The organism is Thiomonas sp. 13-64-67, assembly GCF_002282795.1.
In the GTDB taxonomy this organism is placed as follows: Bacteria; Pseudomonadota; Gammaproteobacteria; order Burkholderiales; family Burkholderiaceae_C; genus Thiomonas; species Thiomonas arsenitoxydans.
In genome coordinates this window covers 1-56798 of record NZ_NCKP01000008.1, presented here as the reverse complement: position 1 = coordinate 56798, position 56798 = coordinate 1, and the positions used below count along the sequence as shown (strand labels likewise).

48 protein-coding genes and 2 pseudogenes (1 of these 50 running past the window's edge) are annotated in these 56798 nt (G+C 63.1%); 37 read left to right on the top strand and 13 right to left on the bottom strand.

The window, feature by feature from the left end; genetic code table 11:
• A protein-coding gene (locus B7X30_RS03540) for a heavy metal sensor histidine kinase (protein WP_286729072.1) crosses the window boundary here: on the top strand, nucleotides 1-1404 show its 3' portion. 141 nt of this gene lie to the left of the window's left edge; only the last 1404 of its 1545 coding nucleotides appear in the window; the start codon falls outside the window, past its left edge; the stop codon is at nucleotides 1402-1404.
• Nucleotides 1405-1462: 58 nt separating this feature from the next.
• On the opposite strand, the gene B7X30_RS03535 is transcribed toward B7X30_RS03540, so the two are convergent.
• Nucleotides 1463-1966, bottom strand: coding sequence for a hypothetical protein (locus B7X30_RS03535; protein WP_286729071.1), 504 nt, complete (start codon nucleotides 1964-1966; stop codon nucleotides 1463-1465).
• Between the two features lie 219 nt (nucleotides 1967-2185).
• On the opposite strand from B7X30_RS03535, the gene B7X30_RS03530 reads away from it, so the two are divergent.
• The 3 genes from B7X30_RS03530 to B7X30_RS03520 all read left to right on the top strand — a co-directional run bounded on the left by B7X30_RS03530 (nucleotide 2186) and on the right by B7X30_RS03520 (nucleotide 5801).
• Entirely contained in the window at nucleotides 2186-3700 is a 1515-nt protein-coding gene (locus tag B7X30_RS03530) for a thiamine phosphate synthase (protein WP_286729069.1), read from the top strand.
• 255 nt (nucleotides 3701-3955) lie between these two features.
• Entirely contained in the window at nucleotides 3956-5248 is a 1293-nt protein-coding gene (locus tag B7X30_RS03525) for an NAD(P)/FAD-dependent oxidoreductase (RefSeq protein WP_286729067.1), read from the top strand.
• 22 nt (nucleotides 5249-5270) lie between these two features.
• Entirely contained in the window at nucleotides 5271-5801 is a 531-nt protein-coding gene (locus B7X30_RS03520) for a helical membrane plugin domain-containing protein (RefSeq protein ID WP_286729065.1), read from the top strand.
• Between the two features lie 15 nt (nucleotides 5802-5816).
• On the opposite strand, the gene B7X30_RS03515 is transcribed toward B7X30_RS03520, so the two are convergent.
• The gene (locus B7X30_RS03515; RefSeq protein ID WP_286729064.1) at nucleotides 5817-7445 is read right to left on the bottom strand and encodes a 3-(methylthio)propionyl-CoA ligase; all 1629 of its coding nucleotides are present in this window, start codon (nucleotides 7443-7445) and stop codon (nucleotides 5817-5819) included.
• A 117-nt stretch (nucleotides 7446-7562) separates the two neighbouring features.
• Between B7X30_RS03515 and B7X30_RS03510 the strand changes: the two are divergent.
• Nucleotides 7563-8580 (top strand): annotated as a pseudogene (locus B7X30_RS03510) (transporter).
• A gap of 31 nt (nucleotides 8581-8611) precedes the next feature.
• On the opposite strand, the gene B7X30_RS03505 reads toward B7X30_RS03510, so the two are convergent.
• Both B7X30_RS03505 and fabI read right to left on the bottom strand, forming a co-directional pair.
• Nucleotides 8612-8755: a hypothetical protein gene (locus B7X30_RS03505; RefSeq protein WP_286729063.1), complete on the bottom strand. Its 144-nt coding sequence runs from the start codon at nucleotides 8753-8755 to the stop codon at nucleotides 8612-8614.
• Nucleotides 8756-8787: 32 nt separating this feature from the next.
• Nucleotides 8788-9597 (bottom strand): enoyl-ACP reductase FabI, encoded by an 810-nt coding sequence (gene fabI / locus B7X30_RS03500; protein WP_286729062.1) that lies wholly within the window; start codon nucleotides 9595-9597, stop codon nucleotides 8788-8790.
• Between the two features lie 77 nt (nucleotides 9598-9674).
• Here fabI and B7X30_RS03495 point away from each other — a divergent pair, with 77 nt between their 5' ends.
• The 16 genes from B7X30_RS03495 to B7X30_RS03420 all read left to right on the top strand — a co-directional run bounded on the left by B7X30_RS03495 (nucleotide 9675) and on the right by B7X30_RS03420 (nucleotide 31463).
• The gene (locus B7X30_RS03495; protein ID WP_286729061.1) at nucleotides 9675-11549 is read left to right on the top strand and encodes an extracellular solute-binding protein; all 1875 of its coding nucleotides are present in this window, start codon (nucleotides 9675-9677) and stop codon (nucleotides 11547-11549) included.
• A 35-nt stretch (nucleotides 11550-11584) separates the two neighbouring features.
• Nucleotides 11585-12604, top strand: coding sequence for a microcin C ABC transporter permease YejB (locus B7X30_RS03490; RefSeq protein ID WP_465020165.1), 1020 nt, complete (start codon nucleotides 11585-11587; stop codon nucleotides 12602-12604).
• Entirely contained in the window at nucleotides 12601-13668 is a 1068-nt protein-coding gene (locus B7X30_RS03485; protein WP_286729057.1) for an ABC transporter permease, read from the top strand. Before B7X30_RS03490 ends, B7X30_RS03485 begins: the two co-directional genes overlap by 4 nt.
• Complete coding sequence (locus tag B7X30_RS03480; RefSeq protein ID WP_286729055.1) at nucleotides 13665-15278, top strand: ABC transporter ATP-binding protein; 1614 nt, start codon at nucleotides 13665-13667, stop codon at nucleotides 15276-15278. Before B7X30_RS03485 ends, B7X30_RS03480 begins: the two co-directional genes overlap by 4 nt.
• A 352-nt stretch (nucleotides 15279-15630) precedes the next feature.
• Complete coding sequence (gene rimP / locus B7X30_RS03475) at nucleotides 15631-16206, top strand: ribosome maturation factor RimP (protein ID WP_013122960.1); 576 nt, start codon at nucleotides 15631-15633, stop codon at nucleotides 16204-16206.
• Nucleotides 16203-17681: a transcription termination factor NusA gene (gene nusA, locus B7X30_RS03470; RefSeq protein WP_286729053.1), complete on the top strand. Its 1479-nt coding sequence runs from the start codon at nucleotides 16203-16205 to the stop codon at nucleotides 17679-17681. The genes rimP and nusA overlap by 4 nt, the downstream gene beginning before the upstream one ends.
• A 61-nt stretch (nucleotides 17682-17742) precedes the next feature.
• Nucleotides 17743-20664: a translation initiation factor IF-2 gene (gene infB / locus B7X30_RS03465; protein ID WP_286729051.1), complete on the top strand. Its 2922-nt coding sequence runs from the start codon at nucleotides 17743-17745 to the stop codon at nucleotides 20662-20664.
• A gap of 21 nt (nucleotides 20665-20685) precedes the next feature.
• A complete protein-coding gene (gene rbfA, locus B7X30_RS03460) occupies nucleotides 20686-21048 on the top strand; it encodes a 30S ribosome-binding factor RbfA (RefSeq protein ID WP_013105626.1) in 363 nt (120 codons plus the stop codon).
• Nucleotides 21049-21079: 31 nt separating this feature from the next.
• The gene (truB, locus tag B7X30_RS03455; protein WP_286729049.1) at nucleotides 21080-22117 is read left to right on the top strand and encodes a tRNA pseudouridine(55) synthase TruB; all 1038 of its coding nucleotides are present in this window, start codon (nucleotides 21080-21082) and stop codon (nucleotides 22115-22117) included.
• Complete coding sequence (typA, locus tag B7X30_RS03450; protein WP_286729047.1) at nucleotides 22114-23940, top strand: translational GTPase TypA; 1827 nt, start codon at nucleotides 22114-22116, stop codon at nucleotides 23938-23940. Before truB ends, typA begins: the two co-directional genes overlap by 4 nt.
• A gap of 49 nt (nucleotides 23941-23989) precedes the next feature.
• A complete protein-coding gene (locus B7X30_RS03445; RefSeq protein ID WP_286729046.1) occupies nucleotides 23990-24892 on the top strand; it encodes a DMT family transporter in 903 nt (300 codons plus the stop codon).
• Nucleotides 24885-25796, top strand: a complete 912-nt coding sequence (locus tag B7X30_RS03440) for a spherulation-specific family 4 protein (protein ID WP_286729044.1) — start codon at nucleotides 24885-24887, stop codon at nucleotides 25794-25796. Before B7X30_RS03445 ends, B7X30_RS03440 begins: the two co-directional genes overlap by 8 nt.
• Before the next feature lie 59 nt (nucleotides 25797-25855).
• Nucleotides 25856-27442 (top strand): GMC family oxidoreductase, encoded by a 1587-nt coding sequence (locus tag B7X30_RS03435; RefSeq protein ID WP_286729042.1) that lies wholly within the window; start codon nucleotides 25856-25858, stop codon nucleotides 27440-27442.
• Nucleotides 27443-27731: 289 nt separating this feature from the next.
• The gene (locus B7X30_RS03430; RefSeq protein ID WP_286729040.1) at nucleotides 27732-29138 is read left to right on the top strand and encodes a TIGR03013 family XrtA/PEP-CTERM system glycosyltransferase; all 1407 of its coding nucleotides are present in this window, start codon (nucleotides 27732-27734) and stop codon (nucleotides 29136-29138) included.
• A 24-nt stretch (nucleotides 29139-29162) separates the two neighbouring features.
• Nucleotides 29163-30443, top strand: coding sequence for a nucleotide sugar dehydrogenase (locus B7X30_RS03425; protein WP_286729038.1), 1281 nt, complete (start codon nucleotides 29163-29165; stop codon nucleotides 30441-30443).
• Nucleotides 30444-30449: 6 nt separating this feature from the next.
• Nucleotides 30450-31463, top strand: coding sequence for an SDR family oxidoreductase (locus B7X30_RS03420; protein WP_286729036.1), 1014 nt, complete (start codon nucleotides 30450-30452; stop codon nucleotides 31461-31463).
• A gap of 103 nt (nucleotides 31464-31566) precedes the next feature.
• On the opposite strand, the gene B7X30_RS03415 is transcribed toward B7X30_RS03420, so the two are convergent.
• Together B7X30_RS03415 and B7X30_RS03410 are read right to left on the bottom strand one after the other, a co-directional pair.
• Nucleotides 31567-32685, bottom strand: a complete 1119-nt coding sequence (locus tag B7X30_RS03415; RefSeq protein ID WP_013122970.1) for an alkene reductase — start codon at nucleotides 32683-32685, stop codon at nucleotides 31567-31569.
• Nucleotides 32682-32903: a hypothetical protein gene (locus tag B7X30_RS03410; protein ID WP_286729034.1), complete on the bottom strand. Its 222-nt coding sequence runs from the start codon at nucleotides 32901-32903 to the stop codon at nucleotides 32682-32684. The genes B7X30_RS03415 and B7X30_RS03410 overlap by 4 nt, the downstream gene beginning before the upstream one ends.
• A gap of 197 nt (nucleotides 32904-33100) precedes the next feature.
• On the opposite strand from B7X30_RS03410, the gene B7X30_RS03405 reads away from it, so the two are divergent.
• The 5 genes from B7X30_RS03405 to B7X30_RS03385 all read left to right on the top strand — a co-directional run bounded on the left by B7X30_RS03405 (nucleotide 33101) and on the right by B7X30_RS03385 (nucleotide 39187).
• The gene (locus tag B7X30_RS03405) at nucleotides 33101-36082 is read left to right on the top strand and encodes a molybdopterin oxidoreductase family protein (RefSeq protein ID WP_286729033.1); all 2982 of its coding nucleotides are present in this window, start codon (nucleotides 33101-33103) and stop codon (nucleotides 36080-36082) included.
• A complete protein-coding gene (locus B7X30_RS03400) occupies nucleotides 36079-36906 on the top strand; it encodes a 4Fe-4S dicluster domain-containing protein (RefSeq protein WP_286729032.1) in 828 nt (275 codons plus the stop codon). Before B7X30_RS03405 ends, B7X30_RS03400 begins: the two co-directional genes overlap by 4 nt.
• 4 nt (nucleotides 36907-36910) lie before the next feature.
• The gene (locus B7X30_RS03395) at nucleotides 36911-37843 is read left to right on the top strand and encodes a dimethyl sulfoxide reductase anchor subunit family protein (RefSeq protein WP_286729030.1); all 933 of its coding nucleotides are present in this window, start codon (nucleotides 36911-36913) and stop codon (nucleotides 37841-37843) included.
• 67 nt (nucleotides 37844-37910) lie between these two features.
• Nucleotides 37911-38318 carry a lysozyme inhibitor LprI family protein gene (locus tag B7X30_RS03390; protein WP_286729028.1) on the top strand — a complete coding sequence of 136 codons (408 nt, stop codon included), beginning with the start codon at nucleotides 37911-37913 and terminating at the stop codon, nucleotides 38316-38318.
• A 62-nt stretch (nucleotides 38319-38380) separates the two neighbouring features.
• Nucleotides 38381-39187: an enoyl-CoA hydratase gene (locus B7X30_RS03385; protein ID WP_286729026.1), complete on the top strand. Its 807-nt coding sequence runs from the start codon at nucleotides 38381-38383 to the stop codon at nucleotides 39185-39187.
• Here the strand turns inward: B7X30_RS03385 and B7X30_RS03380 are convergent.
• Nucleotides 39176-40036, bottom strand: a complete 861-nt coding sequence (locus B7X30_RS03380; RefSeq protein ID WP_013105642.1) for a PP2C family protein-serine/threonine phosphatase — start codon at nucleotides 40034-40036, stop codon at nucleotides 39176-39178. The two genes, B7X30_RS03385 and B7X30_RS03380, sit on opposite strands and share 12 nt — an antisense overlap.
• A 136-nt stretch (nucleotides 40037-40172) precedes the next feature.
• Here B7X30_RS03380 and yoaA point away from each other — a divergent pair, with 136 nt between their 5' ends.
• Nucleotides 40173-42203 carry a DNA repair helicase YoaA gene (yoaA, locus tag B7X30_RS03375; RefSeq protein WP_286729023.1) on the top strand — a complete coding sequence of 677 codons (2031 nt, stop codon included), beginning with the start codon at nucleotides 40173-40175 and terminating at the stop codon, nucleotides 42201-42203.
• Between the two features lie 7 nt (nucleotides 42204-42210).
• On the opposite strand, the gene B7X30_RS03370 is transcribed toward yoaA, so the two are convergent.
• Nucleotides 42211-43032, bottom strand: coding sequence for an outer membrane protein assembly factor BamD (locus tag B7X30_RS03370; RefSeq protein WP_013105644.1), 822 nt, complete (start codon nucleotides 43030-43032; stop codon nucleotides 42211-42213).
• 58 nt (nucleotides 43033-43090) lie between these two features.
• On the opposite strand from B7X30_RS03370, the gene B7X30_RS03365 reads away from it, so the two are divergent.
• Complete coding sequence (locus tag B7X30_RS03365) at nucleotides 43091-44119, top strand: RluA family pseudouridine synthase (RefSeq protein WP_286729020.1); 1029 nt, start codon at nucleotides 43091-43093, stop codon at nucleotides 44117-44119.
• A gap of 23 nt (nucleotides 44120-44142) precedes the next feature.
• Here B7X30_RS03365 and B7X30_RS03360 read toward each other — a convergent pair whose 3' ends face one another.
• Nucleotides 44143-44967, bottom strand: coding sequence for a glycosyltransferase family 2 protein (locus tag B7X30_RS03360; RefSeq protein WP_286729018.1), 825 nt, complete (start codon nucleotides 44965-44967; stop codon nucleotides 44143-44145).
• 152 nt (nucleotides 44968-45119) lie between these two features.
• On the opposite strand from B7X30_RS03360, the gene pgeF reads away from it, so the two are divergent.
• From pgeF to rimO, 6 genes are all read left to right on the top strand, one after another.
• Entirely contained in the window at nucleotides 45120-45959 is an 840-nt protein-coding gene (pgeF, locus tag B7X30_RS03355) for a peptidoglycan editing factor PgeF (RefSeq protein WP_286729017.1), read from the top strand.
• A 114-nt stretch (nucleotides 45960-46073) separates the two neighbouring features.
• Nucleotides 46074-47807 carry a class I poly(R)-hydroxyalkanoic acid synthase gene (gene phaC / locus B7X30_RS03350; RefSeq protein ID WP_286729016.1) on the top strand — a complete coding sequence of 578 codons (1734 nt, stop codon included), beginning with the start codon at nucleotides 46074-46076 and terminating at the stop codon, nucleotides 47805-47807.
• A 60-nt stretch (nucleotides 47808-47867) separates the two neighbouring features.
• Nucleotides 47868-49046: an acetyl-CoA C-acetyltransferase gene (locus B7X30_RS03345; protein WP_286729014.1), complete on the top strand. Its 1179-nt coding sequence runs from the start codon at nucleotides 47868-47870 to the stop codon at nucleotides 49044-49046.
• Between the two features lie 45 nt (nucleotides 49047-49091).
• Complete coding sequence (gene phbB, locus B7X30_RS03340) at nucleotides 49092-49832, top strand: acetoacetyl-CoA reductase (protein WP_013122985.1); 741 nt, start codon at nucleotides 49092-49094, stop codon at nucleotides 49830-49832.
• 125 nt (nucleotides 49833-49957) lie between these two features.
• Entirely contained in the window at nucleotides 49958-50503 is a 546-nt protein-coding gene (gene phaR, locus B7X30_RS03335) for a polyhydroxyalkanoate synthesis repressor PhaR (RefSeq protein WP_013105651.1), read from the top strand.
• A gap of 60 nt (nucleotides 50504-50563) precedes the next feature.
• Nucleotides 50564-51964, top strand: coding sequence for a 30S ribosomal protein S12 methylthiotransferase RimO (gene rimO / locus B7X30_RS03330; RefSeq protein ID WP_286729011.1), 1401 nt, complete (start codon nucleotides 50564-50566; stop codon nucleotides 51962-51964).
• A gap of 34 nt (nucleotides 51965-51998) precedes the next feature.
• Here rimO and B7X30_RS03325 read toward each other — a convergent pair whose 3' ends face one another.
• On the bottom strand, nucleotides 51999-52496 hold the full coding sequence (locus B7X30_RS03325) for a hypothetical protein (protein WP_013122987.1): 498 nt from the start codon (nucleotides 52494-52496) through the stop codon (nucleotides 51999-52001).
• Nucleotides 52497-52629: 133 nt separating this feature from the next.
• Entirely contained in the window at nucleotides 52630-53436 is an 807-nt protein-coding gene (locus B7X30_RS03320) for a sulfite exporter TauE/SafE family protein (protein ID WP_286729008.1), read from the bottom strand.
• Between the two features lie 242 nt (nucleotides 53437-53678).
• Between B7X30_RS03320 and B7X30_RS03315 the strand changes: the two genes are divergently transcribed.
• Both B7X30_RS03315 and B7X30_RS03310 read left to right on the top strand, forming a co-directional pair.
• Entirely contained in the window at nucleotides 53679-54227 is a 549-nt protein-coding gene (locus B7X30_RS03315) for an acetate uptake transporter (protein ID WP_013105655.1), read from the top strand.
• Nucleotides 54228-54457: 230 nt separating this feature from the next.
• The gene (locus B7X30_RS03310) at nucleotides 54458-54901 is read left to right on the top strand and encodes a DUF2844 domain-containing protein (protein WP_286729007.1); all 444 of its coding nucleotides are present in this window, start codon (nucleotides 54458-54460) and stop codon (nucleotides 54899-54901) included.
• Nucleotides 54902-54943: 42 nt separating this feature from the next.
• Here the strand turns inward: B7X30_RS03310 and B7X30_RS03305 are convergent, their stop codons facing one another.
• Nucleotides 54944-55564, bottom strand: a complete 621-nt coding sequence (locus B7X30_RS03305; RefSeq protein WP_013105657.1) for a DUF4124 domain-containing protein — start codon at nucleotides 55562-55564, stop codon at nucleotides 54944-54946.
• 165 nt (nucleotides 55565-55729) lie between these two features.
• Between B7X30_RS03305 and B7X30_RS03300 the strand changes: the two are divergent.
• Nucleotides 55730-56505 (top strand): annotated as a pseudogene (locus B7X30_RS03300) (exodeoxyribonuclease III).
• Between the two features lie 29 nt (nucleotides 56506-56534).
• Here B7X30_RS03300 and B7X30_RS03295 read toward each other — a convergent pair.
• A complete protein-coding gene (locus B7X30_RS03295; protein ID WP_286729005.1) occupies nucleotides 56535-56747 on the bottom strand; it encodes a hypothetical protein in 213 nt (70 codons plus the stop codon).
• Nucleotides 56748-56798: the final 51 nt, after the last annotated feature.

The following is a 56798-nucleotide window of genomic DNA, read 5'->3' as shown; positions in this document are numbered from 1 at the left end:
CCGCCGCGCTCGCTGGCGGCCTGGATGGCGGGAGCGTTTTCGCTGACATTGGCGCTCATCCTGCTGGCGGCAAGCAGCTGGGTGTACTGGGGCCTGAGCGCGCGCATGATGCAGGAAGACCGCGAGTCGGTACTGCGCAAACTCGATACCGTTGCCGCGCTGCTGCAGACCCACCCCGTGCAGAGTGATGAGGTGGGGCAGGAGGCTTATCTCAAGCTGCCGCCGGATGCGCCGCGCGATCTCTACCTGCGCCTGCTGGACGCTCGTGGGGCCGTGCTGCTGCAAACACCGGGCTTTAGCCGTGCGCTGAATGAGGCCGCTTTTCTCACGCCGGGCGTTGAGGGAGCGCCGCGATTGCACGAAGTGCATCTGCCTCACGATCAGCATTACCTCACCGCCCTGCTGCCGCTGACGGCGCGGGTTGCGGCCGGGGCAGCGCTCACACCCATGCGCCTGGAAGTGGCGCTGAACCGAACGGCGGAGTCGCGCATTTTGGCCGATTACCGGCTTCGCCTCTCGGCGGTGCTGCTCGCGGCCATTCTTGCTGCGGCCGCGGCAGGTTATGGCATCGCCTGGCGCGGTCTGCGCCCCTTGCGGCATATGGCCGATTCCGCGCGCGGTATCGGTGCGCAAGACCTGCACAAACGGCTCGATACCCAACGCCTGCCCGCAGAACTGCAGACGCTCGCCCTGGCCTTCAATGTCACCCTGCAACGGCTGGAGGAATCGTTCGGCCGCATCTCCCAGTTTTCCGCCGACATGGCGCATGAATTGCGCACACCCATCACCAATCTTTGGGGCGGACTGGAGGTGGCGCTGGGCAGACCGCGTGAACCGGGCGAATACCGTGAGGCGCTCGAATCGGCGGTGGAAGAGTGCGAGCGTCTGTCGCAAATGATCCAGACCCTGCTGTTTCTGGCGCAGACCGAGCATCCAGATGCCGCGCTGCGGCTGGAACGGCTGGATGTCGCGCAGGAACTCCGCACCCTGGCCGATTTCTTCGAAGCAACCGCAGCCGAGGCCGAGGTGCACCTTTATGTGCGGGTGACACCGCAATTGGCCTTTCAAGCCGACCGCATGCTGCTCCAGCGGGCCATGGGCAACCTGATCGGCAACGCCTTGGCGCACACCCCGCGCGGCGGCGCGGTGACGCTCTCAGCGCATCCACACAGCGGCGGAATACGTATTGAAGTGGCCGACACCGGCTGCGGCATCGCCGCCGAGCATCTGCCGTATCTGTTCGACCGTTTTTACCGCGCCGACGCCGCACGCAGCCGAAGCCGCGGCGGGTTGGGCCTGGGGCTGGCCCTGGTGCGCAACATCGTGCGCCTGCATGGCGGCGAGGTCAGCGTCGAGAGCATTCCGAATCACGGAACCCGAATGATGCTGGACTGGCCCGCCTGAAAACAGCGCAGGGGCGCTGATCAGAGGGCCGCGATGGCCGCCTTATCTCTCGCGGCTTTCAGTGATTGTCGCGTCCGTGACCGTTGCCTGGCCCATGGTCAGGCTCGTATCCGTGCTGTTCCCGGTCATGCCGATCCGGGCCGCGTCCGTGGTCTGGGCGTTGTCCCGGGGGGCCGCCCTCGGGGCGATAACCGGGGCGGGGCGACTCGGCGCGGAAACGCTTCCATTGCGGATCGCGATCGTGGCGATAAGCGCGGTCTTGGGCCCGCTGCCAGTCGCGATCATGGAATTGGTGCAGGCCGGGCGGAATGCGTGCGGCGGGATGCCACGGGCCTCCGTAGTGCGGGCCGGTGTACCAACGTCCACCGCTGTTGTAGTAATAGACGCCGCCAAGGTAGAACAAAGGCTGCGATACCCCAAGCGCGACATAGCCGCTGAATTCGGGGAGCCAAATCATGGTGGGCGGCGCCGCGACGACTACGGGCGGCGGCGCATACACCGGCTGCGGCGCCACATAGACCGGTTGCGGAGGCGGCGTGCCGATGCTGAACTGAATGCTCACCGGGGGGCCATCAGCGTGCGCAGGCAAAGCCCAGACGCAGGCGCTCAGGAGGAGGGCGGGGAATGCGAGATTTGGTTTCATGGGATACCAACGGAGACGATCAGGGAAAGTTGACAAGTGGGTCTTGCCATCGAACTGAAATAGGGGTGCTCAGCTTACAAGACTTGAGCCGTAGCGCAGCTTGCCTACACTGCGGTAAGCAACCGAGAAAACTCCAATATGACGACGACTGCCTATCTCCTCACCATTGACGCCCATGATCCCACGGGGGGCTCGGGCCAAGCGGCCGATCTTGCCACCTGGGCTGCGCTGGGCTGGCGCGGCACGAGCATCACCACGGCGCTGACCGCGCAGAACTCCTACGGCGTGCAGGGCGTGCAGGCTGCGGAGGTGGCTTTGCTGCGCAATAGCCTGCGGACCTTGCTGGCCGACGGCGAGCCCGCCGCAGTGAAAATCGGCATGATCAGCCATGCCGCGGTGGCCGAGGAGGTGGCGCAGTTTGTCGAAGCGCGGCAGTGCCCGGTGGTGTGGGACCCGCAACTGGCTTCAGCGGACGGCTCTCAGCCCTGGGCCCGAGCGCACGGAGGCGGTCTGGCCATGCGTCTGGCACAACGGGCCGACCTCATCACCGCCAACCGCGCGGAGGCCAGCGCCTTGCTCGATCTGCCTGCCTGGGAGATGGGGCCTCCCCCGGCCGCATGGATCAACGCGATTCGCAGCCGCTGGCTGGAAGCGGGGGCGCCGCATTGCGCCGTGGTGGTGAAAGGAGGCAATGCCTGGGGGGCGCATAGCACCGACTGGTACATCACCAGCAGCACGGTGCTGCCGCTCGTCAGCCGCCGCCTGCCGCGCAGTGCGCATGGCTCAGGCAGCGTTCATGCCAGTGTGTGCGCCGCGCGACTGGCCGAGGGCTGGAGCGTGCTCGACGCCGCTGCCGAGGCGCAGTTGCGAGCGCATGCCGGCATCGATCAGGCCATTGCGGCCGGACCGGGCCGGCCGAACACCCGAACCGACGCGCGGGCTGACAGCGACGATCTGCCCTGGCTGCCGTTGCCGGGGCAGTCTGAAGAGGCGCCGCCCGATTTCGCGCGGCTCTCCGGGCAGATCGGGTTTTATCCCGTCGTGCCCGATGCGGACTGGGTGCTGCGTCTGCTGGAGTGGGGCGTGTGCACCATCCAACTGCGCATCAAGGAGCTAGAGGGCGCGGTCTTGCGCATGCAGATTCGCGAAGCCGTGCAGGCGGCGCGAGAGGTGCCGGGCACGCAGTTATTCATCAACGACCACTGGCGCGAAGCTATCGAGGCGGGCGCCTATGGCGTGCACCTCGGGCAGGACGATGTGCATACCGCCGACCTGCCCGCCATCCACACGGCCGGGCTGCGTCTGGGTCTGAGCACTCATACCCCGGCCGAGATCGCCCGTGCGCATGCGCTTCGGCCCTCCTATATTGCGCTCGGCCCGGTCTTTCCCACCACGCTAAAGGCCATGCCCTATCGCCCGCTGGGCCTGGAGCGCCTGACTCAGTGGCGGCAGTGGTTGTCCCCGCGCTACCCGGTGGTGGCCATCGGCGGCATCAGCCTGGGGCAAATGTCGGCTGTGCGGGCCACCGGGGTATCCGGCGCGGCGGTGGTCAGCGCGGTGACGCAGGCGGTCAACCCGCGCCTGGCCGTGCGCGAGGCCCTGCACATCTGGCCGGCCTGCGCTGACGAAGCCGTGGCGCAGGCGATGGTTTGAAGCGCAAAGTTTTAAGAGTTGACGCCTGAAAAATGAAGTCTTGCTGAAATTCGGCGTTTGGTTACCACCGTTCTGTGAAAGGTCGTCGCGGGCGTAAATGGATGCAATAAACGAGATGTTTGGTTTGAATTGACATACTCGCTGGACTATGGTTTGTGCAGGTCGGTTGTCGCACAGGTGTCTTGGTGTGGTGAATTCGGCCACCGGGGTTGGGCTCTCTTTCCCCGGATCCACAACTCACTTGAGGAGAACGCCATGAGTGCAGCAAAACCACGGGTCTTGATTCTGGGCGGCAATTTCGCGGGCCTGGGCAGTGCGCAGGAAATTCGCAAGTACGCGGGCGACAGTGTGGATATCACGGTCATCGACCGCAAACCCTACCTGTTGTACGTCCCCAATATTCCGGCGGAGGTATTCGAGAACCGCAACCCGCAGCTCACCATGACCATGGACATCCTGGAGCCGCTGCACGACATTGGCGCGCGCTTCATCCAGGGCGAAGTCACCGCGCTCGATGTGGATGCCAAGCGCGTGGACTATGTGCCCAGCGAGCGACCCGGCGCAGCGCCCACATCCACGACCTACGACTATCTGGTGGTGGCTTTGGGCAATCGGCTGGCGTTCGACAAGATCGAGGGCTTCGCGCAGTTCGGCCACACCGTCACCGACAACACCTACGGCGAGGCGCTGCGCCAGTATCTGATGCACGACTACAAGGGCGGGCCGATCGCCATAGGCTCGGCGCGCTTCACCCAGGGCGATGGCGCCAAGGGACTGGAGCCGTATCCCGGCGGCAGCATTCCTGCAGCCGAGGCCGCGTGCGAAGGCCCGCCGGTCGAAACCATGCTGGCCTGCGCCACCTGGCTAGGACAAAACGGCAAGGGCGGGCCGGACAAGATCACCGTGTTCACCCCGGCGGCGTTGATCGCCGAAGACGCTGGCGAGAAAGTGGTCGGTCAGTTGCTCGACATCGCCAGCGGCATGGGTTTTCACTACATGAACAAGACGAAGGACATCAAGCGGCTGACCAAGGAGGGCGTGGAATTCGCCAACGGTCAGTCGGTCGAGGCCGAGTTGAAAATCATTTTCCCCGACTGGACGCCGCACGCCTTCCTCAAAGGCTTGCCGATCAGCGACAGCGAGGGCTTCATCATCACCGATTTGCTGATGCGCAACCCAAAATATCCCACGGTCTTTGCTGCGGGAGATTGCGCCGCCGCCACGCTGCCCAAGCTCGGCGCCATTGGCCACCAGCAGGCTGAAATCGTCGGCAAGCAAATTGCCAAAGACATGAAGCGGCTCACGGCCGAGCAGGCCGATGGCAAGCTCCAGCCAGTGGTGTATTGCATTGGCGACATTGGCAACAACCAGGCCTTCTACATCCGCTCCAACTCATGGTTCGGCGGCGACACCCAGGTGCTCAAGCTCGGTCACATTCCCTATCTGCTGAAGATGCAGTACAAGAATCTGTTCTTCCGCTCCAAAGGCAAGATGCCGCCGTGGGGCCTGGACGCCGCCTGCATCATGGCCGAAAAAGTAGCGGCTTGAGCCAGCGCAACGGGAGACCACCATGGACATGACCGATACCTCGAAGGCGACCGCGGCCGCCCCTCCACTCAACCCGACGCAATGGGCCGCGCTAGGCCGTATGGCCGACCGCTATGCACAGGCCGAAGAACTGGGCAGTTTTGCGGTGAAAAACCTCGGCGGCGAAATGACCGAAGCGGTGCTCACGCTCACTGAACTGGTGCAAGACCCCAAGCTGCTGCCAGCCGTGCGTGAGCTGCTCGCCACCCTCGTCACCCTCTACGAAGTGGGCGCTTTGCGGCAATTGCGCGATAACGCCATCCTCGCGGCAGAGGGGCTGCGCGACACCGACCTCAACGCCACCATGACGCAGATGCTCAAGCTGCCCGACAGAATCAGCGCCGTGATCGATCAGGCCAGTCAAGCCTCCGACGACAAACACCTCGGCGGCTTTGGCGGCCTGATGCACATGCTGCGCGACAAGGAGGTGCAGCACGGCATCCAAACCCTGGCCCGCATGGCGGGGGCGCTGAACAACAACGACCCTGACCGCAAGGGAGCTGCGGGGCATTGAAGCCCGAGTCTTACCTCAGGCTTGCGGGGACGCGGTCAATTCAGCGCGCAGGCGGTTTTTTAGAATCTTGCCGGTGGCGCCCAAGGGAATGGCCGGTACGAAGACCACGTCGTCCGGGATCATCCATTTGGCCACCTTGCCTTCGTAGAACGCCAGCAGCTCGTCGCGCTCCAGCGTGTTGCCTTCGCGCTTGACCACGACCAGCAGCGGCCGTTCGTCCCACTTCGGGTCGGGGCGGGCGATGCAGGCGGCCATGGCCACGGCAGGGTGGGCCATGGCGATGTTTTCCAGTTCGATGGAGCTGATCCATTCGCCGCCGGACTTGATCACGTCCTTGGTGCGGTCGGTGATCTGGATATAGCCGTCGGCGTCGATGGTGACGACGTCGCCGGTCGGAAACCAGCCGTCCTGCAAGGGGCTGGGCGCCTCGCTGCGGTAGTAGTCGCTCGCAATCCACGGCCCGCGCACTAGCAGGTTGCCGGTGGATTTTCCGTCCCACGGCAGGTCGGCGCCGTTGCCGTCTACCACGCGTACATCCACCCCGAAAATCGGCCGCCCCTGCTTGACCTGAATGGAAAATTGCGATGCTTTATCCAGTGCCAGGTGTTTGTTTTTCAGGCTGCACAAGGTGCCCAGCGGGCTCATTTCGGTCATGCCCCAGGCGTGCAGCACGTGAATGCCGAGTTCCTCTTCGAAGGCGCGGATCATGGCCGGGGCGGCGGCCGCGCCGCCGATCACCGTGCGCTGCAAGCTGGGAATTCTGACTTTGTTGTCGCGCATGAAATTGAGCAGTCCGAGCCAGACGGTGGGCACGCCGGCGGCCAGGGTCACGCCCTCGTCGCGCATTAGTTCGAACAGCGATTTGCCGTCGAGCGCCGGGCCGGGGAACACCAGCTTGGCGCCGGTCAGCGCCGCCGCGTAGGGAATGCCCCAGGCGTTGACGTGGAACATGGGCACCACGGGCAACACGCTATCGCGCGCCGACAGGTTCATCACATCGGGCAGGGCTGCGGCGTAGGCGTGCAGCACGGTGGAGCGGTGGCTGTAGAGCACGCCCTTCGGGTTGCCGGTGGTGCCGCTGGTGTAGCACAGCGAGGAGGCAGTGTTTTCGTCGAACACGGGCCAGGCGTAGCGGGTGGGTTGCGCTGCGAGCAATGCGTCGTAGCTCAGCACCCCGGGAATGGCCTCGGCCAGATCGGCGGGCAGGGCGCCAGCTTCGCACAGCGCCACCCAGTGTTTCACCCCAGGGCAATGCGCGGCGATGGCCTTGGCAATGGGGGCGAAGGTGAGATCGAAGCACACCATGCGGTCGTCGGCATGGTTGATGATCCACGCAATCTGCTCGGGGTGCAGCCGGGGGTTGAGGGTGTGCAAAATGCGCTCGCTGCCCGATACGCCGTAATACAGCTCGAAGTGCCGGTAGCCATTCCAGGCGAGGGTGCCCACGCGGTCTTGCGCCGTCAGCCCCAGCGCGTCGAGCGCGTTGGCGCACTGGGCGGCGCGCTGCTGCACTTGGGCATAAGTGGTGCGGTGAACATCGCCCTCTACCCGGCGAGAGACGATTTCGGTGTCGCCGTGATAGCGTGCAGCGAAATCGAGCAACCCGGAAATCATCAGCGGATGGTTTTGCATCAGTCCCAGCATGGCAGTCTCCTGTTGTGTGATGTTTACCAATTGTTGCACTGCCGGGCTGGGAGGTGCATGACAGGGTATTCACTGGAGTTTGCGATCATTGCGTCTGCCACTCTCGCCACCCTGCCCATGACCGTTCCCGTTTCTGTTTTTGCACCTGGCCAATCCGGCTTGATCTGCGGCTATCTGTTCGATGCACAGGGGCGCGGCCAAGCGCTGGATCTGTACCAAGCCGAGCGTTGGTTCGGTGATGCGGCGCCGACGGACGGGGAGCCTTTCGTCTGGCTGCATTTCAACGCGGCCAATGTCACCGCTGAAAAGTGGTTGCTGGCGAACCTGCCGCATGCCGCGCATTGCTTCGAGACCCTGCGAGGGGGTGCGTTCCACCCGGCTGGAAGTGGTGGATCAGGCGCTGGTGGCCGTGGTCAACGACGTGGTGTACGACTTCACACAGCGCGAATCGCTGCAGGTCTCCACCCTTTGGATGAGTGTGGAGCGGCGCCGGGTCATCAGCGTGCGCATGCAGCCGCTGCGGGCCATCGACCGCCTGCGAATCGCGGTCAAGGCGGGCGAGACGTTTTCCTCGCCGCTGTCGCTGGTCGATCATCTATTGCGCGATCAGGCTGATGAACTCATCGCCATTCTGCGCGGCGCCGCGAGCAAGGTTGATGCCATCGAAGATCAGCTGCTCGCCGGCCGCCTGGGCCGGCGCCGGGTGCAACTCGGTGCGCTGCGCCGCAATCTGTTGCGGCTGCAACGCCTACTGGCGCCTGAACCGGCGGCCATGTTCCGCCTGCTCAGCCGTCCGCCCCATAGCCTCGGGCCGCAGGACTGGGAGGAGCTGCGGCATTCCACCGAGGAGTTCTCGGTGGTGCTGCGCGATCTCGTGGCGCAGCAGGAGCGCATCAAACTGTTGCAGGAAGAAATCGCCGCCAGCATTGAAGAACGCACCGGGCGCACTCTGTTCGTGCTCACCGCGGTGACGGTGGTGGCGTTGCCGATGAATGTGATCGCCGGCCTGTTCGGTATGAACGTGGGCGGCATTCCCTTCGCGGAAGACAAGGCCGGGTTCTGGACCATGGTGGCCGTGGTGCTGACGGCCTCCGGCTTGCTGGCGTGGCTGCTGTTTCGTCAGCGAGACGACTGACCTCTTTAGCGCGTCACTTCGACCAGCCGAATTAGGCGTTTGCGCCCGCGAGATAGTCAGGCACGCCGCTTGCCCCGGCGATGGACTGGGATTCAGTCCGTTTGCCGCAAGCGGTGAGAAGGAGTGCCGCAGAGATGGCGCCAAAGCACAGCACGGGAACGATTCGTGTCCGCATGGCCCATCCTCCTTCCACGCCTGGCGTGTGACTTACTCGCCCAGAGCGGCCATGCCGCCGACCACGGCGTGCATGCCGGCATCGACGTGCAGAATCTCCGCGGTGATGCCGGCCGCCAGATCGGACAGCAAAAAGGCCGAGGCGTTGCCGACCTGCTGGGTGTCCACATTGCGGCGCAGCGGGGCGTTGGCCTCGTTGAACTTGAGCATCTTGCCGAAATCGGCAATGCCCGAGGCGGCCAGGGTTTTGATCGGCCCGGCGCTCACGCCGTTCACCCGCATGCCGCGCGGACCCAGCGACTCGGCCATGAAGCGCACCGTGGCTTCGAGTGCGGCCTTGGCCACGCCCATGGTGTTGTAGTTGGGTACCACGCGCTCTGCACCCAGATAGGTCATGGTGATGAGCGAAGGCATCTGGCCCGCTTCCACCGATTTGCTCAGCAGCGGCAACGCGGCCTTGGCCAGCGCGGGGAAGGAATAGGCCGAGATGTCGTGGGCGATGCGGAATCCTTCGCGAGAAAGGCCGTCCATGAAGTCGCCGGCAATTGCCTCGCGCGGTGCGAAGCCGATGGAATGCACCAGCCCGTCGAGTTGCGGCCAATGGGCCGCCAAGCCGCTGAAGGTGGCGTCGATCTGGGCGTCGTCGCCCACGTCGCAGTCGAATACCAGGGTGCTGCCGAACTCGGCGGCGAATTCGGTGATGCGCTGCTTGAAGCGTTCGCCCACATAGGTGAACGCCAACTCGGCGCCCTCACGGTGGCAGGCCTGGGCGATGCCGTAGGCGATGGAACGGTTGGACAGCAGGCCGGTGATGAGAATGCGTTTGCCTTGAAGGAATGCCATGATGGGGCGCTTTCGGTTGTGATGCAGTCTTGCGGGGGTTTGCCACGCAGCCGTGGCAAGTCATGCAGAATTCTCGCATGGCACACGCCCTGTCCCGTCCGCTATCTCCCGCCCGCCGCCGCTTGCTGCAAAGCCTGCCGCTGGGCTTGTTTTCGTTTGGGGCGGCGTGGGCGAGTCAGCGGGAACAACAGCCGGAACAACCGGCCTACGCGCTGTACGACCAGCCGAAGTATCCGCCCGGATTCGCCTATTTCGACTACGTCAATCCGCAAGCGCCGGTCGGCGGCAGCCTGGTGCTCACGCCGTCCACCATGGGCGGCAGTTTCGACAAGCTCAACCCCTTCACCCTCAAAGGCAACGCCGCGCCGGGGCTGAACACCCTGGTGTTCGAGACCCTGATGACCGCCAGTTGGGACGAACCCAACACCGTCTACGGTCTGCTGGCCGACGATATTGCCGTGGCGGCAGACGGGCTTTCAGTGCAGTTTCACCTCAACCCGCTGGCGCGGTTTTCCAACGGCGACTCCGTGACCGCGCACGACGTGGCCTACAGCTACAACACCCTCGTCAGCAGCGCGGCCGCGCCGCAGTTCGCCAGTATCTACGCCGACGTGGCCAACGTGGCCGCGCTGGATGAGCGTCAGGTGCGCTTTACCTTCAAGCGGCGCAATCACGAGCTGCCCATTTTGCTCGCGGGCCTGCCGGTGTTTTCGCCCAAGTGGGCGGGCCAGCGCGCGTTCAACGAAGTAATCGACACGCCCATCGCCAGCGGCCCCTACCGCATCGCCCGCACCTCGCAGCAGCGCGACATCACCTACGTCCGCCGCAGCGACTACTGGGGCTGGCATTTGCCCACCCGTCGCGGGCAGTTCAATTTTTCCGAGGTGAGCTACAAGCTTTATCTCGACGGCACGGCGCGGCTCGAAGCCTTCAAGGCGGGGGAGTACGACCTGCTGCAGGAGTTCATCGCCCGCAACTGGGCGCGGCAGTATCGCGGCCCGAAGTTCGACAGCGGCGCGCTGAAAAAACTGGAGCTGCCCAATCACAATCCAGCCGGGTTCCAAGGCTTCGTGGTCAACCTGCGCCGCCCGCAGTTTCAGGACGTTCGGGTGCGCCAGGCACTGGCGCTGGCGCTCGACTTCCAGTGGCTCAACCGCATGCTGTTCTACGGCGCGTACAAACGCATCGAAGGCTATTTCGCCAATTCGCCGTTCGACGCGCATGGCGCGCCGGGGCCGGATGAACTGGCCTTGCTGGAGCCGCTGCGCGCCAAGTTGCCGCCGCAGGCCTTCGGCGCCTTGCCGAGCATGCCATCGACGGCCCTGCCGAACAGTCTGCGCGGCAATCTGCTCAAGGCGCGCGCACTACTGGAGCAGGCCGGCTGGCACTGGCGCGATGGTGCGCTACGCAATGCCAAGGGGCAGCCGTTGGTGATCGATTACCTCGATAGCCAGGGTTCGATGTCGCGCATCATCTCGGTTTATTCGCAGGCGCTGCAACGGCTGGGCATCACGCTCAACTATCGCCTGGTGGATTTCGCGCTGTACCAGCAGCGCATGGACAATTTCGACTTCGACATGACCACCATCCGCTACGGCGGCAGTACCAGCCCGGGCAACGAGTTGTTCGACCGCTTCGGCTCGCGCGCAGCTTCGGTGCAGGGCTCGGACAATGTCTGGGGCCTGCGCGATCCGGCCGTCGATGCGTTGATCGAGCGCGTCGTGGCGGCCACCTCCATGCAGGCGCTGCAAACGGCCTGCCGCGCGCTTGATCGCGTGCTGGTCTGCGGCTGGTATTCGGTGCCGCAGTGGTACAGCGACACCTTCCGCGTGGCGATTGCCGCACACAAATTTTCCTGGCCGAAGACCTTGCCGCTGTACTACCAGCCAGAAGGCTGGGCAGTGCAATGCTGGTGGGCTGATGCCAAACCCGCTTCCGGAGCGCCGAGGTGAATCTCTGGGCCTATATCTTCAAGCGCGTACTGCTGATGATTCCCACCCTGCTGGGCGTGCTCACCCTCACCTTCATCGTGGTGCAGTTCGTCCCCGGCGGGCCGGTGGAGCAGATGGTGTCGCAACTGCGCGGCAAGGAAGGCGGTACGGCAGGTGAAGCCGCCACGGCGCAAGGCATTTACCGCGGTGCGCAGGGCATCTCGCCCAAGCAACTCGCCGAGCTGCGCCAGCTCTACGGTTTCGACAAACCGCCGCTGCAGCGCTACCTCGACATGCTGTGGCAGTTTGCGCATTTCGACCTCGGCCGCAGCTATTACCACCACGAAGCGGTGTGGACGCTGATCAAAGAGCGGCTGCCGGTCTCCATTTCTCTGGGGTTGTGGAATTTTTTGCTCACCTATCTGATTTCCATTCCACTGGGCATCGCCAAGGCGGTGCGGCATGGCAGCCGCTTCGATGTGTCCACCAGCATTGCGGTGCTGGTGGGCTACGCCATTCCATGCTTCGTGCTGGGCGTGCTGCTGCTGGTGCTGTTTGCGGGTGGCACCTGGCTGCAATGGTTTCCGCTGCGCGGGCTGGTGTCCGACGGCTGGTCGCAATTCAGCCTGTGGCACAAGATCACCGACTACCTGTGGCACATCACCTTGCCGGTGTTGGCCGCTACCGCGGGCAGCTTTGCCATCATCACCATGCTGACCAAGAACGCGTTTCTGGAGGAAATCCGCAAGCAATATGTGCTGACCGCGCGCGCCAAAGGGCTGAGCGAGCGCACCGTGCTGTGGCGGCATGTGCTGCGCAATGCGCTGGTGCCGTTGGTGACGGGCTTCCCCGCGGCTTTCATCGGTGCGTTCTTCGCCAGCTCGCTGCTGATCGAGACCCTGTTCTCGCTGCCGGGGCTGGGACTGCTGTCTTATGAAGCCGTGATGCGGCGCGACTATCCGGTGGTGATGGGCTCGCTCTATCTCTTCACCCTGATCGGACTGTTCACCAAACTGATCGCCGACCTGAGCTATGTCTGGGTCGATCCGCGCATCCAGTTCGGAGCGCTGCGGTGAGCGCTGCCGCGCTGGCGCAGGCGCAGCCCGCGCGCCATCCCTTTTTCACGCAGGGATGGGCGCGGTTCAAGGCGCATCGCCTGGGGCGCTGGAGCCTGTGGCTATTCCTGCTGCTGTTCGGCCTGAGTCTGCTCGCGCCCGTGATCAGCAACGACAAACCGCTGCTGGTGCGCTATGACGGACGGTTTTATCTGCCGCTGCTGCACAGCTATCCCGAAACCACGTTTGGCGGCGACTTCCACACGCCGACCGACTATCTCGACCCCTACATTCGCGCCAAGCTGTCGGCCCCCGGAAATTTCGCGCTCTATCCCCCCATTCCCTACAGCGCCACCACCATCGACTACTTCGCGCAGCGGCCTTTTCCCTCTTCGCCCTCAGCGCGACATTGGCTGGGCACCGACGATCGCGGGCGTGACGTGTTGGCGCGGCTGATCTACGGCTTCCGGCTTTCGGTGCTGTTCGCGCTGGCGCTGACGGTCACGGGCACGCTGCTGGGCCTGCTCATCGGCGCCGTGCAGGGCTATTTCGGCGGGCGCATCGATCTGTCGGTACAGCGGCTGATGGAGGTCTGGGGATCGATGCCTGAGCTGTATCTGCTGATCATTTTTTCGGCGGTGTTCGCTCCCGGCCTGGCCTTGCTGCTGGTGCTGCTGTCGCTGTTCGGTTGGATGGGGCTGGCCGACTATGTGCGCGCCGAGTTTTTGCGCAACCGGCAGATGGACTATGTGCGCGCCGCGCAGGCGCTGGGGCTGTCGCACGCGCGCATCATGTGGCGGCACATCCTGCCCAACAGCCTGACGCCGGTGGTCACCTTTCTGCCGTTTCGCATGAGTGGGGCGCTGCTGGCGCTCACCAGTCTGGACTTTCTCGGTCTGGGCGTTCCGCCGCCCACGCCCAGTCTGGGCGAACTGCTGGCGCAGGGCAAGGCCAACCTGGATGCGTGGTGGATTTCAGCGGCAGCTTTCGGCGCGCTGGTGAGCATTCTTTTGCTGCTGACCTTCATCGGTGAGGCGCTGCGCGACGCCCTGGACCCCCGGCACACTGGCGCGGGCCGGGGATGAGCGACATGCCTTCAACCCCTTTGCTCAAAGTACGCAATCTGCAGGTGCGTTTTGGCGCCCAAACCGTGGTGCATGGCGTCGATCTCGACATCGCCGCGGGCGAAAAAGTCGCGCTCGTCGGCGAATCCGGCTCGGGCAAGACCGTCTCGGCGCTGGCCTTGCTGCGTCTGCTGGACGGGGCGCAACAGACCGGCAGTGTGATGTTCGACGGGCGCGAACTCTCCACACTGAGCGAGCGCCAGATGCGCGGTCTGCGCGGCAAAGACATCGCCATGATCTTTCAGGAGCCGATGACCGCGCTCAACCCGCTACATCCGGTCGGACGGCAGATTGCCGAGGTGCTGGAGCTGCACGAGGCGCTGTCGCGTCGCGCGGCTTGGGCGCGGGCCGTGGAGTTGCTGGGGCAGATGGGCATCGACCAGCCCGCGCGGCGTGCGGCGGACTATCCGCATCAGCTCTCCGGCGGCCAGAGGCAGCGGGTAATGATTGCCATGGCGCTGGCTTGCCGCCCCCGCCTGCTGCTGGCCGACGAGCCCACCACCGCGCTCGACGTAACCGTGCGCCGCCAGATTCTCGATCTGCTCGACGCCTTGCAGGCCGAGTACGGCCTGGCCTTGCTGTTCATCACCCACGACCTTCATCTGGTGCGGCGCTACGCGCACCGCGTGGCCGTGATGCAGCAGGGCAGGGTGGTGGAGGCCGGAACGGTTTCCGCAGTGTTCGCCGCGCCTCAGCACCCCTATACGCAAATGCTGCTGCGCAGCCGCCCGCGCCGCCTCGTGCAGGAGTCCGAAAAAAATGCAGCGCCGCCGCTCACCGTGCTTCAGGCGCGGGCGCTGAGGGTGCGCTTCGCCCAAAACAGCGGTTTCTGGCGCAAACACTGGCACACCGTGCTGCAGGACATTTCGCTGGAATTGCCCGCAGGGCAGACCTTGGGCGTGGTGGGCGAATCGGGCAGCGGCAAATCGACCCTCGCGCTCGCACTGCTCGGTCTGCTGCGCCGACAGGGCGGGGAGGTGAGTCTGCTGGGACGCGATCCGGCCCGGTTGTCCGCTGCTGCGCTGCGCCCCTTGCGCGCGCAGGCGCAAATCGTGTTCCAGGACCCGTTTTCCAGTCTGTCGCCACGGCGCACTGTGGCGCAGATCGTCGAAGAGGGTCTGGAAATTCATCGCCCCGAGTGGAATGCCGTGCAACGTCGCGAGCGCGCCCAGCAGATTCTGGCAGAAGTCGGCTTGCCGCTTTCTCCGGCCGAAATGCAACGCTATCCGCACGCATTTTCAGGTGGGCAACGCCAGCGCATCGCGATCGCGCGGGCCTTGATTCTGGAGCCCAAGGTGCTCATCCTCGACGAGCCGACCAGCGCACTCGACGTCTCTGTGCAGCAGCAGGTACTTGATCTTCTCGCTGCATTGCAGCAAAGGCACGGACTGGCCTATGTGCTCATCAGCCACGATCTGTCGGTCATTGTCGCGCTGTCGCACCGTGTGCTAGTGCTGCACCAGGGAAAGGTGGTCGAACAAGGGCCGACAGACGCCGTGCTGCGTGCGCCACGCCAGCCCTACACCCAGGCCTTGCTCGCAGCATCCGATCTGGGCGAAGAAGTGCGCTGATGGATAGCGCATAGTGTGAGCAGCCGAGCCGCGTTATTGCCAAAAAGTTCCTTCCTCTCTACAATCCACTTTTTTGCTGACCGCAAGAAAATTTCCGAGAATTTCAGACTCAGGCTTTGTCAGACTTTATCTGATGGGGCATAGAGGGCGCAGTTCAGAGCGCAGTTTTCAAAGAAAAAGTAGTCAAAGAGCAGTCGCTTGGCAGTGGCAGAACACCGGGAGAGCGCAGTGTGCGGGCCCGACCACAGCAGTGAGCAAAAACTGGGCGACGTCATCGCCCTTTTTTTTTGCTTGCGCGGCGGGCGATTGACGAGATTTGCGGTCAGGTGATGAACGGAATATTGGCAAACGCATGAGTGCAGCACAGGCAATCGATACGGCAGTCACCAGTCTTGGACTGGAACTCGTGGAGGTGGAACACCTTCCGCGCGGCTTGCTGCGCGTGACCATCGATCATGCCGACGGCGCCCCGGTGACGGTGGAAGACTGCGAGCGGGTGACCCGTCAGTTGCAGTATGTGTTTGAAGTGGAAAACGTGGACTACGGTCGTCTGGAGGTGTCGTCTCCCGGCTTGGACCGTCCTCTGCGCAAGGCAGAAGATTTTGTGCGATTTGCCGGGTTGGAGATCGACGTCGTTCTTCGCGTGCCGTTTCAGGGCCGCAAGAAGTACCGCGGCGTTTTGCTCGAGCGCTCGCAAGACGACGAGCCGGGGCGTTTTTCCGTCGCCTTGTCGCCGCCTGAGGTGGGTGCAAAAGGTAAAGGCAAAGGCAAACCTGGCGCCGCGAACAAAAAGCCGAAAGCTGTCGGAGCGCCTGTCGCTCCCAAGGCAGAAGAGCAGGACGTGTTGTCCGTCATGAATTTCAGTCTGGCCGAGGTGCGCGATGTGCGCCTGGTGCCTGTTGTCGATTTTGGGAGTGGTCGAAAATGAGTCGCGAGATTTTGATGTTGGTGGACGCCCTGGCGCGTGAAAAGAATGTCGATCGCGATGTCGTCTTCGGCGCCGTCGAGGCCGCGCTGGCCTCCGCAACCAAGCGTCTGTACGAAGGCGAGGCGGATGTGCGCGTGCAGATCGACCGCAATACCGGCGAATACGAAAGCTTCCGTCGCTGGCATGTGGTGCCAGACGAAGCCGGGCTGCAGTTGCCCGACAGCGAAACTCTGCTGTTCGAAGCGCGGGAACAGATTCCCGATATCGAAGTGGGCGACTACATCGAGGAACCGATCGAGAGCATCGCCTTCGGCCGAATCGGCGCGCAAGCGGCCAAGCAGGTCATTCTGCAGAAAATCCGTGATGCCGAGCGCGAGCAGATCCTCAATGATTTCCTGGCCCGCAACGACAAGATTTTCAACGGCTCGGTCAAGCGCCTCGACAAGGGCGACCTCATCATCGAATCGGGCAAGGTCGATGCGCGACTGCGCCGAAGCGATCTGATCCCGAAGGAAAACCTGCGGGTGGGTGACCGGGTGCGCGCGGTGATTACCAAGATCGACCGCACCGCCCGCGGCCCGCAGATCGAAATCTCGCGCACCGCGCCGGAATTCATGATCGAGTTGTTCCGACTGGAAGTGCCCGAGATCGAGCAGGGCCTGATGGAAATCAAGTCGTGCGCCCGTGAGCCGGGAGTTCGCGCCAAGATTGCGGTGGTGTCGCACGACCGCCGTGTCGATCCCATCGGCACCTGCGTGGGCATTCGCGGCTCGCGCGTCACCGCGGTGACCAATGAACTCGGCGGCGAACGGGTCGATATCGTGCTCTGGTCGGAAGATCCGGCTCAGTTCGTCATCGGCGCGCTGGCGCCGGCGAATGTTTCGTCCATCGTGGTGGACGAAGAAAAGCACGCCATGGATGTGGCTGTGGACGAGGAAAATCTGGCGCTGGCCATCGGCCGCACCGGGCAGAACGTGCGGCTGGCCTCCGAGTTGACGGGGTGGAAGATCAATATTCTCAGCGCCGAAGAGTCCGACGCCCGCAACACCAAGGAAACGCAGAAAATGCGCAGCCTGTTCGTCGAAAAGCTCGACGTCGATCAGGAAGTGGCTGACATTCTCATTGCCGAGGGGTTCACCAGCCTCGAAGAACTGGCCTACGTGCCGATCAACGAAATGCTGGAGATCGAGGCCTTCGATGAAGACACGGTCAATGAACTGCGCGAACGCGCCCGCAATGCCTTGCTCACGCAGGAAATCGCGCGCGAGCAGAAGCTCGATGAAGTCGATCCGGCGCTCAAGGCGCTCGATGGCCTGAGCGCAGACGAGCTGGCCCTGCTGGCCGAAGCCGGTGTGCTCACCCTTGACGATCTGGGCGATCTGGCGACCGACGAGCTCACCGGCATTCTCCGCACCGACGAGGCCCGGGCCGCCGACCTCATTCTGAAGGCGCGTGCGCACTGGTTCGACGCCTGAACCCCTCCGAACCTGTCGCCCGCACTTCACACGTTTCAAGCCGTACTAGGACACACCATCAATGGCCAGTCATACCGTCTCACAACTCGCTGCAGAACTCGGCAAACCCTTGAACCTCTTGCAGGAACAACTGCAACAGGCGGGAGTCGGAGCGCGCGCGGCAGACGACGTCATCAGTGAGGCCGACAAGGCCCGCCTGCTCGAGCACTTGCGCGCGGCGCATGGCGGTGCAGCTGGCGGCGAGCGCAAAAAAATCACCCTGACCCGCAAGCAGACCAGCGAGATCAAGCAGGCGGACGCCACGGGCAAGGCGCGCACCATTCACGTGGAAGTGCGCAAAAAGCGTGTGTTCGTCAAGCGCGACGAATCCGCACCGGTTGCCGAGGCGTCGGCTGCACCCGAGCCGAACGAGCCGGTGGTGGATGATGCCGAACTCCAACGCCGCGAGGCCGAGGCGCAGCGTCAGGCCGATTTGCTCGCGCGCCAGGCCGAAGAGTTGGCTGCGCAGCGCGCAGCCGAGCAGGAACGTCGGGCTGCCCAGGAGCGCCAGGAGCAGCAAGCCCGTGAGCAGGCCGAGCGCGAGGCTCAGGCGGCCCGCGAGGCTGCAGCCAAGTCGCAACAGCCCGCGACCGTGACGGCCGAGCCGACCGCGCAAATACAAGATAAGCAAGACAAGGAACCGTCGCAAGCGAGCGAGGCGGCAGCCTCGGCTTTGGCGAGTTCGCAGGCCGCTGCTGCCGAGCGCGCCGCAGCGCAGAAGAAGCAGGACGCCGAAGAAACCGCCAAACTGGCGCAGATCGAAAAGCGCCGCAAGGCTGCCGAGGCGGAAGCCGCCGCCATTCGCGACATGATGGCCCGCCCGCGCACGGTGATGCGCGCCGAGAAACCTGCGATCAAGACGGCCGAGGCAGCTCCCGTCAGCGGCACCATCAAGGGCACGATCCACAAACCGGCGGCGGGTGCAGCCAAGACGGCCGGGGCCAGTGCCACGGCCGCGCCGGGTACTGCGGCGAAGAAGGACGACAAGCAGATCAAGTCGGAAAAGCTGTCGTCCTCCTGGGCGGACGACGCGGCGAAAAAGCGCGGTGCGTCGATCAAACCCCGCGGCAATCCCACCGGAGCGCCGGGTGGCTGGCGCGGCCCGAAAACGACGGGTGGGCGTCGCGGCGGACGTAATGATCGGGGCGGTGAGCAGCCTGTGCAGGCAGCGCCTGCCGAGATGATCGTGCGCGAGGTGCATGTGCCCGAGACCATTACCGTGGCCGAATTGGCGCACAAGATGTCGGTGAAGGCCGCCGAGGTCATCAAGAGCCTGATGAAGCTGGGACAGATGGTGACCATCAACCAGGTGCTCGATCAGGAAACCGCGATGATCGTGGTCGAGGAACTCGGCCATACCGCCGTTGCCGCCAAGCTCGACGATCCCGAAAACTTCCTGACGGAAGACGGCGAAGGCGCGATGGCCGACGCGGAACAATTTCCGCGAGCGCCGGTGGTCACGGTCATGGGTCACGTCGACCACGGCAAGACTTCGCTGCTCGACTACATCCGCCGCGCCAAAGTGGCGGCAGGCGAGGCCGGCGGCATTACGCAGCACATCGGCGCCTATCACGTCCAAACGCCACGCGGCATCATCACCTTCCTCGACACCCCGGGTCACGAAGCCTTCACGGCCATGCGAGCGCGTGGCGCGAAGGCGACCGATATCGTCATTCTGGTGGTGGCCGCAGACGACGGTGTGATGCCGCAGACCAAGGAAGCGATCGCCCACGCCAAGGCGGCAGGCGTGCCCTTGGTGGTGGCGCTCAACAAAATCGACAAGCCGGGGGCCAACCCCGATCGCGTCCGCCAGGAACTGATTGCCGAGAGCGTGGTGCCCGAGGAATACGGCGGCGACTCGCCCTTCGTGCCCGTGTCTGCCAAGACCGGCGAAGGCATAGATAGTCTGCTTGAACAAATTCTGCTGCAGGCCGAAGTGCTGGAGCTCAAGGCCCCGATTGACGCCCCAGCCAAAGGGCTGGTGATCGAATCGCGCCTCGACAAAGGCCGTGGTCCCGTGGCCACCATCCTGGTGCAGTCGGGCACGCTCAAGCGCGGTGACGTGGTGCTCGCCGGGGCCGCATTCGGCCGCGTGCGCGCCATGCTCGACGAGTTGGGCAAGCCGGTGACCGAGGCTGGGCCGTCCATCCCGGTGGAAATTCAAGGTTTGACCGAAGTGCCCAGTGCCGGTGAAGAAATCATGGTGCTGCTTGATGAGCGCAAGGCGCGCGAAATTGCGCTGTTCCGCCAGGGCAAGTACCGCGATGTCAAGCTAGCCCGCCAGCAGGCCGCCAAGCTCGAAAACATGTTCGAGCAATTGAACGAAGGCGCGCAAAACCTGCCGCTCATCATCAAGGCCGACGTGCAGGGTTCGCAAGAAGCGCTCATCCATGCGCTCACCAAGCTCTCCACCTCCGAAATCAAGGTGCAAGTGGTGCATGCGGCGGTCGGCGGCATTTCCGAGAGCGACGTGAATCTGGCCATCGCCTCGAATGCGGTGATCATCGGCTTCAACACCCGCGCCGATGCTGGAGCGCGCAAACTGGCCGAGAACAACGGCATCGACATCCGCTACTACAACATCATTTACGAGGCGGTCGACGAGATCAAGGCGGCCATGTCTGGCATGCTCACGCCGGACAAGAAGGAAGAGACTCTGGGTCTGGTCGAAATTCGCCAGGTGTTCCGCATCCCGAAGGTGGGCGCGGTGGCCGGCTGTATGGTGTTGTCGGGTCTGGTGCGCCGCTCCGCGCAGGTGCGCGTGTTGCGCAACAACGTGGTCATTCACACCGGCGAGCTCGATTCGCTCAAGCGCTTCAAGGACGATGCGCGCGAAGTCAAGGAAGGCTTCGAGTGCGGCCTCTCGTTGAAGAACTACCAGGACATCGAAGAGGGTGATCAGCTCGAAGTCTTCGAGATCAAGGACGTGGCGCGCACCCTGTAATGGGCCAGCAGCCAGACTGAGATGAAGCGCGCAACGCCCAACCGCACCCAGCGTATCGCTGACCAGATCCAGCGCGATCTGGCCGAACTGATTCAGCGCGAGCTGCGCAACCCGCAGCTCGGGCTGGTGACACTCACCGATGTGCAGCTCACGCCCGACTACGCCCACGCCAAGGTTTACTTCAGCGTGATCGGCGCCGAGCCAGACACTGCGCGCCAGATCTTGAGCGACAAAGCCGGGTATCTGCATAGCCTGCTGTTCAAGCGCCTTCAGATCCACACCGTGCCTACGCTGCACTTTCTGTTCGATCCGACCACCGAGAAGGCGGCGGAGATGGACGGGCTGATCCGCCAGGCCTTGGCGCAACAGGCCAAAGACGATTGACCCGGCGTGCCGCGCCCGGGTTTTGACCACCATGAATGTCCAGAAAACGCCTTGGGAGGCGGTCAACGGCGTGCTCCTACTGAACAAGCCCCGCGGGTTGACCTCGCAGCAGGCTTTGTTTCGCGTGCGCCGCAGGCTGCGCGCCGTGAAGGCCGGGCATGGCGGCACGCTCGATCCTCTGGCCGACGGTCTGTTGATGCTTTGCTTCGGCGCCGCGACCAAGTTCGCCCAGCGTCACCTCGAAGCCGACAAACGCTATGTGGCTGTACTGCAACTGGGCGTGCGCACGACGACCGATGACGCCGAAGGCGAAATCGTCGAACGCCGTGCCGTAGAGGTGAGCCGGTCGCAGGTCGATGCCGTTCTGCCGCGGTTCATCGGCGCCATCAGCCAGACGCCGCCGGTGTATAGCGCGCTCAAGCGCGACGGAAAGCCGCTTTACGCCTATGCCAGGGCGGGCGAGACCGTCGAGGTGGCGGCCCGCACGGTGCAAATTCACTCGATGGACGTGTTGTCGCTGCAAAACGATCAACTGGCGCTGACCGTGCATTGCGGCAAGGGCACATACATTCGCGCGCTGGCGCGTGACATCGGTGAGGCGCTAGGCTGTGGCGCGCATCTGGCGGCACTGACGCGCACGGCAAGCGGCGGTTTTTCGCTGGAACAGGCGTTGACGCTCGACGAGGCCGAAGCGCTGGCCCCTGCCGATCTGCGCAGAAGGCTGCTGCCGACCGGCGTGCTGCTGCAATCTTCGCCGCGCCAGAATCTCGACCTTGCCTTGGCCCAGCGGTTTTTGCACGGTGCTCGTCTGAGTGGTTTGGCGCCGGATGAACCTGTAGTGCCGGGCGAAGACGTACGGGTTTACGGACCGCTAGCGGCGGGCCAGGACGCCGTGCTGCTGGGCATCGGCGCCTGGGAGCAAGGCGCGGAGTCGGTTGTGTTATCGCCGCGCCGCCTGCTTTGCTCCGACGAACTCGCCCCTGCCAGAGCTTTTGCGATACCGCCACCCATTTCACAACCCCGAACCGAATCTCTCCCCGAATCTTTCCATCAGGACGCAACACCATGAGCAAATCCATCCGCAATATCGCCATCATCGCCCACGTCGACCATGGCAAGACCACCATGGTCGACCAGCTGCTGCGTCAGTCGGGCACCTTCGCCGAACACGAAAAAGTCGTGGATACGGTGATGGACAACAACGCCATCGAACGCGAGCGCGGCATCACCATTCTGGCGAAGAACTGCGCGGTGAGCTGGGAAGGTACGCACATCAACATCGTCGACACCCCGGGCCACGCCGACTTCGGCGGTGAAGTCGAGCGCGCGCTGAGCATGGTCGATGGCGTGGTGCTGCTGATCGATGCCCAGGAAGGCCCGATGCCGCAGACGCGCTTCGTCACCAAAAAAGCGCTGGCCCTGGGGCTCAGGCCTATTGTGGTGGTCAACAAGGTGGACAAGCCGGGCGCCAAGCCCGATGCGGTGGTGAATGCCGCGTTCGATCTGTTCGACAAGCTGGGCGCCACCGACGAGCAGCTCGACTTTCCCGTGGTCTATGCCTCGGGCATCAACGGCTGGACTTCGCTGGAAGAGGGCGAGCCGGGCCAGCAATGGGGCCCGGACATGTCCGCCCTGTTCAACACCATTCTCAAGCATGTGCCGCCGCATAGCGGCGACGCGGCAGCGCCGCTTCAACTGCAGATTTCGGCGCTGGACTACAACAGCTTCGTCGGTCGCATCGGCGTGGGCCGCATCAATGCCGGCACGATCAAACCCGGCATGGATGTGCTGGTGATGGAAGGGCCGGAGGGCAACTCGTTCAAGGGCCGTGTCAATCAGGTGCTGACCTTCCAGGGACTCGACCGCGTGCAGGTGACCGAGGCGGGCCCGGGCGACATCGTGCTGATCAACGGCATTGCCGACATCGGCATTGGCGTGACCGTCACGGATCCGCTCAACCCGGCGCCGCTACCCATGCTCAAGGTGGACGAACCGACGCTGACCATGAACTTCTGCGTCAACACCAGCCCTCTGGCCGGCCGAGAAGGCAAGTACGTCACCAGCCGCCAGATCTGGGATCGGCTGCAAAAAGAATTGCAGAGCAATGTGGCGCTGCGGGTGAAGGAGACCGACGAAGACGGCGTTTTCGAAGTCTCGGGCCGCGGCGAACTGCACTTGACGATTCTGCTGGAAAACATGCGCCGCGAAGGTTACGAACTGGCGGTGTCCAAGCCGCGTGTGGTGTTCAAGGACGTGGACGGCGTGCGCCATGAGCCGATCGAGTTGGTGACCGCTGACATCGAAGAGCAGCACCAGGGCGGCGTGATGCAGGCGCTGGGTGAGCGCAAGGGTGAGCTGGTCAATATGGAGCCGGACGGCCGCGGCCGTGTGCGCCTCGAATACCGTATTCCGGCGCGTGGCCTGATCGGTTTCACCAATGAATTCCTCAACCTGACCCGTGGCTCGGGCCTGATCTCCAATATTTTCGACGGCTACGAGCCGCACAAGGGCGAGATCGCCGGACGCAAGAACGGCGTGCTCATCTCCATGGACGATGGTGAAATCTTCACCTACGCGCTGGGCAAGCTCGATGACCGCGGCCGCATGTTCGTCAAGGCAGGTGATCCGGTTTACGAAGGCATGATCGTGGGCATACACAGCCGCGACAACGATCTGGTGGTCAACGCCACCCGGACCAAACAGCTGACCAACTTCCGCGTGTCCGGCAAGGAAGATGCGATCAAGGTCACGCCGCCTATCGACCTGAATCTGGAATATGGCGTCGAGTTCATCGAAGACGACGAACTGGTCGAAATCACCCCCAAGAGCGTGCGCCTGCGCAAACGCTATCTGACCGAACAAGAGCGCAAGCGCGCCGGTCGCTCGGCCTGAGTCTGCTCTGAATCCCGCCCCGAATCCCGCTCTACACCCCGCGCGGCAGATGGTGGCCAAACCTCACGTCCGCGCCGTGCTCGCCATGGTGGGCGCCACGCTGATGTGGAGCGTGGCGGGGGTGATCACCCGGCATCTGCATCACCAGAACGGGCTCGATCTGGTCTTCTGGCGCAGCAGCTTCGCGGCGCTGGGTGTGTTGGCCTGGCTGCTCTGGCGCCAAGGGCCACGCGGTCTGGCGCGCGACGTGCGGCATGCTTCGCCGCTGTTGTGGCTGTCGGCCGGGTTCTGGGGGGTGATGTTCACCGCCTTCATGGTGGCGCTCACCCTGACCACGGTGGCGCAAACCCTGATCGCCGAAAGTCTCAGCCCCCTCATCGCCGCCTTGCTGGGTTGGCTGGTGCTGCGCCACGCCTTGCCCGCGCGGACCTGGCTGGCCATCGCGCTTGCCCTGACGGGTATGGGATGGATCGTTTGGCAAAACCTGCATCACCTCAACGGATCGACACAGTTGCTCGGTATGCTCGTCGCGCTGGCCGTGCCGTTCAGCGCGGCGGCCAACTGGGTCAGTCTGCGACGAGCCGGGGCCGCTGTGCCGATGCAGGCTACCGTGATGTTGGGTGCGCTGTTCTCGGTGCTTGCCGTGGCGTTTCCGGCCTGGCCGGTGAGCGTGGACCTGCACGATCTGCTCTGGCTGGCGTTCTTGGGCGTGTTTCAGCTCGCTGCGCCGGGTTTGCTCGCTGTCTGGGCGGCTCAGCGTCTGGCCCCGGCAGAGGTCGGTTTGCTCGGTCTGCTGGAGATTGTGTTCGGCATTCTCTGGGCCTGGATCGGCGCGGGTGAACAACCCAGCTTCGGGACTTTGATGGGCGGTGGACTGATCATGTTCGCACTAGTAGGCAACGAATTACTGGGATGGCGGCAGATCAAACGGGGAGAGCAAATTTATGCTTAAAAATTTGCGCCACGCAGGCCTGTGGATCGGCCTGACGGCTTTGTTGTTGTCAGGCTGCGGCGGCGGGGGCGGCACCAGCGCCTCTGCTGATAGTGCGACCACGGGCGCCACACCTGTTGCCTTGAAGCGCACCACGCCGATGGGTGTGCTGGTACCGCTCTACGGCTATCCGCTGGTGTCCAGGGGCAGCGGCGCGACTTACACGACGGCCGAGAATCCCGCCTGGACGGAGGTGGCCGCTAATGCGGCCGCGGTGCCCACGGTCGCCATCATCAACCCGCAAAACGGGCCGGTCGCATGCACCACTCCGCCCTCGGCCACGCTCAGCGCTTTCACGCAGGGCATCGGTCAGCTTCACGCCGCTGGGGTGAAAGTACTGGGCTACGTTCACACCAGTTACGGCTCGCGCGCGCTCTCGCTGGTGCAGCAGGATGTGCAGACCTACGCCCAGTGTTATGGCGTGGACGGCGTTTTTTTTGATGAGGTTTCCAATAAGGGCAGCCTGGCGAGTTATTACGCAGCGGCCGCTGCCACGGTGCGTCAGGACATTCTGCCGGGCAGTGGTCAGGCCGCGCTGGTCGCGATCAATCCCGGCACCTATCCCGACCTGTCCATCGCCCAGACGGCCGACATCACGGTGATGCACGAAAGCGCAGACCTGAATCTACCCGCCGCGCCGGCGAGCCTCGCTTCTTACCCGTCGGCGAAATTCGCCTATCTGTCGCTGGGTATCAGCAATCTGACGCAGACTCAGGCGGCTACGCTTTCCAGTCTGTACCAGCAGGGCGTCGGTTATGTTTATCTGACCGATCAGGGCAGCGCCAACGATCCGTGGGCCAAGCTGAGCACCAGTTATCCGGCGCAGATCCAGATCATTCAGGCGTTGAACCAAAGCAAGAACTGAGACCCCCATCGCCCCCTCCGACTGTCGTGTAGATTTAGAGACAGAAAACAGGAGACGCGATGGAATTCGATACGGTGATTGTCGGCGCGGGTTCGGCGGGCTGCGTGCTGGCCAATCGGCTGAGTGCTGACCCTGCGCATCGGGTGTTGTTGATCGAAGCCGGTGGCCCGGACTGGCATCCCTACATTCGTATGCCTGCGGGTATTGCCAAGTTGGCGGGCCACAAGCGCTTCAACTGGGGCTACACCACGGAGCCCGAGCCGCAGCTGCACCATCGCCGTTTGTGGTGGCCGCGGGGCAGGGTGCTCGGGGGTTCGAGTGCGATCAACGCCATGTGCTATGTGCGGGGTGTGCCGCAGGACTATGACCGCTGGGCCGAGCTGACCGGAGAACCGGCGTGGTCGTGGGACGCCGCGCTGCCGCTGTTTCGCGCCATGGAATGCAACACGCGCGGCGCCGACGCTTGGCATGGTGATCAAGGCGAATTGGGGGTCAGCGATCTGCGGCATCACAATGTGCTGACCGATGCGTTCATGGCCGCTGGAGAGTCGTTCGGGTTGAACCGCAACGTCGATTTCAACGGCCCCACTCAGGAAGGCGTTGGGCTCTACCAGGTCACGCAGAAAAACGGATTGCGGCATTCCAGTGCTGCCGCCTTTCTTGCTCCCGTACGCGGGCGAAACAACCTCACCGTGCTGACGCAGACCCTGACGGAGCGCGTGCTGATCGAACGTAACCGGGCAGTCGGCGTGCAGGTGCGCACGCACGGCGCTTCTCCGACGCGCATCGAAGCCGGGCGCGTGGTGCTCAGCGGCGGGACGATCAATTCGCCCCAACTTCTGCTGCTCTCGGGCATCGGGCCAGCCGATCATCTCCGCGACATCGGCATTCCGGTCTTGCGCGATCTACCCTCCGTGGGCGAGAACCTGCAGGATCACCTCGACATCTGCACCTTGAACGCCGCCACCCAGCCCGTGACCTACGACCACGTCAATGTCGTCCTGGCCGGTTTGCAGTTCTGGCTCACCCGTCAGGGCGTTGGAACCTCCAATGCCGCCGAGGGCGGTGGCTTCATGCGCTCGCGTTACGCCACCGATGCGCGCTGCGACCTGCAATTTCACTTCGTTCCCGCGCTGCTCGACGACCATGGCAGGGGACGCCTGCCAGGCTACGGCTACACCCTGCACGCCTGCGTATTGCATCCGCGCAGCCGCGGGCGCATCCGGCTGCGCAGTGCCGATCCCGCCGCACATCCACTGATTCAACCCAACTATCTGAGCGACGCCGATGGCTTCGACCTACTGCGAATGTGCGAGGCCGCGCGCGTGTCGCGCGAAATCCTGGCGCAGCCCGCATTCGACCCATGGCGAGGCGCCGAGATCTTTCCCGGAACGCTCGTCTCGCCGGGCGGCGACTTTACCGAATTCATCCGCAGCAAGGCCGAAACGGTCTATCACCCGGTCGGAACCTGTCGCATGGGGGCAGACGAAGCCAGTGTGGTCGATCCGCAGCTTCGCGTCCGGGGCATCGAGGGCCTGCATGTCGCGGATGCGGCCATCATGCCCGAGGTCCCTACGGGCAATACCAACGCTCCGACGCTCATGATTGCCGAGCGCGCCAGCGCATGGCTCCTCGCCGATAACTGACCCCAAGTCGTGCTGTTTGTTGTTTTGCGATTGGTTTTGCAATTGGTTTTGCAATCGCACCCTTTGAATTGGGGGGGGTGCCGCCTGTGCCGGGGATAGACCTGTCATTCCCGATTGACAACAATCCCACGAGCCAAACAAGAAACCCAGATTTGTCGTCAGAACTGCCAAAAATTTCACATCGATCTGACCGCCTCGCAGCGCAAAATTCTGGCAACGAGCTGGTGTCACAACCGCGCCGAATTGCCCCCGTTCTCCTGACGCAATAATCCAATACCCAGAGTGAAAAATGTTCAAGATCTTTAATCTATACATTCCCGCAAAAATGACGCTGGAATTGCTGGTTGATCTGGCGATTTCCATTCTGTCTTTTGCGCTTGCAACCTGGTCTGTTTATGTGATGACTGTAGGTAAGCAAGATTTTTCGTATTGGATTCAGCAGGGGTTCTATCCGCTGATTCTGTATACAGCGTTGACTATTTTGCTATACACCGCATTGGGTGTTTACCGTATTGATGCGGAAAACAGCTTGCGCAGCTTTTTAGGGCGCACCTCGGTTGCGTTCGCCTTCGTCTTCTTTCCGGTTTACTGGTTCACCCTGATGTTCACCGAAGCCGGCAGTTCGTTTCGAGTGCTAGCGTTTGCCTATCTGTTTCAAATGGCACTTCTCGTGCTGATCCGTTATATTTTTTTGCGACAGACAGCGTTGTCTGGCATGACGCGACGCATTTTGATCGTCGGAAATGGGCGCGAGGCGCAAGCGCTGTCGCGCCAGATCATGGAAAATCACGGTACTTCCTATAGCATCGTCGGCTTCTATCCCACTCAGCAAAATGATCAGCCGCCGGTTCAACTTGCTGGTAAGGTGTTTGACGAAAATACGCCTCTCGAACAAGTTGTGCTCGATATGCGGGTGGATGAAATCATTGTTGCCGTGCGCGAACATCGGGGAGGCGTACTCCCGATCCGCCAACTGCTCGAGGCCCGGATTCTCGGCACGCCGGTTCACAATTTGCCGACTTTCTACGAGCGCTTGAAAGGCGAGGTTCCGCTGGAAAGCATGAAGGCGAGTTGGCTGATTTATGGAGGCGGTTTTACACAAGGCCATATCCGTGCCTGGGCCAAGCGTCTATTCGATATCATTAGCGCCAGCGTTCTTCTGCTTGCCCTCTGGCCCGTTATGTTATTGGCTGCTCTGTTCATCAAATTAGAAGATCGGGGGCCTGTATTTTTTCAGCAAGAGCGTGTCGGCTTGTTTGGAAAGTCTTTTTACTGCCTCAAATTCCGCAGTATGCGCACGGATGCAGAAAAAGATGGCGTGGCACGATGGGCCAGCACCAATGACAACCGGATCACCCGTGTCGGCGCTTTCATCCGTAAAACACGTATTGACGAACTGCCTCAGCTGATCAATGTCTTGCGCGGAGAAATGAGTATGGTCGGGCCACGCCCGGAGCGCCCGACTTTTGTGGACATGCTCGAAAAGGATATTCCCTTCTATGCGATTCGTCACAGCGTCAAACCGGGGGTCACAGGTTGGGCGCAGGTGCGCTACGCCTATGGCGCTTCGGTGGAAGACGCGAAGAGAAAGCTGCAGTTCGATCTTTACTACGTAAAAAATAACAGCGTCTTTCTCGATTTTTTCATTTTGTTCGAGACGGTGCGCGTCGTGATTTTCGGTGAAGGCGCAAGATAATTTTTAACTTTTAGAAAGAGAACGATGACAGTAGTTGCTGTGGTGGGATTGGGGTATGTCGGTCTTCCTTTGGCCGTCGAGTTTGGTAAAAAATATCGCACGATCGGATTCGACCTCTCAGTCGAAAAAATAGCGGCTTATTGCAAGCATGTCGATCCGACTGGGGAAGTTAGTCAGGAGAACCTCAAGCAGGCGAGCTTGCTCGAGCCGACAACCGATGCCTCGAAACTGAAGGAGGCCGACTTTGTGATCGTCGCCGTGCCGACGCCAGTTGACAATGCCCACAACCCGGATTTCAGCCCCCTCGTGGGCGCGAGTACCTCCGTCGGCAAATATCTCAAACCCGGCGCCATCGTGGTCTATGAATCGACCGTTTATCCTGGGGCTACCGAAGAAATCTGTGTACCGATTCTTGAAAAACAGTCGGGGCTGAAGTGGAAAAAAGATTTCTTCGTCGGCTATTCACCCGAGCGTATCAATCCGGGCGACAAAGAGCACACCCTGACCCGAATTGTCAAGGTGGTTTCCGGAGATACCCCGGAAACGCTTGAAACCGTCGCAAATGTTTATGCCTCGGTGATTACGGCCGGGGTTCACCGAGCCGAAAGCATCAAAGTGGCCGAGGCGGCGAAAGTGATTGAAAACACGCAGCGTGACCTGAATATTGCGCTGATGAATGAGTTGTCGCTCATTTTCCACCGCATTGGCATTGATACGCTGGACGTGCTCAAGGCGGCGGGTACCAAGTGGAATTTCCTGCCATTTCGTCCGGGCCTGGTGGGTGGGCATTGCATCGGTGTCGATCCTTATTACCTCACGCACAAGGCCGACATGCTCGGCTATCACCCGCAAGTGATTCTGGCGGGGCGTCGCATCAATGACGGTATGGGCAAATACATCGCTGAACAGACGATCAAGCAAATGAGTCAGGCGGGCCTGCCGATCAAGGGGAGCGACGTGATCGTTCTCGGTCTGACATTCAAGGAAAACTGCCCCGATCTGCGCAATTCCAAGGTGATCGACGTGATTCGCGAACTGGCGTCATATGGGGTCAACGTGATCGTGCACGATCCCATTGCTAATGCGGACGAGGCTGTGCATGAATATGGCGTCACGCTCACGCCTTGGGCCGAATTGCCTCGCGCTCAGGCGATCGTGGCGGCCGTGGCGCACCAAGCCTACAAGGACATGTCGGTCGCCGAAACTCTCGAAAAGCTGCTGCCGTCTGGCATTTTCATGGACATCAAGTGCCAATACGACGCTGCCGCGCTTCAGTCGCACGGTGCCCAGGTCTGGAGACTTTGAGCCGCCATGTCGATCGAGCAAATGCTGTCTTCGAAGCCCCAGCGCTGGCTGGTGACGGGGAGCGCCGGATTCATCGGCTCTCACCTGATCCAAACGCTTCTGACCCATGGCCAGGACGTGGTCAGTCTGGACAATTTTTCAACCGGCCATCAATCCAATCTGGATGAAGTGCGGCGCCTCGTTGGCGAAGAGGCCTGGAAGCGGCACACCTTCATCGAGGGTGACATTGTCGATCCGCAGACCTGCCAGCGGGCTTGTCAGGGCGTCAACATCGTGTTGCATGAGGCGGCTTTGGGATCTGTGCCGCGCTCGATTGAAAACCCGCTGGCAACGCATGCGGTCAACGCCACGGGTTTTCTGAACATGCTGGTCGCCGCGCGCGACGCGGGCGTGGGTCGCTTCGTTTACGCGGCTTCTAGTTCCACCTATGGCGATCACCCGGGCTTGCCCAAGGTCGAGGACCTCATCGGCAAGCCGCTGTCGCCCTATGCGGTGACCAAATATCTCAACGAACTTTATGCCGACGTATTCGGCCGGGTCTATGGCTTGAAGAGCATCGGGCTGCGCTATTTCAACGTGTTCGGCACCCGCCAGGATCCCAATGGCCCTTATGCGGCGGTGATTCCCAATTGGGCCAAAGCCATCCGCGGCAATCAGCCTTGTTTCATCAATGGCGACGGCGAAACCACGCGCGACTTCTGCTATATCGACAACGTGGTGCAGGCCAATGTGCTGGCAGGGCTGAGTACGCATCCTGAATCGGCGAATCAGGTCTACAACGTGGCGTTTGGCGAGCAAACCAGCCTGAACACCCTTCACCAGTTGTTGAGCGAGGAAATCATGGCGCTCGACACTAGCGTGAAATTCACCCCGCCGGTCTACCGCGACTTTCGCAAGGGTGACGTGCGTCATTCCCTTGCCGATATCAGCAAGGCCAAACGCCTGTTGGGCTACAGCCCCGATTTCAGCGTGCGCGCGGGCTTGAAAATCGCCATGCCGTGGTACGTTGCCAAGTCGTAAAGGTCAAGGTTTGATCGTTGATCTTTCTCTCAGCAAGCTGCCGGATAGACAGCTTGCTGAGAGAGCAAGGCAGGGCGTCAATCCGGGCGTTGAATTGACCCGTTCAGACCGTCGCCGGGGTGGCGTCGAGTGAGGGGTAGTCGGTGTAGCCTGCTTCGCCGCCGCCGTAGAAGGTGGCAGGGTTGGGTTTGTTCAGTGCAGCGCCTTGCTGAAAACGCGCCACCAGATCCGGGTTGGCGATGAAGGGGCGGCCGAAGGCTACCGCGTCGGCCAGTCCCGAAGCCAAGCGGGCCTCGGCGGATTCCCGGGTGTAGTTGCCGCAGACGATGATGCTGCCCGCATAGGCGGCACGCAGCTTTTTGCGGAACTCGTCGGTCAGCGCCGGGCCGCCCGCCCAGTCGGGTTCGGCGATGTGGACGTAGGCGATGCCGCGGCGGTTGAATTCCTGCGCCAGGTAAAGGTGAATCTCTTCGGTCTGCGCATCCTGAATGTCGTGACGATTGAAATGCGGCGAGATGCGCACCCCTACCCGGTTGGCGCCTGCCACCGCAATCAGCGCATCGATGGCTTCGAGCACGATGCGGGCGCGGTTTTCCAAGCTGCCGCCGTATTGATCGGTGCGTTGATTGGTGTTGGTCGCGAGAAATTGTTGCAGTAGATAGCCGTTGGCGCTGTGCAGCTCCAGCAGGTCGAAGCCCGCTTCAAGCGCGCGCTCGGCTGCTCGTCGATAGTCGGCGATGATGCCCGGAATTTCGGCGGTTTCGAGCGCGCGCGGCATATCGCAGGGCACGCGCTTGGGGCCTTCATCAGGCAGCACGACGAAGGATTCGCCCGTGTCGCTACGCAGGGCACTGGGCGCGACCGGGGCCTGGCCGTCCTGTTGAAGCAGATGATGGGAGATGCGTCCCACATGCCAGAGCTGCATGGCCATATGGCCGCCGGCGGCGTGCACCGCATCGGTGACTATTTTCCAACCGGCGACTTGCGCGTCGGTGTAAATGCCCGGGGTGAAGGCGTAACCCTGACCTTGCCGGGAAATTTGCGTGGCCTCGCTCACGATCAGTCCGGCGGAGGCGCGCTGGGCGTAATAGCGTGCATTCATTTCGCCCGGAATGTCGCCCGGTTGTTGCGCGCGGGAGCGCGTCAGCGGCGCCATCACCATGCGGTTGGGCAGTTGCAGGGCGCCGAGTTGCAGAGGGGTGAACAGGGTAGGTGCAGTCATGTCATTCCTTTTGTTGTTGCAGTGCCGCAATATCGTAGGGGGCTTTCGCAAGGCCTGCACGAGTGCTGAAAAACAGACCGAACCTCCCAGCTCAGCGCGCGAAGCTGGGCCTCGTAGAGCGACGGATAGCGCGCTTTGCGCGTCAGCCAGACCTGAAGCAGAAAGCTGATGACCACCGCGAGCATGGTGGGCGCCATGAGATTGGTGGCGATGGACACGCGCGCGGCACCGCCTAACCAACTGCGGCGCTGGTGATGGCGCAGGGCAGAGCGCGGTCGTCTGTTGACAGGGGCAGGTCAACAAGCCGCTCTATTCATCACAAAATCAGATATAAAAAATCAGAACAATTCGTTTGTTGAATCAATGGTCGGCGGCTAAGGTCTATCCATCTCATTAAAAAGAGACAGCCTCCACCATGTCCGCCCTGTTCAAACCGCTCGATCGTCTGTTCTCCAACGGCCAGCCGCTGCACAATCCGCTCACCCCGCCGCCTGGCGATACCGAGGTGAAGACGACCACCTGCTATATGTGCGCCTGCCGCTGCGGCATCAAAGTGCATCTGCGCGATGGCGAGGTGCGGTTCATCGAGGGCAACCCCAATCATCCGCTCAACCAGGGCGTGATTTGCGCCAAAGGGTCGGCCGGCATCATGAAACAGGTGTCGCCCGCGCGCTTGACGCAGCCCTTGCGCCGCAAACCCGGCAGCGAGCGCGGCGCGGGTGAGTTCGAGCCGATCTCGTGGGACGAAGCGCTGCAGACGCTGGAAGACCGGCTACGTCACCTGCGCGCCACCGACCCCAAGCAATTCGCGCTGTTCACCGGGCGCGACCAGATGCAGGCGCTCACCGGGCTGTTCGCCCGGCAGTACGGCACGCCCAACTATGCCGCGCATGGTGGCTTTTGCTCGGTGAACATGGCTGCTGGCATGATTTACACCTTCGGTGGCAGTTTCTGGGAATTCGGCGGGCCCGATCTGGAGCGCGCCAAGCTGTTCGTGATGATCGGCACCGCTGAAGATCACCACAGCAACCCGATGAAAATCGCGCTGTCCAAATTCAAGCGGGCGGGCGGGCGCTTCATCTCCATCAACCCGGTGCGCACCGGTTACTCCGCCATTGCCGATGAGTGGATCCCGATCCGCCCCGGCACCGATGGCGCTTTGCTGCAGGCGTTGGTGCACGAACTGCTGCGCACCGGCCGATTCGACGACGAGTTCGCCGCGCACTACACCAATGGCGCACAACTGCTGCGGGTGCAGCCGGGCCACGCGCAAGACGGCTTGTTCATCCCCGATGCCTCTGGCGCGGCGCAATCGCAAGGCCGGATGTGGTGGGACGCCGTGACCCAGCGCCCCGTGCCCGCCTGGGCTGAGGGCGCGCAGCCTGCGCTTTCCGGCCACTACCGTCTGCCCGATGGCACGCCGGTGGCGCCCGCGCTGCAACTGCTGCGCGAACAACTGGCCGACAGCACGCCCGAATGGGCCGCAGAGATCACCGGGGTGAGCGCCGAGCGCATTCGCCAACTGGCGCAAGAGATGGCGCAGGCCGCGCTCGATCAGGGCGAAGACCTGCCCATCGCCTGGACCGACTGGCTCGGCCGCGAGCACGCCACCGTGCGCAGCAAACCGCTGGCGTTTCACGCCATGCGGGGCCTCGCGGCGCATTCCAACGGCTTTCAGACCATCCGCGCCCTGTCGGTTCTGATGAGTCTGCTGGGCACGATCGATGCGCCCGGCGGATTTCGCCACAAGGCGCCTTACCCGAAGGACGTTCCGCCCGAGGTGCGAAACCCGCGCGGCCCGCAGGACGTGCGGCCCGACACGCCGCTGAACGGCGCGCCGCTGGGCTGGCCGACTTCGCCCGACGATCTCGCGCTGATGGACGACGGCAGCCCGCTGCGCATCGACAAGGCGTTTTCCTGGGAGCATCCGCTGGCGGTGCATGGCCTGATGCACAACGTCATCACCAACGCCTGGCGCGGCGACCCTTATCCCATCGACACCCTGCTGATCTTCATGTCCAACATGGCGTGGAATTCGGCCATGAACACCGTGGACGTGCGGCAGATGTTGCGCGACAAGCGCGAAGACGGCAGCTACCGCATTCCCTTTCTCGTGGTGTGCGATGCCTTTCAGAGCGAGATGACCGCCTTCGCCGATCTGCTGCTGCCCGACACCAGCTATCTGGAGCGGCATGACGCCATGTCCTTGCTCGACCGGCCCATCTCCGAGTTCGACGGCCCGGTGGATTCGGTACGCGTGCCCGTGCTGCCGCCTCTGGCGCAAACGCGGCCATTCCAGGAAGTGCTGGTGGAGCTTGCAGGTCGCCTCGGCCTGCCGGCCTTCGTGAACGCCGACGGCAGCCGCAAGTACAAAAACTATCCCGACTTCATCGTCAACTACGAAACCGCGCCCGGCTCAGGCATTGGCTTTCTGTCGGGCTGGCGCGGCAAGGACGGCACGCAGTCGCTCAAGGGCGAGCCCAACCCAAAGCAATGGGAGATGTATGCGCAGAACGACTGCGTGCACTTTCACCACCTGCCCGAGTCGTTGCGCTATATGCGCAACTGGAACCGCGACTACCTCGACTTTGCGCAGGAGCAGGGCTGGCGCGCGCGCAACACGCCCATCGTCATCGCGCTCTACTCCGACGTGCTGCAGCAGTTCCGGCTGGCAGCGCGCGGCCAGCGCCCCGGTCGGCAACCGCCCGAAGCGCTGCGGGCGCGGGTGGCGCATCACTTCGATCCGCTGCCCTTCTGGGAGCCGCCGCTGGAACATGCGGCTACCGATCTGGCGCGCTTTCCACTGGCCGCCGTGACCCAGCGCCCGATGGCGATGTATCACGCCTGGGACTCGCAGAACGCCTGGCTGCGGCAGATTCACGGCCACAACCGGCTTTACGTCAATCCCGCAGTAGCCGCTCAGCAAGGCATCGCCGATGGCGACTGGCTGTGGATCACCTCGCCCTGGGGCCGGGTGCGGGCCCGCTGTCAATACAGCGAGGCGGTCGAGCCCGGCACAGTCTGGACCTGGAATGCCATCGGCAAGGCCAGCGGCTTCTGGGGACTGCATCCGCATGCCGAAGAGGCGCAGACCGGCTTTCTGCTCAACCATCTCATCCGCGAAGAACTGCCGGCCAACGCGCTGGGCGCGGGGCAGGGACTGATCTCCAACAGCGACCCGGTCACCGGCCAGGCCGGCTGGTATGACGTGCGGGTGCGCATCGACCACGCCGAAGCCCCGCCTGAAACCGACGAGCCCCTGCCTGCTTTCGCCGAGCAGAGCTGGCCGCAATTTGCTCCTCCCGCCGCGCTACCCCACCCTGCGCCGCACGCACCGCAGCTCAGTGTGCTGCGTTATTTCGCCGGGCGTTCGTCCCGCCAAGGAAAACAGCCATGACCCAACTCGCGCTGGTCATCGACCTCAATGTCTGCGTGGGCTGCCACGCCTGTGTCACTTCCTGCAAACAGTGGAACACCTCCGGTACGGCCGGGCATCTGAGCGACCACGAACCCTACGGCGAGAATCCGCTGGGGGTGTTTTTCAACCGGGTGCAGACCTACGAGGTGGGGCAGTTTCCGCAGACGCAGACCGTGCACTTTCCCAAGAGCTGCCTGCACTGCGAAGAGCCGCCCTGCGTGCCCGTTTGCCCGACCGGCGCGTCGTACAAACGCCAGGAAGACGGCATCGTGCTGGTCGATAACGACAAGTGCATCGGCTGTAAATACTGTTCCTGGGCCTGCCCCTACGGCGCGCGCGAATACGACGAAGACCGCGGGGTGATGACCAAGTGCACCCTTTGCGTCGATCGCATCTACGACGAGAGCATTCCGCAGGCGCAGCGCCGCCCGGCCTGCGTCAACGCCTGCCCGACCAACGCGCGCCTGTTCGGCGATGTGCACGACCCCGAGTCCGAGGTGTCTCGCGCCATCCGCGAACGCGGCGGCTATGCCCTGATGCCCGAACTCGGCACCCGCCCGGCCAATCACTATCTGCCTCGCCAACTGCCGCAAGGCGTTGCACCGGCGAACGCGGAGGCCGCGTCGCCGCACCAGACCACGGCGCGCCCACAAGCCGCTGCGGTGCGCCCGGCGCCGAGGGAAGCGGCGCTGGAAGTCGAAGCGCGCGGGTTGTTCGCCAAGCTGTTCGGCGCGTTCTCCAAGCCCTCGCCAGCGCGCGCGGACCACAAGACCGTCGAGATCACTCAACTGGAGGCTCGCTAAAGTCATGCGTCCCGCGTTTTCCGTTTTATTGCTCACCACCCTGGTCGGCTGCGCACAGGGGCTGGGGGTTGTGGTGGCGCTGCCAGCGCTGTTCGGCGCGGCGCAGAGCGCCTCTTGGCTGGCGTTCTGCAGCTTGAGTCTGTGGATCATCCTGGGGCTGGGCGTTATCGGGCTGGCCGCCTCGTTCGGCCATCTCGGACGCCCGGAGCGCGCCTGGCGCGCCGCCGCCATGTGGCGCACCTCCTGGCTGTCGCGCGAGGTCATCGCCCTGCCGGCCTTCCTGGGATTGACCGCCTTGAGCCTGCTGGGCATTCAAACCCTGCACGATTGGCCTGGTCTGCTGGCCGCGGTCTTGATCGTTGGTGCGCTGGCGCTCTGGGTTTGCACCGCCATGATCTACGCGGGGGTGCGGTTTCTGCGCGAATGGGCTACTCCGCTCACCGTGCTGAACTTCGTGCTGATGGGGCTGGCCAGCGGCTGTCTGCTGGCTTCCGTGCTGGCGCTGTGGCGGCTTGCGCCGCAGGCGGCGATCTATGCCCGCGCCGCCGCCGCATTGCTGGGCGTTGCCCTAGTGGGGCGTCTGGCGGCGCTGCTGCGTGTGCGGGGTCTGACACCTGCGGGGTCGATGCAGTCGGCCATCGGGGTGGGCAGTGCGGTGATCCGCCAGACCTCCAAGGGCTTCACCGCCGGGGCATTCAACACCCGCGAGTTCTTTCATGGACGAAGCGCGCTGTGGGTGACGAGTGCGCGCTGGGGCTTCGTGGTGTTTGGCTTCGTGCTGCCGATCTTGCTGCTGCTTCTCACTCCGCAGCCGCTGCGCTTGGTCGGTTGGCCGCTGGCGCTGGCGAGCAATCTGCTGGGCATGCTCGCCGAGCGCTGGGATTTTTTCGCTCAGGTCCGTCATCCGCAAAACCGCTATTACCAGGCCGCGCTGTGACCGATTGAAACCAGCGGGAACGCCCGCCCGCAGCGCGGCTCCATCCTTCTTTTGAAAGAGGATGAACATGCGTGGAATCGGCTTTTTGTGCGGCGGGTTGTTGGTGTTGGCGTGCTTCGGGCAGGCGCAGGCCGCGATTGAGGTGAAGACCCCGCCCATCTGCCTGTCGCAACCGCGTAGCGCAGATTGCGCCGCACAGATACGGCGCGCGCTCAATGAGCGCATGACCCATCTCTATCGCCTGGAATTGCAGAAGGTGATGGGCACCTACACCGAGCGGCGACTCGATCATGCGCAGAATCTGTGGCGGCGCTGGGCGAATGCGGAATGTGAGTTCCGCAACGGTCCGCCCGATTGGCAAAATGCCGCCTGGAGCACGCGGCAGGATGACTGTCTGTCGGGCATGATCCGCACCCGAATCGCCCAGCTCGACGGCTTTTTGCACTGTTCCGGCGCCACCTGCCCGCCCAAATGACCCGCGTCAGATAAGGTTCAGCATGTGCTTGCATCATCCACTGAAAACCCAAGGAGACCGCCATGCCCAACCCCTCGAACCCGACCGACGTCCTGCTGCATGAACGCGATGCGCGCGGCGTGGTTACCCTCACGCTCAACCGCCCGCAGGCGTTCAACGCCTTGTCGGAGGCTTTGCTCGATGCACTGCAGGCGCAGATCGACGCCTTGACGGAAGACGACGCCGCCCGCGTGGTCATCCTGCGCGGCGCAGGCCGAGCTTTTTGCGCCGGGCACGATCTCAAGGAAATGCGCGCCCAGCCCTCGCAGGCCTATTACCAGTCGCTTTTCGCCCGTTGCGGCAAGGTCATGACCGGGCTGATGCGGCTGCCCCAGCCCGTCATCGCGCAGGTGCATGGCATCGCCACGGCGGCCGGCTGTCAGCTGGTGGCGAGTTGCGATCTGGCGGTGGCCAGCGCTGACGCGCGCTTTGCCGTCTCGGGCGTGAACTACGGGCTGTTCTGTTCCACGCCCGGCGTGGCGCTGGCGCGCAATCTGCCGCGCAAGCAGGCGATGGAAATGCTGCTCACCGGCGAGTTCATCGACGCTGCCACCGCCCAGCAGCGCGCCCTCATCAATCGCGTCGCCCCGGCCGATGCGCTGGAAGCTGAAGTGGAGCGACTGGTCGCCAGCATTCTGAACAAACCCGCCGCCGCGGTGCGCATGGGCAAGGCGCTGTTCTACCGCCAGGTCGAGACCGGCATCGATGCGGCTTACCAACTCGCGGCGCAGACCATGACCTGCAATATGCTCGACGACTGCGCGCTAGAAGGCGTACAGGCCTTCATCGAAAAACGCGAACCGAGTTGGCGCGTGGCCTCAGGCGCCTGATGACGTACTTGATGTCTCACCCGGCGCGGGCAGCCGCGCCAGCTCGATGACGATGAGGGACAGATTGTCGCCGCGGCCGCCGGCGCGGGTGCGGGCCTTGTCGATCAGGTACTGACAGCACTCGCGCGGCTGCAGTTTGGAGGTGGCGATTTCCAGATCCTGATCGGTAAAGTAGTGCCACACGCCGTCGCTGCACAGCATGAGCACATCACCCGGCATCAGCGGGCTTTCTTCCACCGGCTTGGACGGCAGCTCCGACATGCCCAGACTGCAGGTCAGCACATTGCTCATCGGATGGTTGCGGGCCTTGGCTTCGGTGATCTCGCCCTTGTCGACCAGGGTTTGCACATACGAGTCATCGGTGGTGCGCAGCAGCAGCCGACCGTTGCGGAAGATATAGAGGCGGCTGTCGCCCACATGCGACCAGTAGCAGCGGCCTTCGTCGGCGTGAAACAGGGCGCAGACGATGGTGGAATGCGGCTCCTGCTCGGTGGACAGGGCGGTGAGCCGGATCATGCTGTGGCTTTCCTGCACGATCTGCTGCAGCAGCGCATGCGGGTCGTCGCTGTCCGGGTGGTAGCGCTCGAACAGTTGCTGCGCGGTGAGCATGACCTGATCGGCCGCCTTGCGTCCGCCGCTTTTTCCGCCCATGCCGTCGGCAATCACTGCCAGCACGCAGCCCTGCACGCGGGGGTGGGCAATGACCCGCAGTTGATCTTGCTGATACGGCCGGTCGCCTTTGTGCAGGCCACTTGCCGCGCTCAGCCGCCAGCGGGTACCCGCACGGTGCTGCACCGGCGTGGGCAGGGGCGGCAACCGGGACGGCGGGTAGTGATCGGTGGGATCCATAGAATCGGCGGCGATTCAGTGCAGAAGGCGGCGATGAGTGAGCGGATGAACAAACTGATGGAACACATTGATTCTAGGGGGCGCGCATGTCCGCCTTCGCCATGCTGCGCGGCACTGGAAAGTGCCCGCCATCGGCATGCGCGCTGATTCCCCGTCTTCGACGCCTCAGGCGCCAGAACCCTCCACGGCTTTGGCCGAGCATTGCGACGCGCTGTTTTCTCCCGGCAGTCCGCTGCAGGAGGAATTGCCGCAGTGGTCGGTGCGCGAGGGGCAGCGAGAGCTGGCGATGGCGGTGGCCGGGGCCATCGCCGACCGGGCCATCCTCATGGCGGAAGCGGGTACGGGCACGGGCAAAACGCTGGCCTATCTCGTGCCTGCGCTGTTGCATGGCGGGCGGGTGATCATTTCCACCGCGACCCGCAATCTGCAGGATCAGCTCTACAACAAGGATCTGCCCGCAGCACGCCGTGCGCTGGGCGCAGCGGTGAGCACCTGCGTGCTCAAAGGCCGCTCGAATTACGTCTGCCTCTACCGCCTGCAGCGCGCGGCGGAATGGGTGCACGGCCGCCATGCTCATGCGCAATTGCGCCGCATCACGCAGTTCGCCAAAAGCGATGCACGCGGCGATCTGTCGGCGCTGTCGGGGCTGGAAGAAAACTCCGCGCTGGGCTATCTCGTCACCTCCACCACCGACAACTGCCTCGGGGCAGACTGCCCTGACTACAAAGCCTGTTTTGTGATGAAAGCGCGCCGCGAGGCCTTGGCTTCCGACGTGGTGATCATCAATCACCATCTGTTTTTCGCCGATCTGGCGTTGCGCGGCGAAGGCGTGGCCGAATTGCTGCCGACCGCAGACACGCTGATTTTCGACGAAGCGCATCAGCTTGCCGAAATCGGGGTGCAATTCCTCGGGGCGCGCTGCGGCACGGCGCAGGTGGTCGATCTCAGCCGCGACGTGCTGGCCGCAGGCCTGCAACACGCCAAAGGCCTGGCCGACTGGCAGACCTTGAGCGGTGCACTGGAGCGCGCGGCGCGCGATTTGCGCCTGGCCGCACCGCAAAACCCCGGGCGTCTGAGTCAGCCCCAGGTGCTCGATCTGCCCGGCTGGGACGTAGCCTTGCACGACCTCCAGGCGCAACTGGCGCATACCGCGGAGGTGCTGTCGGCCCATGTCGAGGCGGCGGCTGAGTTCGAGCGGCTGATGGATCGCTGCACCGCCTTGCACCAGGCCTTTTCAAGTTGGCAGGCTGCACCTGACCCCGATCAGACCGACGCACCGCCGCAGGTTCGCTGGGCCGACGTGGGCAGCGCGCATCTGCGGTTGCAAGCCGCGCCCTTGTCCATCGCACCGGCGTTTGCCGCCCTGGTGGCCCAACGCAGTCAGGCCTGGATTTTCACCTCGGCGACCTTGAGCGTGGGCGGCAGCTTTCGCCACGCCCGCGCCGCGCTGGGGCTGACACCGGAGCAGGGCGGCTGTGCGCCGGTGGAAGACGGGACGGCACCGCGTTGCCGCGAATTGCGCGTGGCCAGCCCGTTCGACTATGCCGAGCAAGGGCGCTTGCTGGTGCCGCAAGACTTGCCGCTGCCCAACCAGCCGGGCCATTCGGAATCGGTGGGGGCGCTCGCCGCCCAACTCGCCACGGGCAATACCGGCGGCACGTTCGTGCTCACCACCACGCTGCGGGCGGCGAAGATCATCGCGCAAACCCTGCGCGCGCTGCTGCCGGGCAGGGCGGTGCTGGAACAGTTCGACGAATCGAAAGCCGCCTTGCTGGCCCGCTTCGCCAGCACGTCGCAGGCGGTGCTGGTGGGCAGTCAGAGTTTTTGGGAGGGCGTCGATCTGCCTGGTGACCGGCTGACCCTGGTGATCATCGACAAACTACCGTTCGCCCCGCCCGACGACCCGCTCACCGCCGCACGGCTCAAGCAGATCGAGGCCGAAGGGCGCAGCGGCTTTGCCGACTACAGCATGCCCCAGGCCGCACTCTCGCTGCAGCAAGGGGCGGGGCGGTTGATCCGCACCGAAAGCGATAGGGGAGTGCTGGTGGTGTGCGACCGGCGCCTGACGGCGACCGGCTGGGGGCGACAACTTCTGGCGAGCCTGCCGCCCTTCACGCGCGTGAGCCAAACGGCAGAGGCTCAGGCGTTTTTGCAGGGAACGAAGTGAATCAGGCTTACCAGAGCTTCCAGAACGGATCGTCGCGTTTGGGCAGGCCTTCGGTGAGATAGGTGCTCTGCGGGTAGTTCAGCTTGAGCACGCGCTCGGCGTCGTCGCGCAGTTGGGTCATGCCCAGTTTGCCGTAGGCATCGACCAGTATCGCCAGGGCGAGTTGATTGGCCGGCGCGTCCTGGTAGTGTTCGATGGCACGTTGCGCGCGGTCGGCCGCAGCGACATAGGCCCCACGACGGTAATAGAACAGCGCGACATGCGTTTCATACTCGGCCAACGAGTTCACGATGTAGCGCATGCGCTGGCGGGCGTCGGGCGCGTACTTGCTCTCAGGAAAACGGGTGACGAGTTCCTTGAAACTCTCGAACGACTGTTTGGCCGCAGCTTGGTCGCGCTCGTAGAGCTTCTGGTCGGACAGGAAGGAGAACCAGCCCTGATTGGTGTTGAAGTTGATCAGGCCCTTGAGGTAGAGCACATAGTCGGTGTAGGGGTTGTTGGGGTAGAGCTTGAGAAAGCGGTCGGCGGCGGCCAGGGCCTGCGCCCGCTCGCCCTGCTTGTAGTTGCCGTAGGCGATCTCGATCAGCGCCTGCTGCGCCAACAGCCCGTAGGGGTAGCGCGACTCGAGCTTCTCGTACAGCTTCACACCCTTGTCGGTGTTGCCGCTGTTCATCTCGTCCTTGGCCTCTGCATACAATTTGGCCGACGACCAGCCCAGGGTTTCGTCTTTCGACGGCGTGGAGGCACAGCCTGCAAGGCCCAGCAGCACGACTGCCGCCGCAGCGCCCAACAACCGCAACGTCCAGAGACGGTACAACGCAACACGCATATCAATCGCCCAGGGTGGTGTAAAGCTTGCAGATTATAGGGAGCCTCGCTTCCCCCTCATGACCGATCTCTCTCCACATGCTTCGCCCTCTGCGGTCGACGGCGATTTCGCCGATCTCGACGAAGACAGCGCCGCTGTCGATTCGACGGTGCTCGAAGCCGTCGTCCCCGAGGCCGACGCCGGGCAGCGGCTCGACAAAGTGCTTGCCGCGCAGTTTTCGCAATATTCCCGCAGCCGCCTGCAGCAGTGGTGCGAAGCGGGGCTGGTGCGCATGGGCGCTCAGGTGGCTGGCGTGCGCGACAAGGCCCGCGCGGGCGAAACCCTGCGCATCGCCGTGCCCGCAATGCCTGAAGACACCGCCTTCGCACCCGAAGACTTGCCACTCAACGTGGTGTTTGAAGATGCCGATCTGGCCGTGCTCAACAAACCGGCGGGGCTGGTGGTGCATCCGGCCGCGGGCAACTGGAGCGGCACCCTGCTTAACGGCTTGCTGGCCCGCTACCCCGAGACGGCAGGGCTGCCGCGAGCGGGCATCGTTCACCGTCTCGACAAAGACACCAGCGGGCTGATGGTGACGGCGCGTACGCTGGAGGCGCAGACCGAGTTGGTGCGCCGGTTACAGGCGCGCACCATCCACCGCCAATATCTCGCGCTGGCCTGGGGCTCGGTGAGCCGCGCATTCAACGTGGAGGCGCCCATTGGCCGTCACCCGCGCGACCGTCTGCGCATGGCGGTGGTGCATGGCGGCAAACCAGCCCGTACCGATTTCACCCCGCTGGCCGAACTCGACACCCGCTGGGGGCCGCTGACGGCGCTGCGCTGCAAGCTGCACAGCGGGCGCACGCATCAGATTCGGGTGCATCTGCAGTTTGCCAAGCTGGAGATGGTGGCCGATTCGGTTTATGGCGGGCGCTTGCGGCCCGATCTGCCCTTGCAGCGTCAGGCGCTGCATGCCGCGCGGCTGGCGTTTGCCCATCCCCTGAACGACAAGCCGATGGATTTCATCGCTCCCATTTCGGACGATATAGCGAGTTTCTGGGACGCCTGCGGCGGTGAGCCGGAAGAGATCGATCCGCAGGGCTGGTGAGCGCTGCCCTATCTTTGCACGCGTCAGGGGGATGAAGCCCGGACGAACTGCTCGAAATGCAGCCCGGGCTCTTGCTGCCAAGCCTGCAGATAGGCCGCGTTGAGCCGCCGTTTGCGGTGCAGACACGCAGCCAATGTCGCGGTTTCGCCCGAGGCCGGCGACAAGCGCGACAACATCTGCGCGTAGGCCCGCTCGGCCCGGTGGCTGGCAGAGGGCATGTGATGCGTGGCCGAATCGGGGCGAATGCGGTAGTGCATCAAGGGTTGCGGATGCACGAACAGACCGCCGGCGTTGACCACGGCAACGTGGTTGAACAACAGGTCTTCGGCGAAATCGAGGGCTTCATCCCAGGTGTGGGTGATGCAATCGCGGCGGTACACCGGGCAGAATCCGCCGTCGATCAGCAGACTGTCCTGCGGCGAGAGGTGTCCGTGTTTTGGCAATACCGGGGTCAGCTTCGGCGTGCCTGGCGCGTCGAGGGCGGTGATCGCCATGCGGCACACCGCGGCGCCGTGGACATCGGCCAAAGGGAGCAAGGCGGCGGCGCGGCCGGGCAGCCAGAGATCGTCCGCATCCAGAAACGAGATAAAGTCGCCGCTGGCGCGATTCAGTCCGATATTGCGCGCTGCCGACGGCCCGGCCGCGATGCGTCCTGTCGTGGCGGATAGGCACTCCAGAGCTTGTCGGCGGGCAGCGGTGAAGTGGTGGGCATAGTCGGTGCCGTCATCCGCAACCACGATGACTTCGAGGGCGAGCCCGTCTGGCTGCTGCTGCGCCGCCAGCGAATCCAGCGCATCGCCGATGAAGGCGTGCGACCGATGGGCGGGAATGATGACGGAAAGGCGCATCGCAGGGTAGAAGGATAGGGACTGAAACGGGTTGTACGCTTTCACTATAAATTGCGCACCCAGCCCACAGGCTGCGGACTCTGCCGACCGCAGCAGATTGATACATCCCTTACCCTTTTTCCGGGCCCGGCTTGCCGCTGGCCTCATATGTCATGCTCCACACGCCTGTTCTGACGGACTTCAGCCCTGACAACCTCGCTGCACCCGCGGCGCAAGCGCCCTGGCTGCAAGTTGCCTGGCCGGGAAACCCGCGGGTGCGCGCGGTGTTCTCCAGCTGCGCCGGGGGCGTGAGTGTCGCGGCCTATGGCTGCGCGCGAAGCACCTTGGGCGGTGGAATGAATCTGGGCAACCATGTCGGCGACGATCCGGCCGCCGTCTCAAAGAACCGCAGGCTGCTCAGCGACGCGCTGGGCGGCGCACAGCCTCGCTACTTGCAGCAGGTGCACGGCATCGCGGTGGCCGATCTCGATCAGTTCCATGACGATGACCCGGAACCCGTGGCGGACGCGGCCTGCACTTCGCAGCGCGGCGTTGCGGCCACGGTGCTGGTCGCCGATTGTCTGCCGGTGTTGTTTGCCGCACCTGAGGGCAGGGCGGTGGCCGCCGCGCATGCCGGGTGGCGTGGCCTGGCGGGTGGCGTGCTCGAAGCCAGCCTGCAAGCCGTCTGCGACCGCGCCGGTTGCCCTGCGGCCGAAGTGCAGGCCGTGTTGGGCCCGGCGATCGGGCCCGGGGCGTTCGAGGTGGGTGATGAGGTGAGGGCGGCTTTTGTCAGCCTTCATCCGCAGACAGCCGTCGCGTTTTTGCCGGGCCAGCCGGGAAAATGGTGGGCCGACCTCTGGCAGCTTGCGCGCATCCGCCTGCAGGCGGCGGGTCTGTCGGCCGAGCATATTGCGGGCGGCGGTCTTTGCACCTTTGGCCTTGCCCAGCGGTTTTACTCCTACCGCCGCCAACCGGTTACCGGGCGGCAGGCCGGCTGCATCTGGGTGGAGTAGAGTGGTTTCCGCATCGTGGAAGCGCCGTTGACACGGCCTGCGGCCTGTTCAAGAATGCCGTGGCCTGCCGCTTTTGCGGATGGGCTCGCTCCCTTCCCCGTCGCACCCAACCCCATGGCCCAAAACACTTCGACCGGTTCCGCTGCGCCGCCTTTTTTTTCGGGACAGACCGAACCTTGGGCTGCATGGGCCGACATGCAGCCGGTGTGGACTTCGCTGCTTTCAGGCGCGGCAAAGGGGCAACCCGTCCTGTTCGAGCCCTCGCGGCTGCAGGCGCTGCAACAACGCTACGTTGACGAGTTTCGCCAGTTGTGGAGCGGTCTGTTGGAGGCGGACGCGGCCAGTCCATCGGCCCCGCCGGAAAATGATCGGCGTTTCTCCCACAATTCCTGGGCAGAGAGCCGCATTTCCCGCTACACCGCGGCGCTCTATCTGCTGGGCGCGCGGGCCCTGTTCGATTTGGCCGAAAACGTGCAGACCGACGAGACGACGCGGCAGAAGCTGCGCTTCGCGGTGCAGCAGTGGGTCGATGCGGCGGCGCCGTCCAACTTTCTGGCGCTCAATCCCGAGGCCCTTGAGAAAGCGGTGCAGACGCAGGGGGAAAGCCTGCGCGCCGGCGTAGAAAATTGGCTCAAGGATCTGAAACAGGGTCGAATGACGCAGACCGATGAATCGGTTTTCGAGGTGGGCCGCAACGTGGCGACCACCGCAGGTCAGGTGGTGTTTGAAAACGATTTGTTCCAGCTCATCGAGTACACCCCGCTGACTGAGCGCGTGCATGCGCGGCCGCTGCTGTTCGTGCCGCCTTCGATCAACAAGTACTACATCCTCGATCTGCAGCCCGACAACTCGCTGGTGCGGTTTGCGGTCGAGCAGGGGCACCGGACTTTCGTCGTGTCGTGGCGCAACCCGGACGCCAGCATGGGCCACCTGACCTGGGACGACTATGTGCAGGACGGCGTGATTCGCGCCATGGAGGTGGTGCGCGACATCGCGGCGCAGGGCAGCGGTGGCACCATCAACACCCTGGGGTTCTGCGTAGGCGGCACCCTGCTGGCCAACGCGCTGGCGGTGCTGCAGGCGCGAGGCGAGCAGTTCGCCCATAGCGCGACCCTGCTGACCACGATGGTCGATTTCACCGATACAGGCATTCTGAGCGTTTACGTCGATGAAGCCTCGGTGGCCCTGCGCGAAGCCACGCTGGGCAAGGGCGGGCTGATGACCGGGCGTGAACTGGCCTCGGCTTTTTCTAGCTTGCGACCGAACGATCTGGTGTGGAATTACGTCGTCGGCAATTACCTCAAGGGCGAAACCCCGCCGCCGTTCGATCTGCTGTACTGGAATTCCGATTCGACCAATCTGCCGGGGCCGCTGTTTGCCTGGTATCTGCGCAACACCTATCTCGAAAACAAGATGCGCCAGCCCGGAGCGCTCACCGTGGCTGGGGTGCCGCTGAACCTGCAGGCGGTGAAGCTACCGACCTATGTATACGCCTCGCGCGAAGATCACATCGTGCCGTGGAAAACCGCGTATGAAACCACGCGCATCCTCGGCGGGCCGATGCGCTTCGTGCTGGGCGCTTCGGGGCATATCGCCGGGGTCATCAACCCGGCCAAGCGCAACAAGCGCAGCCACTGGACTTCTCCTGCCAGCCAGCGCAAACTGCCTGCGCAAGCGCAAGCCTGGTTCGACGCCGCAACAGAACATCCGGGAAGCTGGTGGACCGATTGGGCGCGGTGGCTGGCGAAACAGGCCGGGCCGGAAGTCGCCGCGCCGAAAAAACCTGGCAACGCTCGCTACAAGCCGATCGAGCCCGCGCCCGGGCGCTACGTCAAGGTGCGGGCCTGATGCTCTGCAAGCGGTCTTTTATTTTTGTATTCGTCATCTCACTCAAAAGGAAATTCGATCATGACTGATATCGTCATCGTGTCCGCCGTGCGCACGGCGGTGGGGAAATTCGGCGGTGCGCTGGCGAAAGTGTCGGCGGTTGATCTGGGCGCTCTGGTCATCAAGGAGGCGGTCGCGCGCGCCAAGCTTGAGCCAGGGCAAGTGTCCGAGGTCATCTTCGGGCAAGTACTGCAAGCGGGCTGTGGACAGAATCCAGCGCGTCAGTCCAGCATCAAGGCAGGGTTGCCGGACATGGTGCCCGCGATGACCATCAACAAAGTCTGCGGCTCCGGCCTGAAGGCGGTAATGCTGGCCGCCCAGGCGATTCGCGATGGCGATGCCGACATTGTGGTGGCGGGCGGGCAAGAGAGCATGAGCGCCTCGCCGCATGTGCTGCCGGGCTCGCGCGACGGTCAGCGCATGGGCGACTGGAAGATGATCGACACCATGATCGTCGATGGCCTGTGGGATGCGTTCAATCAGTACCACATGGGCACCACGGCCGAGAACGTGGCAAAGAAATACGGCATCACCCGCGAAATGCAGGATGCTTTCGCCGCAGCCAGCCAGAACAAGGCCGAGGCGGCGCAGAAAGCCGGGCGCTTCACCGATGAAATCGTGCCGGTGATGCTGCCGCAGAGAAAAGGCGACCCCATTGTGTTTGCCACCGACGAGTTCGTGCGGCATGGCGTGACGGCGGAGAGTCTCGGCGGGCTGCGTCCGGCGTTCGACAAGGGCGGTACGGTCACCGCGGGCAATGCCTCGGGCCTCAACGACGGTGCTGCGGCGGTGGTGGTGATGTCGGCCCGGCGCGCCGCTGAGCTCGGCCTCAAGCCGCTGGCGACCATCCGGGCCTATGCCAACGCCGGTCTCGATCCGGCCTATATGGGTATGGGGCCGGTGCCGTCCTCCACCCGCTGTCTGTCGCGCGCAGGGTGGACGCCGCAGGAACTCGATCTCATGGAGATCAACGAGGCGTTTGCCGCGCAGGCCATCGCGGTGAATCAACAGATGGGCTGGGATACCGCCAAGGTCAACGTCAACGGCGGGGCCATTGCCATCGGCCACCCCATCGGCGCCAGTGGTTGCCGCATTCTGGTGACTTTGCTGCACGAGATGAACAAGCGCGATGCGGAAAAGGGCCTGGCCTCGCTGTGCATCGGCGGCGGCATGGGCGTGGCCATGGCGCTGGAGCGTTGAACCACCGCAGATTGATCAAACTGAAACCAAAACGAGGAGAACAAAATGAGCAAAAAAGTAGCTTATGTCACGGGTGGTATGGGCGGTATCGGCACTGGCATCTGCAAACGGCTGTGCGAGGCAGGGCACAAGGTCATCGCGGGCTGCGGCCCCAATTCCAGCCGCAAGGAGAGTTGGCTGGAAACCATGCGTTCGCAAGGCTTCGATGTCTATGCCTCCGAGGGCAATGTGGCTGACTGGGACTCGACTCAGGCGGCCTTTCAGAAAGTATTCGCCGAGCACGGAAAGGTGGACATTCTGGTGAACAACGCCGGCATCACCCGCGATGCGGTGCTGCGCAAAATGACGTATGAAGATTGGGATCTGGTGCTGCGAACCAATCTCTACTCCATGTTCAATGTGACCAAGCAGGTGATCGACGGCATGGTCGAGCGGGGCTGGGGCCGCATTATCAACATCGCGTCGGTGAATGGCGAAAAAGGCCAGTTCGGCCAGACCAATTACGCCGCGGCCAAGGCGGGCATGCATGGTTTCGCTATGTCGCTGGCGCTGGAAGTGGCCTCCAAAGGGGTGACGGTCAACACGGTGTCGCCGGGCTACATCCTGACCGATATGGTCAAGGCCATCCGGCAGGACGTGCTCGACAAGATCGTGTCTTCCATTCCGGTCAAGCGTCTGGGTACACCCGAAGAGATCGCCTCCATCGTGGTCTGGCTGGCCAGCGAGGACGCCGGGTTCACCACCGGCGCCGAATTCAGTTGCAACGGCGGGCTGCACATGAGCTGAAGCGCGATGCTGCGGTGCGGGAAAGCCTCGGTGGCGCTCGCCGGGGAGTATGGTTCAATCCGCAAATCTTTTGCCTGTGCACCTTCGCTTTTTCCGACCGCTTTTGCCGACTGCATTCCACCGCCATGCCCAAGTCCGATATTCCTCTGCGCATCATCAAAAAGTACCCCAACCGCCGTCTTTACGACAGCGAAGCGAGCGCCTACATCACCCTGAGCGATGTCAAGCAACTGGTGATGGACGGGGTGCGCTTTGTGGTGCAGGACGCCAAGACTGGCGAAGACCTGACCCGCAGCATCTTGCTGCAGATCATTCTGGAAGAAGAGAGCGGCGGCGTGCCCATGTTCAGCTCGGTCATGCTCGAGCAGATCATCCGTTTCTACGGCCACGCCATGCAGGGCATGATGGGCAGCTATCTGGAAAAGAATGTGCAGGCGTTCATCGACATCCAGAACAAGCTCGCCGAGCAGTCGCGCGGCGTGTATGACAACGCAGCCGTCAACCCCGAGGCGTGGACCCAGTTTCTCAATGTGCAAAGCCCTATGTTGCAAAACATGATGGGCAATTACCTCGAGCAGAGCAAGAACCTCTACATGCAGATGCAAGAACAGATGCAGGAGCAGGCCAAGCAGATGCTGGGCGCCTTTCAGCCGCCTGCGCCCAAGAAATGAAGCCCCTGGTGAGCTGAGAGGGTGTGAATAAATCCGCCTGGCTTCAGCGACAATGTCGGGATGGAAACATCCCTCACGCCAACATCGCCTGCCGCAGCCGCGGCGCCAAAAATCGGTTTTGTCTCGCTCGGCTGCCCCAAGGCGCTGGTGGATTCCGAGCGCATCCTGACCGAACTGCGCGCACAAGGGTATGACACCTCCAAGAGTTACGCGGGGGCGGATCTGGTCATCGTCAACACTTGCGGCTTCATCGACGCCGCAGTGCAAGAAAGTCTCGACGCCATCGGCGAGGCCTTGGCCGAAAACGGCAAAGTGATCGTGACCGGCTGCCTGGGTGCGCGCAACGATGCAGCCACGGGCAACAACCTGGTGCGCGAAGTGCACCCCAAGGTGCTCGCCGTCACCGGGCCGCACGCGACCGACGAGGTGCTGCAGCATGTGCACGCCGTCTTGCCCAAGCCGCACGATCCCTTTGTCGATCTCGTGCCGCCAGCGGGCATCAAGCTCACGCCCAAGCATTACGCCTATCTGAAAATCAGCGAGGGCTGCAACCATCGCTGTACCTTCTGCATCATCCCAGCGATGCGGGGCGATCTGGTGTCGCGCCCGATCGGAGAGGTCTTGAGCGAGGCGCGTGCGCTTTTCGCGTCGGGTGTGAAAGAACTGCTGGTGGTCAGTCAGGACACTTCGGCCTATGGGGTCGATGTGAAGTACCGCACGGGCTTCTGGGACGGTCGACCGATTCGCACTCGCATGACCGAACTGGTCGAAGCGCTAGGCAGTCTGGCTGCCGAGCATGACGCCTGGGTGCGTCTGCACTACGTCTATCCCTATCCGCATGTGGATGAAGTGTTGCCGCTAATGGCGCAGGGGCGCATCCTGCCCTATCTGGACGTGCCTTTGCAGCACGCCCACCCTGACGTGCTCAGACGCATGAAGCGCCCGGCTAGTGGCGAACGCAACCTCGAACGCATCGCCCGCTGGCGCGAGATCTGTCCCGAACTGGTGGTGCGCTCTACCTTTATCGCGGGTTTTCCGGGCGAGACGGAAGCGGAATTCCAGACCCTGCTCGATTTCATCCGCGAGGCCGAGCTCGACCGCGTGGGCTGCTTCGCCTATTCGCCGGTGGAAGGGGCAGCTGCCAACGCGCTAGCCGATCCGGTGCCCGAAGCGCTGCGAGAAGAGCGCCGCGCCCGCTTCATGGCCGTGGCCGAAGAGGTGTCCACCCGCAAACTGCATAGGCGGGTGGGGCAGGTGATGCGGGTGTTGGTCGATCAGGCGAGCCGCGAGGGGGGAGTGGGCAGAACCTTCGCCGATGCGCCCGAAATCGACGGTAAAGTGCATTTGCTGCCGCCCGATAAACCCTCGACCAAAATGCGCCTGGCGCAAAGCGGCGGCCAGTTCGTGCGCGCCCGCATCGTGCGCACCGACGGTCACGACCTGGTGGGTGAATTGGTCTGAGCCGCTCCGGGGTCGGGCGGCGCCCAGCCCCTTTTTATTGCGAGCCGATGGCGGCCTTGAGCGCGGCCACATCACGCGCAAAGCCGATGTGTGTAATCTTGCCCTGGCGAACCTGCATGACCGTCACCGCCTCTTTTTCGTGCGGCATGAAGGCAGCCTGTTCTGCCTTGCTGGCCAGCAGGATGGAGTAAGGGCGTTTGCGCATTTTGGGCAGAGCGAAGGTCTGGGTGACAAACCCCGGCATGCCGCTGATATCCGCGAGGAACACGATGCCCTGCTTGTGCATCGCTTCGACGCCCAAGGCCGTCAGGTAGTCGTTGACTACGTCGGAGGGGGCCTTTTCCACCGCGAACAACACGATCCGGGTATCAGCACCCGGAAAGTCTTCCATCTTTCCGTGCTGATTCTCGAATTGCGTCTGGGGCAGGGTGCCTCCCACGCCTAGCGGTGAAACCAAGGCCAGCGCTGGCGAGGCGCTGGAGCCCAATACGGCGGCGACTAGCGCGGCGGATAGAAAGGTACGGCGTTGCATTCGATCTCCTGTAAACGAATGCAACATCAGAACAGATCGAAGGCCGGAGGTTCCACCCCGATCGAGATCCTCGACCTGCCCGATTGCGGCTGGTCAAAACCTGATGGCCTGATGCCGACCATCCGACCTGAATTTAGAGATGGATGCCGAAGGCCGACATGTTTTTGTAGATCATGTAAGCCGCCACCACGGCCACCAGCGCCGCAAAAATAAGGTTGAGCGTGCCTTTGCTGCTCTTACCTAAGTGGGTGGCCAGTCGTGCGCCGAACACACCGCCCGCAATGCCCCCGGCGATATATAGCCCCGCGACCGTCCAGTCGAGCAGGCCGGAACTCGCATAGTTCACCGCCGTGGTCAGGCCGAATGTGCCTACCGAGAACAGCGAGGAGCCCACCGCCGCCAGCATGGGCATGCCGGTTGCGAACACCAAGCCCGGCACGATGAGAAAACCGCCGCCGATGCCGAAGAAACCCGAGAGCGTGCCGACGATGGCCGCGGATACCACCAATTTCCACATCGAAAACTGGCCGGGATTCCCTTCCATTTCGCCGGGTTTGACCTTCTTCGGGCGAATCATCAAGGCGGCGATGACCAGCATCAGAATGGCGAAAAGGAATAGCAGCTTTTTGCCGTCGACCGCCTTGCCCAAAGTAGAACCGATATACGCCGCAATAGCGCCGACGATGGCAAAGATCACCGCTTCTTTCCAACGCACATTGCCCGGGCGTGCGTGCGGAATCAGATTCAAATAGGCGTTGATCGATACCGCCAGCGCCGTCGTGCCAATCACGACGTGAGGATTGGGATAACCCACCAGATAGAGCAAGAGCGGCACCGCAAGGATGGAGCCGCCTCCGCCGATCAGGCCGAGCGTAAAACCGACTGCCACGCCAGAAACGACGGACAGGATGTGTTGGGTCAGGGTCAGGTCTGCGAGCATGGTGGCGACAGCATATAAGAACAGTCTTATGAGTTCTGTGAGGATTTGTGCTGATTTGTGGCGAGGCGATGATTTACGTCTTTCGGAAGTGACCCGGGTGACGAGGTGTAAAGCCTGCACGAAGTTTGTGACATGTAGGCGACCCGTCAGGCAGATTGTCGAAGCTTCGCGCGGACTGGCAATGCGCCAGCCACCACTGCGAAACCATCGCTGTGTTCCCTGAAAACAACGAGGAGATTGAAATGGCTGAGAAAAAAGCGATCAACCCGGCGCCGCTAGGCCTATCCGGATTTGCCTTGACCACGTGGTTGCTGAGCATGGTGAATGCCGGCTGGTTCCCTGGCGCGGATGTGCCGATGGTGCTAGCCGCCGCCTTTGCATTTGGCGGAACGGCGCAGTTTGTTGCGGGTGTGGCGGAGGGATTCGTTGGCAACGGCTTTGGCTTTGTGGCGTTCTGCGGATACGGCGCGTTCTGGTGGAGCTTCGCCCTGTTCGTCGACTTTTTCGCCAAGGGCGTTGGCGGCCCGTTCGTCGGCTGGTATCTGCTGCTCTGGGGTGTTTTCACCACTTACCTGTGGATTGCCACCTGGAAAAAAGGTCGCGCCCTGATGCTGGTTTTCACGGCGCTGGTTCCCACCTTCTATCTGCTGGCTGCTGGCGCATTGACCGGCAACAGTGGCTTGACCGTATTCGGGGGCTATCTGGGACTGATTACGGCGGCACTGGCGTTTTATCTCGCAGGGGCCGAAGTCATCAACGAGGCTTGGGGGCGCGTGGTATTGCCGGTTTGACGATCTGTTGAGGGGATGTGGCAGGCCCATGCTCGATACAACTGGCGCTGCAGCGCAGCATCAAAACGACTGAATCAGCATGAACTGATTCAGCACGGCGTCAGTTTTGCGCTGCAGCATTCTGGCAAGAGTGCTGCATCCGGCCCTAGCTCTTCTGGTCGGATGCTGCCATCAGGCGCGGCTGGCTTATCGGGCAGACCGGGCACTCGCACCCAGAGCCTGTTCACATCATGAGAAATCGCTGGATCGTTCTCGGCGCGGCCGTTGCTTTGTCCGCGCCCATTGCCTGGGCCAGTCTGGTCCAGACGCACGCATCACAACCCGACGCATCGAAGCGGCGGATGGTTCCGGCCGCGACCGCGCAGATTGTGTCGCGCTCGTTGCCGGACAATCTGCAGATCCGCGCCGCAACGGGGCCTCAGGGCATCCCGGTGCAGGAATACATCGGGGCCGATGGATCGCTATTCGCCATCACCTGGGCCGGCCCGCAGCGCGTGCAAGCGCAAGACATGGTGCGCCATTTCTTCCCTCAAGCCTCGGCTGAAAACGCCCATGCCGCGCATGGCCTGCAAGCGGTGGTGCGCAGTGCGCGGCAATCGTGGGGCAATGAAGGCGTGGCCTACTTGCCCGCATTGATGCCGATGGATTTCGATCCAAACGGGCTGGCGCCCTAAGGCATTTCCCAAGGCCGCCTCTAGCTGACAGCTGGGCGGCGACTATTGCCTTGCCGATGCCCTGGCCCACAGGGGTTTCATCCGAGTGCGCAGCGCATCGTATTCGTGGTTGATGCGAACGATTTCGGCTTTTTGGCCTTGGATGAGTGCGGTTTGCTGCTTGGTCAGCACTTTGTTCTCATCGAGCTTGGTTCGCAGTTCGAGGGGCAGTGGGCCTTGCGGATAAAACTGCGCATCGATCTGCAGACGCTTGAACTGACGCTGCAGAGTAGCGAGTTGTTTTTCGGCGTCCTCGATCATCGACTGCGGCCGATTCAAATCGCTGACGCGGGCGGCCTCCAGCGCGGCTTCGTTTGGGTAGCGCAGCAACAGGGCACGATCCTCACGTTGCTGATCGCGCTGCTGTCTGGCCAGATTCTGCGCGGCCTCTTTTGCCTGGGCCTGCTCGGCCTGTTCCTTCATGGTCAGAATGCGCCGGCGCACGGTGCCGTCTGAGCCGATCACTTTGCCGCCATAGGTCAGGCAATCCTGCGTCAAGCGATCACTGGAAACCAGCGTGCCGTTCGCGTCGCGACAGAGGTAGATGTCAGCGTGCGCCCACGGAGCGGTGCACAACAGCAAGCCGAGGAGGAGGGGGCGAAGTTGGCGCACGGTCAATTTCATGAACTGCGGGTGAGAGTGTTGCTGCAACAATGTCGAAGTGGGCCGTCGCGTTGACGAGCCGCCTTATTGTGCCTTGCTTTGCGGCGTTGCAGGCGCTGCCTGTGTTGCAGAGCAGATACCCGAGTGCCTGCCTGTTCATTGCTTGACCCAACCGGATGCCTGGATATGTTGCCTTTCCCCTTGCGCGTGACCACTCTGAATCTCAATGGCGTACGTTCCGCCGCGAACAAGGGGGTCGATGACTGGCTGCGCTCGCAGGCACGCCCAGATGTGCTCTGCGTGCAGGAACTCAAAGCGCTGGAAGCCGATATGACGCCCGGCCTGCGTACCTTGGGTGGATTGCCCGGGGCCGCATTTCAGCACGCCGAGAAGCCCGGCTACAGCGGCGTCGGCCTCTATTGGAAGCACGAACCCGATGAAGTGCGCATCGGTTTTGGCCATGCCGAGTTCGACGCGGAAGGGCGCTATGTCGAAGCCATTTACAAGCGCCCGGGCGGCGGGCGTCTATCCATCGTGTCTGCCTACTTCCCCTCGGGCTCCAGCTCCGAGGAGCGCCAGCAGGCGAAATTTCGGTTCCTGGCCGATTTCTACGAACACCTTCTGGCCCTGGAGGCCGCAGGCGAGGTGCTGCTGTGCGGCGATGTCAACATCGCCCACAAAGAGATTGATTTGAAGAATTGGAAAGGGAACCTCAAGAACAGCGGCTTCCTGCCGGAAGAGCGCGCCTGGATGACCCGACTGATTGACGAGGCGGGCTATGTGGACGTGTTTCGCCAGCTCGACCCCGCGCCAGATCGGTACACCTGGTAAACGTGGGATGGCGCATCGACTACCACCTGGCCACTCCCGGCATCGCGGCGCAGGCTAAATCGGATAGCGCCTGGATTTACACGGAGCAGCGGTTTTCCGATCATGCTCCACTAACTATCGACTACGCCTGAGGTCGGTGTTGACGTCGATTTAAAACAGATCAGGCTCGGGATTGCTTAGAAATCGACACCTTCACCATCAGATACAGCCCTGTTTCGTCGGGCAGTTTGCGGGGCTTGTCGGACGGCTTGGCGTTGCGAACGGCGGGGTCTGTCAGCGGCACGGCGGTATTTCCTCGGTCGATATCGTCAAAAGACGGGATACCTGACCTGCTCCCCGCCAGCCGTACCACGGTGAAGTTCGTGGAGTCCATCACGATGGAGAATGATGGACATGAAGACGAGTCGATTCAGCGAAGAGCAGA

What these genes read in the sequence shown, in the direction of transcription:
- B7X30_RS03530 (WP_286729069.1), top strand. Translation starts at nt 2,186, where the DNA reads ATGACGACGACTGCCTATCTCCTCACCATTGACGCCCATGATCCCACG.
- B7X30_RS03525 (WP_286729067.1), top strand. Translation starts at nt 3,956, where the DNA reads ATGAGTGCAGCAAAACCACGGGTCTTGATTCTGGGCGGCAATTTCGCG.
- B7X30_RS03520 (WP_286729065.1), top strand. Translation starts at nt 5,271, where the DNA reads ATGGACATGACCGATACCTCGAAGGCGACCGCGGCCGCCCCTCCACTC.
- B7X30_RS03515 (WP_286729064.1), bottom strand. Translation starts at nt 7,445, where the DNA reads ATGCTGGGACTGATGCAAAACCATCCGCTGATGATTTCCGGGTTGCTC.
- B7X30_RS03505 (WP_286729063.1), bottom strand. Translation starts at nt 8,755, where the DNA reads ATGCGGACACGAATCGTTCCCGTGCTGTGCTTTGGCGCCATCTCTGCG.
- fabI (WP_286729062.1), bottom strand. Translation starts at nt 9,597, where the DNA reads ATGGCATTCCTTCAAGGCAAACGCATTCTCATCACCGGCCTGCTGTCC.
- B7X30_RS03495 (WP_286729061.1), top strand. Translation starts at nt 9,675, where the DNA reads ATGGCACACGCCCTGTCCCGTCCGCTATCTCCCGCCCGCCGCCGCTTG.
- B7X30_RS03490 (WP_465020165.1), top strand. Translation starts at nt 11,585, where the DNA reads ATGATTCCCACCCTGCTGGGCGTGCTCACCCTCACCTTCATCGTGGTG.
- B7X30_RS03480 (WP_286729055.1), top strand. Translation starts at nt 13,665, where the DNA reads ATGAGCGACATGCCTTCAACCCCTTTGCTCAAAGTACGCAATCTGCAG.
- rimP (WP_013122960.1), top strand. Translation starts at nt 15,631, where the DNA reads ATGAGTGCAGCACAGGCAATCGATACGGCAGTCACCAGTCTTGGACTG.
- nusA (WP_286729053.1), top strand. Translation starts at nt 16,203, where the DNA reads ATGAGTCGCGAGATTTTGATGTTGGTGGACGCCCTGGCGCGTGAAAAG.
- infB (WP_286729051.1), top strand. Translation starts at nt 17,743, where the DNA reads ATGGCCAGTCATACCGTCTCACAACTCGCTGCAGAACTCGGCAAACCC.
- rbfA (WP_013105626.1), top strand. Translation starts at nt 20,686, where the DNA reads ATGAAGCGCGCAACGCCCAACCGCACCCAGCGTATCGCTGACCAGATC.
- truB (WP_286729049.1), top strand. Translation starts at nt 21,080, where the DNA reads ATGAATGTCCAGAAAACGCCTTGGGAGGCGGTCAACGGCGTGCTCCTA.
- typA (WP_286729047.1), top strand. Translation starts at nt 22,114, where the DNA reads ATGAGCAAATCCATCCGCAATATCGCCATCATCGCCCACGTCGACCAT.
- B7X30_RS03445 (WP_286729046.1), top strand. Translation starts at nt 23,990, where the DNA reads ATGGTGGCCAAACCTCACGTCCGCGCCGTGCTCGCCATGGTGGGCGCC.
- B7X30_RS03440 (WP_286729044.1), top strand. Translation starts at nt 24,885, where the DNA reads ATGCTTAAAAATTTGCGCCACGCAGGCCTGTGGATCGGCCTGACGGCT.
- B7X30_RS03435 (WP_286729042.1), top strand. Translation starts at nt 25,856, where the DNA reads ATGGAATTCGATACGGTGATTGTCGGCGCGGGTTCGGCGGGCTGCGTG.
- B7X30_RS03430 (WP_286729040.1), top strand. Translation starts at nt 27,732, where the DNA reads ATGTTCAAGATCTTTAATCTATACATTCCCGCAAAAATGACGCTGGAA.
- B7X30_RS03425 (WP_286729038.1), top strand. Translation starts at nt 29,163, where the DNA reads ATGACAGTAGTTGCTGTGGTGGGATTGGGGTATGTCGGTCTTCCTTTG.
- B7X30_RS03420 (WP_286729036.1), top strand. Translation starts at nt 30,450, where the DNA reads ATGTCGATCGAGCAAATGCTGTCTTCGAAGCCCCAGCGCTGGCTGGTG.
- B7X30_RS03415 (WP_013122970.1), bottom strand. Translation starts at nt 32,685, where the DNA reads ATGACTGCACCTACCCTGTTCACCCCTCTGCAACTCGGCGCCCTGCAA.
- B7X30_RS03405 (WP_286729033.1), top strand. Translation starts at nt 33,101, where the DNA reads ATGTCCGCCCTGTTCAAACCGCTCGATCGTCTGTTCTCCAACGGCCAG.
- B7X30_RS03400 (WP_286729032.1), top strand. Translation starts at nt 36,079, where the DNA reads ATGACCCAACTCGCGCTGGTCATCGACCTCAATGTCTGCGTGGGCTGC.
- B7X30_RS03395 (WP_286729030.1), top strand. Translation starts at nt 36,911, where the DNA reads ATGCGTCCCGCGTTTTCCGTTTTATTGCTCACCACCCTGGTCGGCTGC.
- B7X30_RS03390 (WP_286729028.1), top strand. Translation starts at nt 37,911, where the DNA reads ATGCGTGGAATCGGCTTTTTGTGCGGCGGGTTGTTGGTGTTGGCGTGC.
- B7X30_RS03385 (WP_286729026.1), top strand. Translation starts at nt 38,381, where the DNA reads ATGCCCAACCCCTCGAACCCGACCGACGTCCTGCTGCATGAACGCGAT.
- B7X30_RS03380 (WP_013105642.1), bottom strand. Translation starts at nt 40,036, where the DNA reads ATGGATCCCACCGATCACTACCCGCCGTCCCGGTTGCCGCCCCTGCCC.
- yoaA (WP_286729023.1), top strand. Translation starts at nt 40,173, where the DNA reads ATGCGCGCTGATTCCCCGTCTTCGACGCCTCAGGCGCCAGAACCCTCC.
- B7X30_RS03370 (WP_013105644.1), bottom strand. Translation starts at nt 43,032, where the DNA reads ATGCGTGTTGCGTTGTACCGTCTCTGGACGTTGCGGTTGTTGGGCGCT.
- B7X30_RS03365 (WP_286729020.1), top strand. Translation starts at nt 43,091, where the DNA reads ATGACCGATCTCTCTCCACATGCTTCGCCCTCTGCGGTCGACGGCGAT.
- B7X30_RS03360 (WP_286729018.1), bottom strand. Translation starts at nt 44,967, where the DNA reads ATGCGCCTTTCCGTCATCATTCCCGCCCATCGGTCGCACGCCTTCATC.
- pgeF (WP_286729017.1), top strand. Translation starts at nt 45,120, where the DNA reads ATGCTCCACACGCCTGTTCTGACGGACTTCAGCCCTGACAACCTCGCT.
- phaC (WP_286729016.1), top strand. Translation starts at nt 46,074, where the DNA reads ATGGCCCAAAACACTTCGACCGGTTCCGCTGCGCCGCCTTTTTTTTCG.
- B7X30_RS03345 (WP_286729014.1), top strand. Translation starts at nt 47,868, where the DNA reads ATGACTGATATCGTCATCGTGTCCGCCGTGCGCACGGCGGTGGGGAAA.
- phbB (WP_013122985.1), top strand. Translation starts at nt 49,092, where the DNA reads ATGAGCAAAAAAGTAGCTTATGTCACGGGTGGTATGGGCGGTATCGGC.
- phaR (WP_013105651.1), top strand. Translation starts at nt 49,958, where the DNA reads ATGCCCAAGTCCGATATTCCTCTGCGCATCATCAAAAAGTACCCCAAC.
- rimO (WP_286729011.1), top strand. Translation starts at nt 50,564, where the DNA reads ATGGAAACATCCCTCACGCCAACATCGCCTGCCGCAGCCGCGGCGCCA.
- B7X30_RS03325 (WP_013122987.1), bottom strand. Translation starts at nt 52,496, where the DNA reads ATGCAACGCCGTACCTTTCTATCCGCCGCGCTAGTCGCCGCCGTATTG.
- B7X30_RS03320 (WP_286729008.1), bottom strand. Translation starts at nt 53,436, where the DNA reads ATGCTCGCAGACCTGACCCTGACCCAACACATCCTGTCCGTCGTTTCT.
- B7X30_RS03315 (WP_013105655.1), top strand. Translation starts at nt 53,679, where the DNA reads ATGGCTGAGAAAAAAGCGATCAACCCGGCGCCGCTAGGCCTATCCGGA.
- B7X30_RS03310 (WP_286729007.1), top strand. Translation starts at nt 54,458, where the DNA reads ATGAGAAATCGCTGGATCGTTCTCGGCGCGGCCGTTGCTTTGTCCGCG.
- B7X30_RS03305 (WP_013105657.1), bottom strand. Translation starts at nt 55,564, where the DNA reads ATGAAATTGACCGTGCGCCAACTTCGCCCCCTCCTCCTCGGCTTGCTG.
- B7X30_RS03295 (WP_286729005.1), bottom strand. Translation starts at nt 56,747, where the DNA reads ATGGACTCCACGAACTTCACCGTGGTACGGCTGGCGGGGAGCAGGTCA.